This window comes from Finegoldia sp. P2-F-LR (assembly GCF_052932265.1).
In genome coordinates this window covers 1-57,468 of sequence record NZ_JBRFJF010000008.1, presented here as the reverse complement: position 1 = coordinate 57,468, position 57,468 = coordinate 1, and the positions used below count along the sequence as shown (strand labels likewise).

Annotated in this window: 61 protein-coding genes and 3 pseudogenes (1 of these 64 only partly in view); 41 read left to right on the top strand and 23 right to left on the bottom strand. The window is 34.6% G+C overall.

What is annotated here, in order from left to right:
* Both fumC and ACU68W_RS06070 read left to right on the top strand, forming a co-directional pair.
* Window positions 1–1,339 carry the 3' portion of a class II fumarate hydratase gene (gene fumC / locus ACU68W_RS06075; protein WP_306479133.1) on the top strand. It extends 20 nt beyond the left edge of the window, so 1,339 of the gene's 1,359 nt are visible here — the last part of the coding sequence; the start codon falls outside the window, past its left edge; it ends in the stop codon at window positions 1,337–1,339.
* A 73-nt stretch (window positions 1,340–1,412) separates the two neighbouring features.
* Window positions 1,413–1,637 carry an LPXTG cell wall anchor domain-containing protein gene (locus ACU68W_RS06070; RefSeq protein WP_311437606.1) on the top strand — a complete coding sequence of 75 codons (225 nt, stop codon included), beginning with the start codon at window positions 1,413–1,415 and terminating at the stop codon, window positions 1,635–1,637.
* 1,251 nt (window positions 1,638–2,888) lie between these two features.
* On the opposite strand, the gene ACU68W_RS06065 is transcribed toward ACU68W_RS06070, so the two are convergent.
* On the bottom strand, window positions 2,889–3,533 hold the full coding sequence (locus ACU68W_RS06065; protein ID WP_446756286.1) for a DUF3841 domain-containing protein: 645 nt from the start codon (window positions 3,531–3,533) through the stop codon (window positions 2,889–2,891).
* Window positions 3,533–4,189, bottom strand: coding sequence for a YoaK family protein (locus ACU68W_RS06060; RefSeq protein WP_094224029.1), 657 nt, complete (start codon window positions 4,187–4,189; stop codon window positions 3,533–3,535). The genes ACU68W_RS06065 and ACU68W_RS06060 overlap by 1 nt, the downstream gene beginning before the upstream one ends.
* Window positions 4,190–4,308: 119 nt before the next feature.
* Here ACU68W_RS06060 and ACU68W_RS06055 point away from each other — a divergent pair, with 119 nt between their 5' ends.
* Together ACU68W_RS06055 and ACU68W_RS06050 are read left to right on the top strand one after the other, a co-directional pair.
* Entirely contained in the window at window positions 4,309–5,415 is a 1,107-nt protein-coding gene (locus tag ACU68W_RS06055; RefSeq protein ID WP_094224030.1) for a sulfurtransferase, read from the top strand.
* Window positions 5,416–5,805 (top strand): hypothetical protein, encoded by a 390-nt coding sequence (locus tag ACU68W_RS06050; RefSeq protein ID WP_094224031.1) that lies wholly within the window; start codon window positions 5,416–5,418, stop codon window positions 5,803–5,805.
* A 23-nt stretch (window positions 5,806–5,828) separates the two neighbouring features.
* On the opposite strand, the gene ACU68W_RS06045 is transcribed toward ACU68W_RS06050, so the two are convergent.
* Both ACU68W_RS06045 and ACU68W_RS06040 read right to left on the bottom strand, forming a co-directional pair.
* The gene (locus ACU68W_RS06045) at window positions 5,829–6,263 is read right to left on the bottom strand and encodes a DUF3139 domain-containing protein (RefSeq protein ID WP_094207883.1); all 435 of its coding nucleotides are present in this window, start codon (window positions 6,261–6,263) and stop codon (window positions 5,829–5,831) included.
* Window positions 6,264–6,272: 9 nt separating this feature from the next.
* Window positions 6,273–6,671, bottom strand: a complete 399-nt coding sequence (locus ACU68W_RS06040; RefSeq protein WP_094224032.1) for a DUF3139 domain-containing protein — start codon at window positions 6,669–6,671, stop codon at window positions 6,273–6,275.
* 107 nt (window positions 6,672–6,778) lie between these two features.
* On the opposite strand from ACU68W_RS06040, the gene ACU68W_RS06035 reads away from it, so the two are divergent.
* Genes ACU68W_RS06035 through ACU68W_RS06025 form a run of 3 tightly spaced genes read left to right on the top strand, consistent with a single transcriptional unit; the run spans window position 6,779 to window position 7,350 of the window.
* A complete protein-coding gene (locus ACU68W_RS06035; RefSeq protein WP_094206588.1) occupies window positions 6,779–6,964 on the top strand; it encodes a DUF1659 domain-containing protein in 186 nt (61 codons plus the stop codon).
* Window positions 6,965–6,975: 11 nt separating this feature from the next.
* On the top strand, window positions 6,976–7,194 hold the full coding sequence (locus ACU68W_RS06030) for a DUF2922 family protein (protein ID WP_094224033.1): 219 nt from the start codon (window positions 6,976–6,978) through the stop codon (window positions 7,192–7,194).
* Window positions 7,195–7,203: 9 nt separating this feature from the next.
* On the top strand, window positions 7,204–7,350 hold the full coding sequence (locus ACU68W_RS06025; protein ID WP_002835918.1) for a YvrJ family protein: 147 nt from the start codon (window positions 7,204–7,206) through the stop codon (window positions 7,348–7,350).
* Window positions 7,351–7,481: 131 nt separating this feature from the next.
* Here the strand turns inward: ACU68W_RS06025 and ACU68W_RS06020 are convergent, their stop codons facing one another.
* Window positions 7,482–8,603, bottom strand: coding sequence for a transglutaminase-like domain-containing protein (locus ACU68W_RS06020; protein WP_094224034.1), 1,122 nt, complete (start codon window positions 8,601–8,603; stop codon window positions 7,482–7,484).
* Window positions 8,604–8,672: 69 nt separating this feature from the next.
* Complete coding sequence (locus ACU68W_RS06015) at window positions 8,673–9,212, bottom strand: rhodanese-like domain-containing protein (protein WP_094224035.1); 540 nt, start codon at window positions 9,210–9,212, stop codon at window positions 8,673–8,675.
* 219 nt (window positions 9,213–9,431) lie between these two features.
* On the opposite strand from ACU68W_RS06015, the gene ACU68W_RS06010 reads away from it, so the two are divergent.
* The 3 genes from ACU68W_RS06010 to ACU68W_RS06000 all read left to right on the top strand — a co-directional run bounded on the left by ACU68W_RS06010 (window position 9,432) and on the right by ACU68W_RS06000 (window position 12,919).
* Complete coding sequence (locus ACU68W_RS06010) at window positions 9,432–11,021, top strand: potassium/proton antiporter (RefSeq protein WP_094224036.1); 1,590 nt, start codon at window positions 9,432–9,434, stop codon at window positions 11,019–11,021.
* A 76-nt stretch (window positions 11,022–11,097) separates the two neighbouring features.
* Window positions 11,098–12,279, top strand: coding sequence for a cation diffusion facilitator family transporter (locus tag ACU68W_RS06005; RefSeq protein ID WP_446756285.1), 1,182 nt, complete (start codon window positions 11,098–11,100; stop codon window positions 12,277–12,279).
* A 1-nt stretch (window position 12,280) separates the two neighbouring features.
* Window positions 12,281–12,919, top strand: a complete 639-nt coding sequence (locus ACU68W_RS06000; protein ID WP_446756284.1) for a phosphatase PAP2 family protein — start codon at window positions 12,281–12,283, stop codon at window positions 12,917–12,919.
* A gap of 33 nt (window positions 12,920–12,952) precedes the next feature.
* On the opposite strand, the gene ACU68W_RS05995 is transcribed toward ACU68W_RS06000, so the two are convergent.
* The gene (locus ACU68W_RS05995; RefSeq protein WP_316529698.1) at window positions 12,953–13,210 is read right to left on the bottom strand and encodes a hypothetical protein; all 258 of its coding nucleotides are present in this window, start codon (window positions 13,208–13,210) and stop codon (window positions 12,953–12,955) included.
* Window positions 13,211–13,220: 10 nt separating this feature from the next.
* On the bottom strand, window positions 13,221–13,721 hold the full coding sequence (locus ACU68W_RS05990; RefSeq protein ID WP_446756283.1) for an ECF transporter S component: 501 nt from the start codon (window positions 13,719–13,721) through the stop codon (window positions 13,221–13,223).
* A gap of 397 nt (window positions 13,722–14,118) precedes the next feature.
* Between ACU68W_RS05990 and ACU68W_RS05985 the strand changes: the two genes are divergently transcribed.
* The gene (locus ACU68W_RS05985; protein WP_446756282.1) at window positions 14,119–19,842 is read left to right on the top strand and encodes a cell wall-binding repeat-containing protein; all 5,724 of its coding nucleotides are present in this window, start codon (window positions 14,119–14,121) and stop codon (window positions 19,840–19,842) included.
* Window positions 19,843–19,938: 96 nt separating this feature from the next.
* Window positions 19,939–21,114 carry an MSCRAMM family protein gene (locus ACU68W_RS05980; protein WP_094205002.1) on the top strand — a complete coding sequence of 392 codons (1,176 nt, stop codon included), beginning with the start codon at window positions 19,939–19,941 and terminating at the stop codon, window positions 21,112–21,114.
* Between the two features lie 64 nt (window positions 21,115–21,178).
* Here ACU68W_RS05980 and ACU68W_RS05975 read toward each other — a convergent pair whose 3' ends face one another.
* From ACU68W_RS05975 to ACU68W_RS05965, 3 genes are all read right to left on the bottom strand, one after another.
* Window positions 21,179–21,577 carry a DUF3139 domain-containing protein gene (locus ACU68W_RS05975; protein ID WP_446756281.1) on the bottom strand — a complete coding sequence of 133 codons (399 nt, stop codon included), beginning with the start codon at window positions 21,575–21,577 and terminating at the stop codon, window positions 21,179–21,181.
* A gap of 68 nt (window positions 21,578–21,645) precedes the next feature.
* A complete protein-coding gene (locus ACU68W_RS05970; RefSeq protein ID WP_308611460.1) occupies window positions 21,646–22,098 on the bottom strand; it encodes a COG2426 family protein in 453 nt (150 codons plus the stop codon).
* A gap of 8 nt (window positions 22,099–22,106) precedes the next feature.
* The gene (locus tag ACU68W_RS05965) at window positions 22,107–22,757 is read right to left on the bottom strand and encodes an HAD family hydrolase (RefSeq protein WP_094207898.1); all 651 of its coding nucleotides are present in this window, start codon (window positions 22,755–22,757) and stop codon (window positions 22,107–22,109) included.
* 161 nt (window positions 22,758–22,918) lie between these two features.
* Here ACU68W_RS05965 and ACU68W_RS05960 point away from each other — a divergent pair, with 161 nt between their 5' ends.
* From ACU68W_RS05960 to ACU68W_RS05890, 15 genes and pseudogenes are all read left to right on the top strand, one after another.
* On the top strand, window positions 22,919–24,151 hold the full coding sequence (locus tag ACU68W_RS05960; protein WP_412412133.1) for an aminopeptidase: 1,233 nt from the start codon (window positions 22,919–22,921) through the stop codon (window positions 24,149–24,151).
* Window positions 24,151–25,947, top strand: a complete 1,797-nt coding sequence (gene pepF / locus ACU68W_RS05955; protein ID WP_278736202.1) for an oligoendopeptidase F — start codon at window positions 24,151–24,153, stop codon at window positions 25,945–25,947. The genes ACU68W_RS05960 and pepF overlap by 1 nt, the downstream gene beginning before the upstream one ends.
* Window positions 25,948–25,998: 51 nt before the next feature.
* Window positions 25,999–26,883: an ABC transporter ATP-binding protein gene (locus ACU68W_RS05950; protein WP_278736204.1), complete on the top strand. Its 885-nt coding sequence runs from the start codon at window positions 25,999–26,001 to the stop codon at window positions 26,881–26,883.
* Window positions 26,876–27,628: an antibiotic ABC transporter permease gene (locus ACU68W_RS05945; RefSeq protein WP_094224102.1), complete on the top strand. Its 753-nt coding sequence runs from the start codon at window positions 26,876–26,878 to the stop codon at window positions 27,626–27,628. The genes ACU68W_RS05950 and ACU68W_RS05945 overlap by 8 nt, the downstream gene beginning before the upstream one ends.
* Complete coding sequence (locus ACU68W_RS05940) at window positions 27,618–28,289, top strand: antibiotic ABC transporter permease (RefSeq protein WP_278736206.1); 672 nt, start codon at window positions 27,618–27,620, stop codon at window positions 28,287–28,289. The genes ACU68W_RS05945 and ACU68W_RS05940 overlap by 11 nt, the downstream gene beginning before the upstream one ends.
* Window positions 28,289–29,590, top strand: coding sequence for an MFS transporter (locus ACU68W_RS05935; protein WP_446756280.1), 1,302 nt, complete (start codon window positions 28,289–28,291; stop codon window positions 29,588–29,590). The genes ACU68W_RS05940 and ACU68W_RS05935 overlap by 1 nt, the downstream gene beginning before the upstream one ends.
* Window positions 29,591–29,646: 56 nt before the next feature.
* Window positions 29,647–30,006, top strand: coding sequence for a desulfoferrodoxin family protein (locus tag ACU68W_RS05930; protein WP_002835885.1), 360 nt, complete (start codon window positions 29,647–29,649; stop codon window positions 30,004–30,006).
* 147 nt (window positions 30,007–30,153) lie between these two features.
* Complete coding sequence (locus ACU68W_RS05925; RefSeq protein WP_446756279.1) at window positions 30,154–31,515, top strand: DUF2207 domain-containing protein; 1,362 nt, start codon at window positions 30,154–30,156, stop codon at window positions 31,513–31,515.
* Window positions 31,516–31,552: 37 nt separating this feature from the next.
* Entirely contained in the window at window positions 31,553–32,092 is a 540-nt protein-coding gene (locus ACU68W_RS05920) for a helix-turn-helix domain-containing protein (RefSeq protein WP_094207906.1), read from the top strand.
* Window positions 32,074–32,745: pseudogene (locus ACU68W_RS05915) on the top strand (IS3 family transposase); the annotation flags it as partial. The gene ACU68W_RS05920 and the pseudogene ACU68W_RS05915, both read left to right, overlap by 19 nt.
* 15 nt (window positions 32,746–32,760) lie before the next feature.
* Window positions 32,761–32,949, top strand: a pseudogene (locus ACU68W_RS05910) (IS3 family transposase); the annotation flags it as partial.
* An 11-nt stretch (window positions 32,950–32,960) separates the two neighbouring features.
* Window positions 32,961–33,350: a DUF2207 family protein gene (locus ACU68W_RS05905; protein ID WP_148131417.1), complete on the top strand. Its 390-nt coding sequence runs from the start codon at window positions 32,961–32,963 to the stop codon at window positions 33,348–33,350.
* Window positions 33,351–33,367: 17 nt separating this feature from the next.
* The gene (locus tag ACU68W_RS05900; RefSeq protein ID WP_094222996.1) at window positions 33,368–33,910 is read left to right on the top strand and encodes a LemA family protein; all 543 of its coding nucleotides are present in this window, start codon (window positions 33,368–33,370) and stop codon (window positions 33,908–33,910) included.
* Between the two features lie 123 nt (window positions 33,911–34,033).
* Entirely contained in the window at window positions 34,034–34,942 is a 909-nt protein-coding gene (locus ACU68W_RS05895; RefSeq protein WP_094222997.1) for a radical SAM protein, read from the top strand.
* Entirely contained in the window at window positions 34,942–35,670 is a 729-nt protein-coding gene (locus ACU68W_RS05890; protein WP_094207910.1) for a biotin--[acetyl-CoA-carboxylase] ligase, read from the top strand. The genes ACU68W_RS05895 and ACU68W_RS05890 overlap by 1 nt, the downstream gene beginning before the upstream one ends.
* Window positions 35,671–35,682: 12 nt before the next feature.
* Here ACU68W_RS05890 and relB read toward each other — a convergent pair whose 3' ends face one another.
* Window positions 35,683–35,910: a type II toxin-antitoxin system RelB family antitoxin gene (gene relB, locus ACU68W_RS05885; RefSeq protein WP_094207911.1), complete on the bottom strand. Its 228-nt coding sequence runs from the start codon at window positions 35,908–35,910 to the stop codon at window positions 35,683–35,685.
* 92 nt (window positions 35,911–36,002) lie between these two features.
* Between relB and ACU68W_RS05880 the strand changes: the two genes are divergently transcribed.
* The 4 genes from ACU68W_RS05880 to ACU68W_RS05865 are packed head-to-tail and all read left to right on the top strand — an operon-like array spanning window position 36,003 to window position 38,828.
* A complete protein-coding gene (locus ACU68W_RS05880) occupies window positions 36,003–36,404 on the top strand; it encodes an ArsR/SmtB family transcription factor (RefSeq protein WP_156849577.1) in 402 nt (133 codons plus the stop codon).
* Window positions 36,405–36,443: 39 nt separating this feature from the next.
* Window positions 36,444–36,659 carry a cation transporter gene (locus ACU68W_RS05875; protein ID WP_094207913.1) on the top strand — a complete coding sequence of 72 codons (216 nt, stop codon included), beginning with the start codon at window positions 36,444–36,446 and terminating at the stop codon, window positions 36,657–36,659.
* Window positions 36,659–38,470, top strand: a complete 1,812-nt coding sequence (locus ACU68W_RS05870) for a heavy metal translocating P-type ATPase (protein WP_446756278.1) — start codon at window positions 36,659–36,661, stop codon at window positions 38,468–38,470. The genes ACU68W_RS05875 and ACU68W_RS05870 overlap by 1 nt, the downstream gene beginning before the upstream one ends.
* Window positions 38,471–38,516: 46 nt before the next feature.
* The gene (locus ACU68W_RS05865) at window positions 38,517–38,828 is read left to right on the top strand and encodes a hypothetical protein (RefSeq protein ID WP_311437703.1); all 312 of its coding nucleotides are present in this window, start codon (window positions 38,517–38,519) and stop codon (window positions 38,826–38,828) included.
* Between the two features lie 47 nt (window positions 38,829–38,875).
* On the opposite strand, the gene ACU68W_RS05860 is transcribed toward ACU68W_RS05865, so the two are convergent.
* The 7 genes from ACU68W_RS05860 to thiS all read right to left on the bottom strand — a co-directional run bounded on the left by ACU68W_RS05860 (window position 38,876) and on the right by thiS (window position 42,857).
* A complete protein-coding gene (locus ACU68W_RS05860; RefSeq protein ID WP_304151839.1) occupies window positions 38,876–39,142 on the bottom strand; it encodes a type II toxin-antitoxin system RelE/ParE family toxin in 267 nt (88 codons plus the stop codon).
* Complete coding sequence (locus tag ACU68W_RS05855; RefSeq protein WP_094203134.1) at window positions 39,142–39,399, bottom strand: AbrB/MazE/SpoVT family DNA-binding domain-containing protein; 258 nt, start codon at window positions 39,397–39,399, stop codon at window positions 39,142–39,144. Before ACU68W_RS05855 ends, ACU68W_RS05860 begins: the two co-directional genes overlap by 1 nt.
* A 104-nt stretch (window positions 39,400–39,503) precedes the next feature.
* Window positions 39,504–40,079, bottom strand: coding sequence for an ECF transporter S component (locus ACU68W_RS05850; RefSeq protein WP_294685430.1), 576 nt, complete (start codon window positions 40,077–40,079; stop codon window positions 39,504–39,506).
* A gap of 66 nt (window positions 40,080–40,145) precedes the next feature.
* Window positions 40,146–41,300 carry a 2-iminoacetate synthase ThiH gene (gene thiH / locus ACU68W_RS05845; protein ID WP_308611475.1) on the bottom strand — a complete coding sequence of 385 codons (1,155 nt, stop codon included), beginning with the start codon at window positions 41,298–41,300 and terminating at the stop codon, window positions 40,146–40,148.
* Between the two features lie 7 nt (window positions 41,301–41,307).
* Entirely contained in the window at window positions 41,308–42,072 is a 765-nt protein-coding gene (locus tag ACU68W_RS05840; protein ID WP_002835870.1) for a thiazole synthase, read from the bottom strand.
* The gene (thiF, locus tag ACU68W_RS05835; RefSeq protein WP_278731912.1) at window positions 42,062–42,658 is read right to left on the bottom strand and encodes a sulfur carrier protein ThiS adenylyltransferase ThiF; all 597 of its coding nucleotides are present in this window, start codon (window positions 42,656–42,658) and stop codon (window positions 42,062–42,064) included. The genes ACU68W_RS05840 and thiF overlap by 11 nt, the downstream gene beginning before the upstream one ends.
* Before the next feature lies 1 nt (window position 42,659).
* A complete protein-coding gene (gene thiS / locus ACU68W_RS05830) occupies window positions 42,660–42,857 on the bottom strand; it encodes a sulfur carrier protein ThiS (protein ID WP_002835868.1) in 198 nt (65 codons plus the stop codon).
* A 232-nt stretch (window positions 42,858–43,089) separates the two neighbouring features.
* On the opposite strand from thiS, the gene ACU68W_RS05825 reads away from it, so the two are divergent.
* The 6 genes and pseudogenes from ACU68W_RS05825 to ACU68W_RS05800 all read left to right on the top strand — a co-directional run bounded on the left by ACU68W_RS05825 (window position 43,090) and on the right by ACU68W_RS05800 (window position 47,864).
* Window positions 43,090–43,701: a glutathione S-transferase family protein gene (locus tag ACU68W_RS05825; protein ID WP_446756277.1), complete on the top strand. Its 612-nt coding sequence runs from the start codon at window positions 43,090–43,092 to the stop codon at window positions 43,699–43,701.
* Window positions 43,702–43,889: 188 nt separating this feature from the next.
* Complete coding sequence (locus ACU68W_RS05820; protein WP_446756276.1) at window positions 43,890–45,410, top strand: YifB family Mg chelatase-like AAA ATPase; 1,521 nt, start codon at window positions 43,890–43,892, stop codon at window positions 45,408–45,410.
* 3 nt (window positions 45,411–45,413) lie between these two features.
* Window positions 45,414–46,856, top strand: coding sequence for an ATP-binding protein (locus ACU68W_RS05815; RefSeq protein ID WP_446756275.1), 1,443 nt, complete (start codon window positions 45,414–45,416; stop codon window positions 46,854–46,856).
* A 34-nt stretch (window positions 46,857–46,890) separates the two neighbouring features.
* On the top strand, window positions 46,891–47,148 hold the full coding sequence (locus tag ACU68W_RS05810; protein ID WP_446756274.1) for an HTH domain-containing protein: 258 nt from the start codon (window positions 46,891–46,893) through the stop codon (window positions 47,146–47,148).
* A pseudogene (locus ACU68W_RS05805) lies at window positions 47,148–47,282 on the top strand (magnesium chelatase subunit ChlI family protein); the annotation flags it as partial. The gene ACU68W_RS05810 and the pseudogene ACU68W_RS05805, both read left to right, overlap by 1 nt.
* 39 nt (window positions 47,283–47,321) lie before the next feature.
* Entirely contained in the window at window positions 47,322–47,864 is a 543-nt protein-coding gene (locus ACU68W_RS05800; protein WP_446756273.1) for a GNAT family N-acetyltransferase, read from the top strand.
* A 93-nt stretch (window positions 47,865–47,957) separates the two neighbouring features.
* Here ACU68W_RS05800 and ACU68W_RS05795 read toward each other — a convergent pair whose 3' ends face one another.
* Complete coding sequence (locus ACU68W_RS05795; RefSeq protein WP_446756272.1) at window positions 47,958–48,131, bottom strand: hypothetical protein; 174 nt, start codon at window positions 48,129–48,131, stop codon at window positions 47,958–47,960.
* 315 nt (window positions 48,132–48,446) lie between these two features.
* Here ACU68W_RS05795 and ACU68W_RS05790 point away from each other — a divergent pair, with 315 nt between their 5' ends.
* From ACU68W_RS05790 to ACU68W_RS05780, 3 genes are all read left to right on the top strand, one after another.
* Entirely contained in the window at window positions 48,447–50,546 is a 2,100-nt protein-coding gene (locus tag ACU68W_RS05790; protein WP_446756271.1) for a phospholipase D family protein, read from the top strand.
* Window positions 50,547–50,551: 5 nt separating this feature from the next.
* Window positions 50,552–51,139 carry a resolvase gene (locus ACU68W_RS05785; protein ID WP_311437697.1) on the top strand — a complete coding sequence of 196 codons (588 nt, stop codon included), beginning with the start codon at window positions 50,552–50,554 and terminating at the stop codon, window positions 51,137–51,139.
* Between the two features lie 85 nt (window positions 51,140–51,224).
* Window positions 51,225–54,374: an AAA domain-containing protein gene (locus ACU68W_RS05780; RefSeq protein WP_446756270.1), complete on the top strand. Its 3,150-nt coding sequence runs from the start codon at window positions 51,225–51,227 to the stop codon at window positions 54,372–54,374.
* Window positions 54,375–54,420: 46 nt separating this feature from the next.
* Here ACU68W_RS05780 and ACU68W_RS05775 read toward each other — a convergent pair whose 3' ends face one another.
* From ACU68W_RS05775 to ACU68W_RS05765, 3 genes are all read right to left on the bottom strand, one after another.
* Window positions 54,421–55,386: a 3-hydroxyacyl-CoA dehydrogenase family protein gene (locus ACU68W_RS05775; RefSeq protein WP_446756269.1), complete on the bottom strand. Its 966-nt coding sequence runs from the start codon at window positions 55,384–55,386 to the stop codon at window positions 54,421–54,423.
* A gap of 106 nt (window positions 55,387–55,492) precedes the next feature.
* Window positions 55,493–56,554, bottom strand: coding sequence for a DUF2871 domain-containing protein (locus ACU68W_RS05770; protein WP_316510976.1), 1,062 nt, complete (start codon window positions 56,552–56,554; stop codon window positions 55,493–55,495).
* Entirely contained in the window at window positions 56,541–57,119 is a 579-nt protein-coding gene (locus tag ACU68W_RS05765; protein ID WP_094205039.1) for a TetR/AcrR family transcriptional regulator, read from the bottom strand. The genes ACU68W_RS05770 and ACU68W_RS05765 overlap by 14 nt, the downstream gene beginning before the upstream one ends.
* 222 nt (window positions 57,120–57,341) lie before the next feature.
* On the opposite strand from ACU68W_RS05765, the gene ACU68W_RS05760 reads away from it, so the two are divergent.
* Window positions 57,342–57,468: GTP-binding protein (locus ACU68W_RS05760; RefSeq protein WP_242430359.1), on the top strand; the 127-nt coding region annotated here is incomplete at its 3' end.

The following is a 57,468-nucleotide window of genomic DNA, read 5'->3' as shown; positions in this document are numbered from 1 at the left end:
TATCGGTGAAATCGAAGTAAGTGACGATGTTTTGTGGGGAGCACAAACTCAAAGAAGTTTCAACAATTTTAAAATTGGAACAGAAAAAATGCCACTTGAAGTCATCAAAGCGCTCACAAGATTAAAAAAAGCGTGTGCGATTTCTAATAACAAATTGGGAAAACTTACAGACGAAAAGAAGGATTTGATTGTGGGTGCATGTGATGAAATCTTGGATCACAAACATGACAGCGAATTTCCACTAGCTGTGTGGCAAACTGGATCTGGAACGCAATCCAACATGAATGTGAACGAAGTTATCGCACACATCGCAAACAAAAAGTTTGGTGACAACATCATTCATCCAAACGATGATGTGAACAAATCCCAAAGCTCCAACGATACATTTCCATCTGCAATCCACATTGCACTTAAACATATGATTGATTCAGAACTAATCGAAGAATTAGAAAACACTGAAAAAGTCTTGGAAAAATTGATGGAAGAAAATAAAGATATCATCAAAATCGGACGTACACATTTGCAAGATGCAGTGCCTCTAAGATTGTCACAAGAAATATCGGGATGGCTTTTCATGATTAGAAAAGGCAAACAACACATCATTGAAGCAAGCAAAGCGTTAAACGAACTTGCAATTGGAGCTACAGCCGTTGGAACAGGACTCAACGCAGTTAAAGGATTCGACCAAATGGTAGTAGATGAAATAAATGCCCAAACAAAAGGAGAATTCGTCACTGCAGAAAACAAATTCCACGCACTTACATCAAAAGATGCAATAAGCTATACTCATGGAGCAATCACAGCCCTTGCTAATAATTTGATGAAAATTGCAAATGATGTGAGATTTTTGGCGAGTGGTCCAAGGTGTGGAATCGGAGAATTATCAATTCCAGCAAATGAACCGGGCTCATCAATCATGCCAGGCAAAGTAAACCCAACACAAGCAGAAGCATTAACTATGGTTTGTGTGCAAATAATGGGCAACAACACGACAATTCAAGTCGCAGCAAGCCAAGGAAATTACGAACTAAACGTATATATGCCTGTGATTATATATAACGCGTTGCAATCAGTACGACTAATCAAAGATGCTACAAAATCTTTTACAGATAATTGTCTAAGAGGACTCAAAGCAAACAGAGAAGTCATCGATTATTATTTGAACAATTCGTTGATGCTAGTCACTGCACTTAATACCAAAATTGGCTACGACAAAGCTAGTACAATCGCAAAATACGCACACAAAAACAACACAACACTTAAACAAGCTTCCCTTGATTTGGAAATTCTAACAGAAGAAGAATTTGACGAATACGTCGACCCTACAAAAATGTGCTAGTTAAAAAAATATTTTATATTGAAAAATAATAATATAAAATATATAATAAGTATGAGGGTAATGGGGGGAGAATATGAAAAAGAAATTAACGATATATGTGGTAGCAGTGATGACGTTTCTGATGCATATTGGATATGACATAAGCTACGGTCAAAATGAAAGTAACATAATGTTGGCTAGTACACAAACTTTGCCAAAAGCAGGCATAGACAACGAGCATATTTTAATAAGCATCGCTTGTTTAATAATAATTACTGGTGCATTTTTTGTGTTTTTTAAAAAAAGAGAAAAGAAGTAAGAAATTACATTGCTGACATGGGTTAGTAATTTCATTGCTAACGTAGGTAAAGTTTACGCAGTTAAGCATATTGCACATATGCTTAGCTGTTTTTTGTTGCTTAGGTAGGTGAATAATTGCTTTGCTAAGGTAGGTAAGTTTTACGCAGATTAAGCATATTGCACGAATATCTAGACTACGAAAATAAATAAATCCTAAGCTCATAAGCCTAAAATCGCAAACTCGCTGACGCTCAAACAGTGCGATTTTTGACGGCTTATTTCACTTGGATTTATGTTTATTTTCTCCGTATGATATTCTTAGCAATAAGGCTTAACTGCTTTTTTTGATGCTTATTAAAATACTTTATAGAGAAGAATAAAGATGTGTAGAAAACCAAAATTACTGGTAATAATCTACGAGAATTTTTTTCGGCGAAATTTGTCGGATTTTTCCAAGGGAAATCTGAATGTAATTTTGGTAATCTACTTTTTGGAATTTATCTACATACTTGATTTTAAAATGGGGGATTTTGTGTAGAAGAAGTTTGTTATTTGAATATTTATTGCTTAGATAGGTAAACTCACGCAGTTAAGCATATTGCACGAATATCTAGACTACGAAAATAAATAAATCCTAAGCTCATAAGCCTAAAATCGCAAACTCGCTGACGCTCAAACAGTGCGATTTTTGACGGCTTATTTCACTTGGATTTATGATTATTTTCTTCGTATGATATTCTTAGCTTTAGATGATTTTTTTAGTTGCTTATTAAAATACTTTATAAGGAAGAAAAAAGATGAGTAGAAAACCAAAATTACAGGTAATAATCTACGAAAATTTTTTATGCGAAATTTGTTGGATTTTTCCAAGGGAAATCTAAATGTAATTTTGGTAATCTACTTTTTGGAATTTATCTACAGATGTAGCTTCGGTTCTAAATAAAAAAATCATCAAGCACGAATATCTAGACTACAAAAATAAATAAATCCTAAGCTCATAAGCCTAAAATCGCAAACTTGCTGACGCTCAAACAGTGCGATTTCTTGACGGCTTATTTCACTTGGATTTATACTTATTTTCTCCGTATGATATTCTTAGCTTTGGATGATTTTTTTTGATGCTTAGGCATGTAAGTAAGGGCATTACTAACATAGGTAAATTAAGCATATTGCACGAATATCTGTATCCTAACGATATTCTAAGCAATAAGGCTTAACTGCTTTTTTATTTTATCAACAAAAAAATCTTAGATTTAATTGTCTAAGATTTTTACAAATAATCTATTAAATTTTCTTCTGATATATCTATTGGGTCGTCATGGTAGTATACTTTGATGATCATGTCTTCTGTGATTTCCCAGATGTTTCCTTGGACTGCGAATATGTTCCATTTATCGATGTCGAAGATTCTTTTGTAGCTTTGATAAATTTTGTTGTATTCTTCGGGATAGAGGTATCTGTAATCTTCGGATCCTATTAGAAATGGGTTGGGCATTTTATTATCTTTTAAATATTTGTAGTATTGTTTCAAATCGTCTTCATCTATTGGGACGTAGTGGTTGTTGAGGACGTAGTCCCATTTTGCTCCATCTAGATAGACTATCTTTTCTGCGGGTACTTTGAGGCAATACGCTACGGAGTTTTCGTCTGGTTTCATGCAGTTTTTGTTGCTGACTGAGCACCATATTGGCAGTTTTACATCATCTGGTTTGGGGACGATTTGTTCTGCTTGTTTGACGAAGTATGTGTATTTTTCTCTGAAAAACTCATATATGTCTCCCAAATGTTCGCTTGCGTATTCCAATTTGTTGATGAATCTTTTTTCTTTTTTTAATACGTCTAGTGATCTTTTATCTTGCATTGTGTAAAGCATTACGTATCCATTTGTTTCCTTTGGGTTTTTCATTTGTTTCATTATTTGTTCCTTTCTGTTTCGTGCATTATTATGAATGCGATTAGTATTACAACAGGAAGTATGAAGATTGATTTTGTGGAGTACACAAAAGATGTTAGTGTTCCGATTATACAGCCTAGTATGAATATCAAGATTGCAGAATATGTCGTAAATGATGCTTTGAGTAGGTTGTTATCTTTTGTGTAGAAGTAGTCGATGAGTCTGTCGGTTGCTTTTTTCAAATTACCTGTGCACATTGTCGTCATTAAATCTACTCCATTGAATCTTCGAAACGCTTCGATTTGCATTGCGCATACGAATGATATTAGAAGACATGCTAATTTGTTCAAATTTTCTGGGATAAATCCAACTAATGCGAGGATTATTCCTTCAAAAACTATGATAACTTGTCTCCAATGTACTATTTTCATGTATTTGTGCTTTTTCTCAAATATTCTAACCAAAGTTGTCCCCAAAATGAATGCAATAATCGGCATAACGTAGCGCACTATTTTGTCCAAATTCCCGTAGCAAATATTAATCGAGAGTAACACGAGGTTTCCTGTTTGTGCGAATGCGAAAACTCCACCACGGGTTACGTAGCTATAACTATCCAAGAATCCTCCGATTAGTGTTAGTATGAACATAATTTGTAAACTTTCAGATTTCTGTGTCATTAAATCACCTGCTTATTTGATTATATTATACCATTTTTTAATTTATAGAAAAAATCAATAAATGATTTGAGTGTGGTGTGATATAATATATATGTAAAAAATTAATTCTAGGAGGAATTATGAAAAAACTATACAAATTATTGCTATTAGTTGCTGTTGTGAGCATGGCTTTCACTTCATGTGCTAAAAACGACGACAAAGATAACACTAAACAAGAAGAAAAAACAGAACAAAAGACTGAACAAAAATCAGAAGAAAAACAAGAAGAAAAGAAGGAAGAAGCTTCAAATAAAGAAGTTGACAGAGAAATCTTTGTTGATCCACAATATGTAAAGGATGTAATCGACGGAAAAAGCGATGTAAAAGATTACGTTGTGGTAGAAGCTACTTGGGGAGAAGCTAAGGATAGCCCTGATTATTTGAAGGGAAATGGTCACATCAAAGGAGCAATCCACGTTAACACAGATTCTGTCGAAGTTGGTCCAGTGTGGAATTTGAGAAAACCAGAAGAAATCGAAAAAGCATTGTTATCACAAGGAATTACAAAAGACAAGACAGTTATAGTTTACGGACCAAATACTGGAGCAACAAGAGTTGCATTCACTTATATGTATGCAGGCGTTGAACACGTTAAGATTTTAAACGGTGGAATTAAAGCTTGGAAAGATAAAGGATTTGAAACAGAAACTACTGAAAACAAACCAGTCGCAGCAACTGATTTTGGAACAAAAATCCCAGCTCATCCAGAATATTTGATTTCTTTGGATCAAGCAAAAGACAAGCTTGAAAACGACAAGAACTTCCAATTAATTTCTATCAGAAGTGAAAAAGAATGGAAGGGAATTGAATCAGGATATTCTTACATTCCAAAAGCAGGAGAACCAAAAGGAGCATTGTGGGGAAAATCAGGAAAGGACAATTCAGATATGTCTTACTACACAAACCCAGATGGAACTTACAAATCATTCGACGAAGTTAAGAAAATGTGGGAAGAACAAGGAATTTCTACAGACAAAGAAATGTCATTCTACTGTGGAACTGGTTGGAGAGCAACATTGCCATGGTTTATGGCGTTTGAAAACGGATTAAATCCAACAATATTTGACGGTGGTTGGAACGAATGGCAAATGCACAAGGAACTTCCAGTACAAGTTGGAGATCCAAAAGACAAGGATGTTCAATTCACAACAGTTGATAAGTTGCCAAACGACAGAGCAACAAAATAAATGAAAATATTTAGAAAAATTTTATCGATAATTCAAATCATAGCATTACTTGCGATATTCATCATACACTATTTCACCAAACACAAAATGGGAATGCAACGACATGTAATGTACAAAAACATGATGTTCGAGCAACAAGTAAACATGAACGTAGTAATGCCTGTGGTTATAGCAGTGATGATTTTAATGTTTGTGTATTTAACTTACAAAATCATCAAACACAAAACATCCAAGCTAGAATACGTGCTGTTCGTAAATCTGTTCGTATTTGCAATACTAATGGCAAATTTTTCCAAAAACATATTTGAATTGGATTACAACGTAGCCATTGTCTTATCGTCAGTGGTTTGTATACTACAATTTATAAAAGCAACAAGCTCATCTTATTAGATGAGCTTTTGTTTTGTGGAGAATTATTTCCATGTGTTTAGACATTTTTGATACTTAATATAATCAGCAAACGGCTTTCTTGCAAGGTAGTTGTGATTGTCTATCATATTTTTTTCTTTTTCTAATTTTTTATCATAAGCAAAACAAAACATCTTGTTGTAGTTATTTTTTCTAGGATTCAAATAAACATTGGAGTACAAGAAATAACGGTACTCATATTGTGTATTGGGATCATCTTTGAAATATATCGTAAAACATGTAGTGTTCTTACTTGCATAATTATATTGTTCTATTGATTTGATGTTTGATCTGTCGGTTCCTTGTAAAGCTAGGACTTGATCGAGTTTTTTGTTTGCGAAATGGTTTTGAATTGGATGATCAACAACCCACCACACAACATTGTAAATCAAGAAAATACAGATCACAATTTTGATAAATTTGAATAATTTATTTTTCATATTTACCTCCTAATACCATCCATCAGTGTATTTCATGTATTTTGCCTTTTTAAAATAAGTGTTACCAATTGGACTTCCAGTAGCGTATTCGTAAATAGAAACACTGATTTTGTTGGTATCTTCAAACAAATGTGGCAAATTATATAAGCTAAAATTAGTTAAATAATAACTGTAATTGTATTCAAGCAATGGATCATCCTTAAAAATCACATCAAAATCATAATCCCCAGTTTTATAATTATAGCTTGATGAAATCTTCAAAATATTATCTTTATTAGTTCCTTGTTGTTCCATGAAAGAATACAGCCTGTGTTTTCCACAAAAATATTGAACTGGATGATTAACAGTCCATCCAACAATTAAGTAGACGATTACAATCGTAAGTAAAATTTTTAATAACCTTTTCATAAATTTCAAAACCTTTCTTGTCTTAATTACATTATACCCAAATTTTTCAAATCAGAATAGTAATAACTCTCCTACAAATGTATGTATAAATGAAAGGGGGAGTGAAAATGAAAAAATTAAAAATCACTTCAGTAAATGATGTAAACGGAACACAAAAGAAAAGTTCCAAAACTTTCAGTAACTTATCATCAACAGTTACTAACGAAAACTTGAAAAGTGCAGCGTATGCAATCAATTCATTAGTAGATTCTGATGAAAAACATGCGTACGTAGTAGAAGAAACAGAACTTTAGGAGGTATTTAAATGCAAGAATATTTACAAATCAAAATAGGCAATGATTCAAATGAAACAATGACCATCAATTTAACTAACTATGACCGTGCGAAAACTGAACAAGAAATCAGTAAAGTAATGGACAAAATCTTAGAAGCAAAAACATTCACTGGCAAAAAAGATATCTACAACAAAAAAGTCTCAGCAGATGTAATAACTGTAGATAAAAAACCAATGAACATACAATAAGGATAACAAATGGACGAATTCTTAAGTTTTGTCGGTAACGTCGGCTTTCCCATTTCAGTGACAGCATTTCTTCTAATCAGAGTTGAATCCAGATTAGAAGATATCAAAATCTCCATTGAAAAGCTGAACGCCATCCTCACTAACTTAAACAGATAACCTTAATTTCATATATCATTTCCTAAAATTTTTCTAACGAAACGGTAAGTCTCACACGAGATTTATCGTTTTTTACGTTCAAACAAAAAATCGACTCATTAAGAGCCGATTTTCTTACTTAAATTTACAATTTATTTTGCTTCTTCAAATTTGATGTTGTATTCAAAATCTGTTGGATTGTAGTAATCAAGAGCTTTACCTTCTACTTCTGCGTATGGATAACCAAAGTTATTAAGTGGTTTGTCGTCTTGTTTTGGTTCAAGAGTAAGATCACGACCTGTAGTCAATGCTACACGAAGTGAATCCATTCCACCCCAATAATAATCAGCAAGTTCTTTTGTTTTTTCATCAGATTTGTCTAGTTTTTGTTTCAAAACAGTTTTCAAAACATCGCCTGGATCTGCTTTAACCCAACCTTGACCTTGAAGGTAGAATTCAGACCAGCAGTGTTGACCTTTAGTTTCATCGTCAGATGCTTTCTTGCTCATTCTTACACCGAAGATTTCACGTGCAGGAACGCCAGCTGCTCTACACAAAGCTACAAAAACTGAGTGAATGTCAGTACATTTACCTTGTGGCATATCCAATAATTTTTCAACTTCACCAGTACCGCAACCTTTTACAGATTCGTCACGGTTCATATTAGCGATAGTCCAATCGTAAATTGCTTTTACTTTGTCCAAATCAGTAGTCTTGCCTTCAGTGATTTTGTCAGCAAGTTCTTTAACTTTACCATCAACAGGCATCATGCTGTTTGGTTGTAAGAATTCTTTAAGTTCGTCTTTTTTAGCTTGGTCTTCTTTTTCAGTAAGTTCTCCTCTTTTGATTTCCTTACGTTCAGCATCAAAAGATAGTGAAACCTTACGGTCAGTTGCTTCATTGTCCCATTCAACATAAAGCATTTTGTTACCTAACTTGTCAGTAGTTTGTTGTTGTTTAGCGTGAGCTTCATCCAAATCCACCTTAACGTTAGAAATCTTTTGGTATTCTGAATCTTGTGGAATTGGTAACCACAATTTTACAGATTTGCCTTTATCGTATTTTGACAAATCAACATTTGTTGTCAAAGTTCCTTTTCTTTCTGCGAAGTTTTCTTCCTTCTTTTCTTCTTTTTTGATTTCTACTTTATTAGTGTCTTCCTTTGCAGTTTCTTCCTTCTTAGTTTCAGTAGTTTCTTGTGAGTTATTCTTAGCACATGCTGATAAACTAACTACAAATACTAATAAAAGTAAAATCTTTAATGCTTTTTTCAAAAAACATCCCCCTTTATATATTTTTACATAAAATTAGGCAATATATGAAATATTGCCCAATTAAATATCTTATTTTGCTGCAGAACCTTCGATTTTATATCCTGCATCCATCCAAGCAACAATTCCGCCTGGGTGACGATATACATTTGTAAATCCAGCTTCTTTTGCGATAGTTGCGCCGACATCACTTCTAGCACAACCAACAAAACCACAGTATACAACAACAGTTTTGTTTTTGTCATCGCCCAAAGCTTTCAAGAAAGCTTCTTTTTGTTCTGGTTTTAATTCGTCTGCTTTCATAGGCAATTCTGCATTTACAGCGCTAGGAATTCTGTTTTTGTCAAAAGATTTAGCTGGCATAGTGTCCACTATAACCATGTCTTTCTTTTGGTCAATCCATGAATTCAAATCTTCTGTAGATACAAGTTCATATCCACCCTTGTTTACAGCTTTTACAAGTTTCATACTTGCAGTTTCAATTTTTTGTTCGTTACCGTCTTTTGCAGTTCCAGGACCTTTGTTATCAGCTCCAGGAGCAGCTTTTTGGCAACCAGTTGCCAATACTAAAATCATGGCAAACAATGTCAAAGCTTTAATGAATTTCTTCATTATGTAATCCCTCCTAAAATATTCTATATACTTATTATATCGTAAAATTTGTATTTCATTTATTGAAATAATTTATAAATGGGCTGTTTTCATGGTAAATTTGTGTCATTTTCTATAAATGACATATAATTATTAGATTTTTATACAAATAATCAATTTACGATTATGATATACTATAATTAATTTAACGTTTTACTATCAGTTTCCCAAGGAGGATTTATGTATATTTTAATCGTGGCCGTGGTGCTTTTGTTGGCGCTTTTGGCTATTAAATTTTCAAATAGATATGGTATTCCGTCGTTTCTATTGTTTATTATTTTAGGAATATCGTTTAATTTTTTCGGGAAAGATTTCAATAATTACAGGTTTGTGGACGAATTTTCAAGCGTTGCGCTTTTGATTATTATGTTTTACGGTGGTTTTGGTACGAATTTGAAAATGGCAAAACCAGTGACAACGCAGGGAGTTATCATGGCAAGTGCAGGTGTTGTGTTGACATCTGTTCTTACGGGAGCTTTCTGTTATTTTGTACTTAAAATCAGTTTTGTGGAATCCATGCTTTTGGGTTCTGTTGTAGGTTCCACGGATTTTGCTTCGGTGAGTTCGATTTTACGAAGCAAGAATTTGAATCTTAAATATTCCACTGCATCAATGCTTGAAATCGAAAGTGGTTCTAACGACCCGACAGCTTACACTATGACTATGATTTTCTTGTCGATTTTGATGGGGTCTAAGACTTCTGTGTTCAAACTGATTTTGCTTCAAGTTGGAATTGGGCTGTTGATTGGTTTTTTGATGGCGAAATTAACCGAAAAATTGATTTTTAAGATAGATTTCTCACAAGACGGTCTGTTCACTGTTCTGATTATTTCCTGCGCACTTCTAACTTTTGCGATTAGCAAGAATTTGGGAGGAAATGCGTTCTTGTCAGTGTATGTACTGGGAATTATGATTGGGAATTTGGAATATTATAGGAAGAAAGAGGTTGTGTTCTTCTTCGACGGTTTTTCGGGAATAATGCAGATTGGTTTGTTCTTTTTGCTGGGACTTTTGGCAGATCCTAAAAGCATCGTAAAGGCTGTTCCTGTGGCTTTCTTGGTGATGGTTTTTATCACAATTATTGCAAGACCATTGGCAAGTATACTGCTTTTGAAACCTTTTGGCTATAAGAAGAATCAACTTATTGTAATTTCTGCGGCGGGTTTCAGAGGTGCGGCTGCGATTGCGTTTGCGATTATGGTTATAAATAGTAACGCAAAGTTATCTGTGGATTTGTTCCACATAATTTTCGTGATTTGTCTGTTGTCTTGTTTAATTCAAGGATCCCTTTTTCCGATTATTTGTAGGAAAACCGATATGATTGATCCTGACGATACTGTCCTTAAAACTTTCAATTATTACAGTTCTAAAAGCGATGTTGGTTTTATCGAAACTAAAATAAATGAGCACAGTGAACTTGTAGGAAAAAAGGTTAGCGAGATTGGGCTCCATTTCGATATAATTGTTGCAAAAATTATAAGAGATAACAAACTTGTAGTTCCACGTGATGATACTGTGATTTGTGCAGATGACACTGTTATAATTGGCGGCAAATCTTATTTTGATCCGACAGGTTACGGTTTGGTTGAAATCACAATCAGCGACAAAAACAACTGGAATGGTAAGAAGTTAAAGGATATCGACATGATTGATTCTGAACTTGTGGTTATGATTCAATCAAAGAACGGCGAAATCATTGTTCCTACGGGCAATGTTACGCTTAACGTTGGGGATAAATTGATAATTCTAAAAGAAACAGTAAGATTGTAAATATTTTGTTAATTGTGAACATTTGATATAAACTCTGATATAATAATAAAATAATTACATTTTAAGGAAGGATTTTATGATAGATTTTTTGATTCAAAAATTTGTTAAAAATTACGAGGACACGCAAAGCTTCACTACGCGTAGATCATACGGGAATTTGAGCAGTGCTGTGGGATTGTTCATTAACTTATTTTTGTTTTCTACTAAATTAATAATAGGATTACTCACTAATTCCATAGCGATAATGGCTGATGCTATCAACAATTTATCGGATTGTTTCAGTATTATTCTGATGGTTCTAAGCTTTAGTATGAGCACTAAACCCGCCGATGAAAAACATCCGTACGGTCATTCACGATTGGAGTACATCTTCTCGTCATTGATTACGATTTTGGTCATTTACATCGGGGTGAAATTGGTCGTTGCATCATTCAAGAAGATTATTCATCCGGAAATCATCACATTCAACATTTATTCGTTGATTGTTCTAATCGTAGCGATTGTGGCGAAGTTCTGGCTAAGCAAATTTTACTACAAAATTTCCAAGAAAATCGACTCGGATTTGTTGATGGCAACATCTGTGGATTCAAAAAGCGACTGCATATCCACATCCATCGTACTTATATCTGTTGTAGTGTTCAAATTGACGCACCTTAACATCGACGCATACATCGGACTTTTGGGTGGTGTTATCATCATCAAAAACGGATTTGAAATGATAACTGACACTGTGGATAAGCTTTTGGGAACAGGTGCATCCAGAAAATTCGAGCGTGAAATCATTGATTTCATCACATCTTATGATGGAATTTACGGTGCACACGATTTGAGAGTTCACGATTACGGTCCAGGTCACATCTTCATAACTGTGGATGTCGAAGTGAACAGCTCCGAAGAATTCATCAAACTTCACTCATTGGTAGACAAAATCGAGAGAGATTTGATAGAAAAAAAGGGCGTGTATTCGACGATTCACATGGATCCGTTGGCAGTCAACAATCCGAAAGTTCAAAATTTACACGAAATTGTCGAAAAAATCATCACCGATGTCAACGAAGATTGGATATTGAACGATTTTAGGATTTGTCCGAAAAAAGAAGGCGATGAAATGATTTTTGACATCAGAGTAGATATAGATGAAAAAATGGAAGACAAGGAAATAGTTGATATTGTGAAAGGCAAAATCCTATCGCAAATCACTGACTACAAGCCAATTATAGCGATTACAAGAGGATATCAAAGAAGAAACTTTTATTAAAATGAAAAACATTAAACGAATTTACGATCAAAACCCACTCAAATTCATACTAGAAGTCTATGCAGTGTATTTGGTGTGGTTTTTTGCAATGGAAAAAATACCCAATAGAAACTATCACATAGTATATTCGAAACTAGACGACTACATTCCTTTTTATAAACCAGCGGTACTTATGTACTCATCGTGGTTTTTGATGCTAGTGATACCATTTGTGTATTTACTAAAGAGAAAATCATACGATAATATGTACAACATAATCATTCCGATGTTTTTGGCGATGTATATCTCACTGATAATTTATGTGATTTATCCGACAGCACTTGACATCAGAGTAACTGATATCACTGGAAATGATATTTGTTCGTGGATAATCAGAAAAATTCAGGGGATTGATGCCCCGAATAACGTGTGTCCAAGCATTCACGTCTCGACAACCGTGATAATAGATAACCAGTTTCGAAAAATATTGAAAAATAGCAGCAAACTAAAATTACTGTTCATATTGTGGGATGTGGGAATTTGCATAAGCACAATGCTTGTCAAACAACACAGCATCATCGATGTGATGTGCGGAGTTGTCCTCGCACATGTGATACTTTTCGTATTCAACAAAAAACAAAACACAGCTTATCACTATTAGTGACAGGCTGTGTTTTTTGGTTTGTAGAATAATTTATTTGTTTGAAACTGGGAAAACAAATGATAATATCATTAAAATCGCAAACGCGAAAATTGATATAACATTGATTATAACATGCAATAATCTGAGATTTTTGTCGGATATTTGATTTCGTAGCGCCAAATTCAAAATAGCGAACGGAATCAAATACAACAAAACAAAACCTTGTTGACCGAATCCATCAAAAAATATCAGTCCGATTAATGCAATAATTTGTGCCAAATAAGAAAATGGTATTAGTATTTTCTTCATAAAATACTCTCTAGTCTCTCAATATAGATTCAGTTATTTTCAAAAATCTCTTCCAAATAAGTGCGAATATCACAAAATTCACAGCAGCTTGGACTGAGTTTGGAAGAATTGTAGCGATTGCCGTCTTGTTTCCGTAAAGAATTACAGATGTGAAGTAATATCCCACAACCATCACCAATTCGCAAATAATTCCAGCAGTTAGAACTGTGGATGTTTTTTGATTGTTGATTTTCTTCAAGAACAATCCCATTACAAGTGCCATCAAACCTTTGACTACGAATGTAAACGGTGCAAACGCCGCATAACCAAGCAATAAATCCGCCAAGCTTGATCCGAATGCTGCGGCAATCATTCCTATAACTGGTCCGAATGCGACAGTGGATAATAATATAATGAAGTCTCCAAGATTAACATAACCCATCGCAGGTGACACTGGGATTTTGATTACCATCGTGAAAAACGTTGTAAGTGCAATGAAAATCGCTGTTGTTGTAATTTTTCTAGTATTCATTTAATCCTCCTCTCATATATTATAGAGTATTTGTGTGGTGGTTAATAGTAACAAATTCTGAAAAAATTATGGTAACAGATTTCATAATAAAATTTGTTAGAAAAAATATTTTTGAAAAATAATGTAATAAAAGGGCACGTTTTACACATTAATATTCACTAAAATAATAAAAAAACAATAAACAATAAATGTTATCAGTAATTTGTCCAAATAAAACAACTTAATTTGCAAAATGCGTGGATTATTATATTTATTTTGATGAAAACGATAAAAGTATATTTATGAAATACGAATTTCAAAATTAGTTTGACATTTACTATTTTGTTAAGTAAAATTATGTTATGAGCAAAAAGCAAATATTTTGCCGTTTTTGCGGATAAAAAAGTAGGAGGGAAATATGAAACCATATTCCAAAAAGTTTTTAGCTGGTGTGTTATTGTTTTCATTGGTATTGCCGAGTGCAACGACATTCGCAACTAATCAAACAGACAGCACTACATATGCTAAACTTCAAGAACAAGGCGTAAAGGCAGACCAAGAAGTCAAAGTTATCGTAGAAACAAGTGACAAGGCTGCTATTGAAAGAGAACCAAACGTAAAGAGTGCGAGATTCTCAAAAGCTGTGAAGGCATCTGAAGCAGATGTTAAGAAAACTTCAGAAAACATCAAAACTAAACTTAACAAAGAAAACGTTAAAGTTGACAAAGAAGATGAATTTTCTGCAGTTATCACAGGTTTCTCAGCTAAGGTTAAAGCAAAAGACATCGATAAATTGAGAAAACAATCAGGAGTTAAAAAGGTTACAACTCAAATGAAAGCTGAAAGACCAAAAGGAGCGTCTCCAAGCTTGGCTACAGCTCCAAAAATGATTAAGGCTGATACTTTGTGGAATCAATACAAATTCTCAGGACAAGGAATGTTAATTAGTATTATAGATACTGGTGTCGATCCATCTCACAAAGACATGAAATTATCTCCTGAAATTGAATCAAAATATAAGAGCAAAGACGAAGTAAACAAAGTTATTAAAGAAAACGGATTAAAAGGTAAATGGTACAACAGAAAAGTTCCTTATGGATACAACTACGCTGACGAATCTCAAGAAATCAGAGATTCTGGTATCGGTGGATTCCACGGAATGCACGTAGCTGGTATAGTTGCTGCAAATGGTGATGCAGAAAATGAAGGAGTAAAGGGAGTAGCACCAAACGCACAATTATTAGCGATGAAGGTATTCAGCAACGATGCATTAGTATCTACAGTTTACGAAGAAGTATGGTTGAAAGCGATTGACGATTCCGTAAAACTTGGTGCAGACGTATTGAACATGAGTTTGGGAATGGGATCAGGTTATAGTAGAGATGGCGTGTCTCCAACAAATGAAGCATTCAATAGAGCTAAAGCTGCCGGAGTGGTTTGCGCAGTTGCCATGGGTAATGACCGTGTTACAAACTGGGGTGGCGAAGGCAAGACAAACTTAGCTATTAACCCTGACTTTGGTACTACAGGACACCCTGCAGTTGCAGATCCATCTTATGCAGTAGCATCAATGGAAAACACAAACCTTAAAGGAAGAAATGTTTTAGTTGAAGGAAAAGATATTGCTATTTCAACAGGTACTGCAGAAGGCGCAGACGAAGATACAACTACAGGATACCGTGAATACGTTCACGTTGGATTAGGAAATACTGAAGAAGATTACAATGGACAAGATGTAACTGGTAAAATAGTTCTTGCACAAAGAGGAGTTGCTTCATTTAATGATAAGGCTGTCTTAGCAAAATCAAAAGGTGCAGCTGGTATTGTAATTTACAATACTCCTGATGGCAACAACTTGTCATTTATGTCTGGAATGGAAAATAAAGAATTCCCTTCTGTATTTATTAGCAACGAAGACGGATTAAAATTAATCGACTTATTAAAAGAAAACCCAGAACAAAAAATCAACATTACAGAAGTAAAATCTGTTAAGAATGATAAGGGTGGACAAATGAGTGAATTCTCATCTTGGGGAATCACACCTGATTTGAGATTAAAACCAGACATAGCAGGTGTTGGTGGTAACATTTATTCAACAATAAATGAAGATAAATACACTATGATGAGTGGTACATCAATGGCAACTCCACAAGTTGCAGGTGCAAGTGCATTAGTAATGCAAAGATTGTACAAAGATGGTTGGTTAAAGAGAACTGTTGATGGAAAACCAGACCCAATCCAAGAATACTTGACAGTATTGGTAATGATGAACACAGCGACTCCTGTAAAAGACACAGAAGTAGATGAAGCTTCATTGTACACTCCAAAACAACAAGGAGCGGGACTTGTAAACCTTGAAAATGTTGTTAAGACAAATGCAACTGTAACAGCTACAGGTGGAAAAGATACAAAGGAAGACGGTAAATTAGAATTAGGAGAAGTTGGAGATCAATTCAACGCTACATTCAAATTAAAGAACTACTCTAAGAAAGATATCACATTTACACCAAAATACATCTCATTAAAAGATGAAGTAAAAGATGGTAGATACACTGAACATTCATCAGTTGCAGAAGAAAATACATTGCCACAAGTTACAGTAAAAGCTAACAGCGAAGTAACTTACACTCAAACAATATCTACAAAAGGAATTGATAAGAATCAATTCGCACAAGGATATGTAATGTTCAAATCAGACACTAATCCTACACTTTCAGTTCCTTATACTGGATTCAAGGGCGATTGGTCAGAGCCACAATTCTTGGACAACATGCCTGATTTCAGCAACGATGTTAACTACAAACCAATAGTATATCCTAATGGTGGAATAGATAAAACAGGATTTATGAGAAGACAAGAAAAAGGTGGATGGAACTACTGGAACGCTTGGAATGTCGATGGTAAACCAACTGTATTCGTTAATTCATTAGGAAAAGATAAAGGAATGAATAATGAAGTTGCACCAGTAATCACAATCATGAGAAACGCTCTTGATGTAAAATACGACATCTTGGACAAAGATGGCAAAACATTGAGAAACTTATTCATCGACCCAATTCTTCTAAAAGTAAATGGATTGTACAAAGGTGGAGACAGCCAACACAGATTCGAATACGTTCCTGGTGGAGCTGCTTGGGACTTCAAAGACAGGAGTGGAAAATCTGTTGATGAAGGACAATACATCTACCAAATCACAGGTCACGTAGACTACAAAAATGCTAAGGAACAAAAATATCAATACAACATAGTATTAGATAACACAGCACCAACATTAACTTACAAATACGACAAAGTAAACAGAGAAATAACTGTAATTGCAAAAGATAACTTAGCAGGTGTATTTAGCGTAGGATATGAAAACACTACAACTGGTAAATGGTATGAACAACAAGTTCGAGAAGATCATAGATACGATGATATTGGAATAGTAAGAGATTACTCTTATACATTCAAAATAGCTGATGGATTTGACTTGTCTAACCTAAGCATTTACGCTTGGGATAATGCAAGAAATGTTATCGGTAATAAGATTGACACAGGCATAACTTCTAACATCGAAATCAAACCTATAGAATTGAAAGTAAACGATCCAATTCCAGGATTAGATGAAATCAAAAAGCACATCGTTGGATTACCAAAAGATGCTGAAGTTAAAATATTAGACAATAAAGATAATATTAAAGCTACTGACAAACCTGGTGAATTTGGAATAGAAGTATCTGTTAAGATTGGCGATATGGAAACATATTACTGGATTCCAATCATCGTAAAATCTGAAGAAAAGAAAGAAGAACAACCAGCAAAACCAGAACCAGAACAACCAAAAGACACTACAGTTTACAACTTACCTGTAATCAAGGTTGAAAATCCTGATTATTATGCAGCATTTGGTAAACACGAAGACAAAGACAACCCTGATGCATACAAGAAGATCCATATAAAAGGTAATGTAACTAAGATTAAACAATTAAATCATTTGACATTAACTATCACAAAAGATGGTAAGAAGGTTGAAGGAACAGAAGTTCAAGAAATCAAATCTAAAAAAGAAGGAGACAGCAATTTCTCATTCGATCACGAATTAGACATCTCTAACTTAGAAGATGGACGTGTTTACGAATTACAAATCAAAGCTGAAGGTGAAAATGTCAGAGGAGATGGCATCCAAGATACTATCATCAGAAGAATCAGAAAAGACTACGTTGCTCCAACAGTTGAATACACTGTAGAACATAAAGATGAAAAAGCTCCAATGGCTAAGATCAAAATAAAAGGTCATGAAAACATGACTTACTTGGAAATGTATCTTGACGGATCAATGCTTTCAAGAGTTGACAAGACTTGGGATAACTTTGAACTTGAAAAAGGCGTTAACGGAGAATTCGAAATAGAAGTTCCATTGGAAGTTGGCGAAAACACATTCAAAATCAAAGCATCCGACGATGCTGGAAACGAAACATTACAAGATGTTGTAATCAACAGAAAAGATCCTAATGCAAAAGATCCTGTTAATACAAAAGAATTGACAGAAAATATGCTAAAAGCACATTCAATTGTATCAGTTCGAGAAAAATACGATGTAACTGATGAACAAATAGCTGAACTTAACAAATTAATCGAAGAAGCAAAAACTGTTATTAATGAACAACAACCACAAGACAAGGTTGACGAAGTTAACAACAAATTAAAAGAAGCATTAGCTAATATCAAAGAAAAAGAAGCTAAGAAAGTTGATAAGAAAGAACTTATCGGTCAAAAAGAAGATGCAGAAGAATTGTTGAAGAAGAAAGAAGTTAAATTAACTGACGAACAACAAAAAGCATTACAAGATTTGATCAAAAAAGCTGAAGACTTAACTAAGAAAGAAGATGCAACTCAAGAAGAAGTTGACAAATTAGCCAAAGAAATCAAAGACGAAATAGCAAAGATTCAAGAATCTGGTAAACCAGGCAAGGAAAACCCAGCAAAACCAGGACAACCTGGCAAGGAAAACCCAACAAAACCAGAACAACCTGGCAAGGAAAATCCAGCAAAACCAGAAAAACCAGGAAAAGAAGATCCAACAAAACCTGGCAAGGAAAACCCAGCTAACCCAGGAACAACAACACCAAGTGTACCTGGAACACCAACACCAAGTAACCCTGGAACAACAATTCCAAGCGTACCTGGAACAGTAACACCAACACCAAGTAACCCTGGAACAACAACTCCAAGCGTACCTGGAACAGTAACACCAACACCAAGTAACCCTGGAACAACAACTCCAAGCACACCAGCTGAACAACAAAAAACTACAACAAGAGTAGCAGGAGCTGACAGAATTCAAACATCAGTAGAAGTATCCAAGAAATACTACAACTCAGCTGACACAGTAATCATAGCAAACTACGAAAAATTCGCAGACAGCTTATCAGCATCAGCATTATCAAAAGCATTAAAAGCACCAATCTTGTTAGTACAAAAAGATCAATTAGATTCAGTAGTAGCACAAGAAATCAAGAGATTAGGCGCTAAAAATGTAATCGTAATAGGTGGAGACCACTCAGTAGATAAAGCTAAAAACAGCCTAGCAAAATACAACGTACAAACAATAGCTGGTTCTGACAGATACGAAACAAGCGCTAAGATTGCACAAGAAGTAATCAAGCTAACAGGAACTAAAAAAGCTGTAATAGCAAGTGGAGAAGTATTCGCAGACGCATTAACAGTAGCGCCACTAGCTAACAAAAACAACATGCCAATACTACTTGTACAACCAAACAACATACCAAAAGCAACACAAGAAGTATTGAAACAAATTGAAGAAGTAATAATTGTAGGTGGAGAAAAGACAATCTCTAAAGAATTAGAAAACAAACTTCCAAACCCTACAAGAATAGCAGGAGCAAACCGTTACGAAACAGCAAAGAAGATTTACGAATACGGCTTCAAAGATAGAAAAGAAGTTAACATCGCAAACGGAACAGTTCCAGCAGACAGCTTAGTAATAGGCTCTATTGATTGCCCAATATTATTAGCAGAAGCAAATGAAATTCCAGAAGCTACAAAACAAGCTTTCGAAGAATCAAAATTTGAAAAAGTTAATGTATTTGGTGGAGAAAACTCAATAAGTGAATCAGTTGTAAAAGAATTGATCAAATAGAGTAAAAAAGTCGCACGATAATATCGTGCGATTTTTTTGGCTAAAATTGGGAAAAAACGCTTCTTTTGTGATATATTATTAAATAGGAGAAGTGTTATGAAAATTTTGAAAAAACTACTATTTGTTTTAGTGGTGATAATTATGATACCTCAAATCACCACAGCATCAGAAATAGATAAAATAGACAATATAATCAATCCAAATAGAGGACAAAATGATAGTGTCAGCAAGAAAATTATGCAAAACTTTAAAACTAACTTATCATTTGCAGTAAAACAAGCGATGGATGAGGATAATGCTATATTAAAAATTACCGTATTGGACAAAAAAAGCAAACCAATACCGAAAGTTGAGATAATAGTAACTGATCTTCAGACTGGCAAATCTCGAGAAAATCAGACAGATGAAAAAGGAGAAGCACAATTTTATAAGCTTGCACCATCAGAACATTCCGTGAAGGTAGTGTCTGCTCCGTCGGGATATTTCTTCGATGAACAAAAAGTTTTACTTGAAAACAACACCGATAATTCCAAAACTTTGATTGCCAAGACAAGAGAGGACAAGGACAAGAAATACAAAATAACTTATAGAATAACCGATAAATACGCTGTTGCCCTGAAAGAAATAGATGTCAGATTGCAATCGGATACAAAAGAATACTTGTCAAAAACCGATATGTTTGGTTATGCGTATTTTGAAGTAGAAGATCCTGGAAAATATCAGGTGTACGTGGATAAAATGAGTGAATATTTTGAAAAACATGACAATTTCAAAATCAATGACATTGAGATTAATCCAAATTCAGAAGAATCTATTTATAGTTCACAAATAAACGCACAAATCAAAAAAGAGTTCGAATCAGCACTTATAATCAACGTGAAAAAAGCCGACAAACCACAAGAAAAAGTTCTGGTTTCATTAAAAGATAGAAGAACAGATATGTATGCATTCCAGTACACAAATAAAGAAGGAAAAGCAGTATTCGACAATTTGTTTCCGGGAAACTACGTTCTTACTGTAAATAACGAAGATAGATTGACTGAAAACGGAGTCGGAGGAGTTATTTTAAAAGAAGGGCAAGTGCGTGAGTTCGATGTAGTATTGTCACAAAGTGATTTGTCTAAGAAATCCCTTGTGGTAGAAAAGAAAGAACACGTCGATGAAAAACTCCCAGAATCGGGAAATAAAGACGAAAGAATGATGATTTTATTCTCTGTGGGAATAATAGTGTTGGCGTATTTATTTTTGAACAAACACAAAGATACGAATTAAAAATTACCTAGAAAAAAAGTGAACCACAAAATTTTGGTGGTTCACTCTAAAATCTAGGTAATTTTTATTTATTATTTGTTAATTTATCTTCCCAATCAAAAGGCAAAGGAGGGTATTTGAATTTTTCTCTTTCATTGACATCTAATGACTTATATTTGCCATTTAAATTGTATTCTATTGAATACACCATGATTTCTTTATAATGAGTATAAATATAGTTAATTGAGTATCCTTCAGGATCTTTTAATTTAACCTTGTAATCATAAGAACCTTCCAGATAGTCTTTAAAAGATGTTATCTCTTTTATGTTATCTTTTTTTATCCCTTGAACTTCCATGTATTTGTACAACTTTTTGTATCCGTAATGTCTTTGAACGGGAACAGCCATAATCCATTTTATACCTACAAAAACTATAAGACATATTAGTAGTATTTTGACTATTGAAAACTTTTTCTTTTTCATTGTTTTATTCTCCCTTCTATAATATTATTATACCCCAAAAAACAAAAAAAGGTGTGTAATTTCACACCTTATTTAATCACATTTAACACTCCCATTGTTGAAAGCATCACGATAGTTCCTGCTGTGATGACTCCAAGTATTATGGGAAGCATACTTTTTTTGGGAGTTAATCCCAAGAATGATGCCACCAATGCGCCAGTCCAAGCGCCTGTTCCAGGAAGTGGAATCGCCACCAAAATGTATAGTCCCAGTCTTCCGTATTTGTCGATAGTCTTGCTTTTTTCTTGTGCTTTTTTGTTAATCCAATCCACAAACGGTTTGAAAGTGTCGATTGTATCCAACCATTGTAGGACTTTTTGTGTCAGCAAAATCAAAAATGGTATCGGCAATATGTTGCCAATCACAGACAAGAAGAACGCCAATGCAGGGTTGATGTTATTTGCAAGTGCGTAAATCATCGACCCTCTGATTTCCAAAACAGGAAGCATGGACAATATTAACATGTAAATTATTTTATTCATCCCATCTCCTATTTAAACAAATCGTAGTCCAAATCATCGTACGATTCGATGTATTGGTCCACTTTTTCATCAATTATATCATAATCATTAACAGTGGATTCGTCAGTTATTCCCACGATTTTAAATCCCATTTTGTCGACCGTATCGATGCAGTACAACGCATCTTCAAATACAATCGTGTCATCCACATTAGAGCCCAATTTTTCCAAAGCACTATTCCAATATTCGTTTTCGTATTTGTGGTATCCCACGGATTTACAAGTTTGCACGAATTCAAAATAATCCAATATCCCTTGCTTTTCAAGAGCTGGAATTGCCAAGTGGTCTTCTGTGGCTGTTGCAACACACATTTTAATTCCCATTGATTTTAGTTTTTCGAGCATATCCAAAACGCCCGGTTTCAAATCAAATTCATTCATATATCCGTTTCTAATTGTGTAATATATAAAGTTCAAACCATCGTCTGTGGTTTTTTTGATGTCAAAAGTTTCGTGAATATAATCTATGGATGTCAAAAGTGTTTTGGTTTTGATTTTCTTGATAAAATCATCGTCTGGTGTTATTCCCAAATTTTTCATGTAATCTAGTATAACTCTGTTCCATTTGTACATGGAGTTAATCAAAGTTCCATCCATATCAAAAATTGCGTATTTAATCATAAATTCATCCTTTCATTTATATTTAGATTTTAGTATATGGGGTATGTAAAGTCAATCAAAATCCAGTGTTTTTACGTATTTTACAAATATTTTATTTTTATAAAATTGAAAAATTATTGGGAAAACCATATAATATTATTAGTGATATGAGGAGGAATAATATGGAAAATTTTGACAAAAAACTAAACAATTACGCAAGATTAATTATCGAAAAAGGAATCAATGCAAACGATAGACCACTTGTAATTCGTTGTGCAGTTGAAAGAGCTGACTTTGCAAGACTTTTGGTAAAATACGCTTATGAAAAAGGCTGCAGCGAAGTTATCATGGAATGGAATGACGATGAAATCAACAGAATGTACTACGAAAACGCATCAGAGGAAGCATTGAAGGACTTTCCAGATTTTATCGTTGAAAAATCCAAATACTATTTTGAAAAAAAGGCAGGGGTAATATCTGTATCTTGCCAAGATCCTGAAAATTTGAAGGGCGTGGATGCTGACAGAGTTCAAATGAGATCCAAGGTTTCTGCTGAAAAGATGAAGCCAATTCAAAAATACACAATGAACGACATCAACAGCTGGTGTGTTGTAGCAGCTCCAAGTGTTGGCTGGGCGAAGAGAGTATTCCCAGAACTTTCAGAAGAAGAAGCTGTGGAAAAATTGTGGGATCAAATCTTCAAGGCAACTCGTTCTGACACAGAAGATCCTATCAAAGCGTGGGATGAACATTTGGATACAATGAACAAACACGCAGAGTTTATGAACAAGCACCAATTCGTGAAGCTTCACTATACAAACTCATTGGGAACTGATTTGACAATCGAACTTCCAAAAGGACACGTGTGGATAGCTGCACAATCCACAGATAATTACGGAAATGATTTCGTGCCAAACATTCCAACAGAAGAAGTGTTCACAGCCCCTCACAAAGACAAGGTAAACGGCGTTGTGTACAGCACTAAGCCTTTGAATTACGGTGGCAACACTATCGACAAGATGAGATTTGAATTTAAAGATGGAAAAGTTGTGGATTTCGATGCAGAAGTTGGCAAGGAAACTTTGAAGAATATGTTTGATACTGATGAAAATGGAAAATATTTGGGAGAAGTGGCACTCGTTCCTTACGAATCACCAATTTCCAAATCAAACGTTACATTCATCAAAACATTGTACGACGAAAATGCATCATGTCACCTTGCATTCGGTCAAGCTTATCCAACTTGCGTAGAAGGAGGAGTAGACATGAATGAAGATGAATTGAAGAAAAATGGAATCAACGATTCATTGATTCACGTCGATTTCATGGTTGGTTCTGAAGATATGAGAATCGTTGGAACTACAGCTGATGGCAAAGAAGTAGAAGTATTTAAGGAAGGAAACTGGGCAATCTAATGGATATACTAAAATATTGCAAAAGAGAAGAAGCAGACCCACAATACATGTGGGATTTGTCTGCATTATATAAAACAGAAGAAGAATTCGAAAAAGCAGTGAAGACAATTGATTTGATGGCAGATGATTTCAAGAAAAATTACGAAAACAAACTCAAATCAGCAGACATCATCAAAAACGCAATGGACGATTACAGAGATATCGTGGCTAATATCGACCGCATCGCACACTACGCATCACTTGATGTGGAAGCAGACGGCCACAACGAAAAATCTCAAAAAAGAGCCATGACTACATTCACAAAAATCGCAGACATAGAAAACAAAATGAGCTTTTTTGAAACAGAACTTGTACAAGTTGACGAACAAACACTTGAAGAAGTGAAAAACGACACCAACAACACAAGATACATCGACGATTTGTTGAAGAAAAAAGAACACATCTTATCCAAAGAAGTGGAAAATGCGATAAGCAAATTCTCACAAACATTCAGCTCATTCTACGAAATCTACAATACAACGAAAATTCACGACATCACATTCCCTGATTTCGAAGTAAATGGCAAAAAATACGAAATGACTTACAATTTGTTCGAAGGAGTTTACGACAACGACCCTGACACAGATTTGAGAAGAAAATCATACGAAGTGTTCTACAGCGAACTTGCAAAATACAAAAACACAACAGCGATGATTTATCTATCACATTGCCAAGCAGAAAAGGCAGAAAGTGAACTAAGAGGATACGACTCAGTAATAGATTTCTTATTAGACAGACAAAACATCTCTAGTGAATTGTACGACAGACAACTAGATGTAATCATGCAAGAACTTCCTAAACACATGAGAAAATATGCCCAAATCATCAAAAAAGAATACGATTTGGACAAAGTTACATTCATGGACTTGAAGCTAGATGTGGAAAACTCATTCTCCAAAAACATTTCAGTAGAAGATGCAAGGAATTTGGTCAAGGACGGACTATCTATTCTAGGTGAAGATTATTCCAAAATGCTAGATCGTGCATTTGACGAAAAATGGATTGATTTTGTAAACACATTCGGAAAATCAACAGGAGCATTCTGCGCATCTCCATTCTTGGCACATCCATACGTGTTGATATCTTGGACTGGCAAACTAACAGAAGCTATCGTATTGTCACACGAATTGGGACATGCAGGACAATCCTACATCTCACAAAAAACACAAAACGTATTGGACAACGACCCATCAATGTACTTCGTGGAATCACCATCCACAACAAACGAACTCATCATGAGCAGATACTTGCTAGAAAAAGCAACAACTGACCAAGAAAGAAGATATTTGTGTGGACAAATAATCTCCAGAACCTACTTCCACAACTTCGTCACACACTTTATCGAAGGATACTACCAAAGAGAAGTGTACAAACTAATCGATAAGAAAGAAGGATTCACAGCAGATGATTTGTCAAGAATATTCAAAGAAACACTACAAAAATTCTGGGGAGAAGACGTTGAAATCAACGAAGGATCAGAATTAACATGGATGAGACAACCTCACTACTACATGGGATTGTATCCATACACTTACTCCGCAGGACTAACAATCGGAACACAAGTATCCAAAATGATTGTCGAAGAAGGAAAACCAGCAGCAGACAGATGGCTTAAAGCATTGGCATTAGGCTCCACAGAGGATTCTGTCGGAATCGCAAAAGCTGCAGGAGTAGACATCACAACAGATAAACCACTCAAAGACACCATCGAATACATCGGTAAAGTAATCGATGACATCGAAAAATACGACAAATAATATAAAATTGGCACCGTTTTGGTGCCAATTTACATAGATAAGAGGCAACAGATGTATATACAATTTAATAATATTAAAAAATCATTCGACGGAAATACTGTACTTGACGTTGAGAATTTACAAATAGAAAAAGGCGAAATAGTTTCAATTATCGGGAAAAATGGATCTGGTAAAAGCACATTAATTAAAATTTTGTGTGGATTATTGTATCAAGATCAAGGAGAATGCAGTGTTGATAATATATCCAACAAAAACTCTAAAATCAGAGAACACACCAAACTTGTGCTTGAAAGTGGTGGAGGATATTACGATTATTTAACAGCCACTGAAAACATCATGTATTTTCTCGGACTAAACCACGTTAATTACAATGAAAATGAAGTGAATAATTTGATGAACAAACTCGATTTTACAGAGTTCAAGGACAAAAAAGTATCAGAGTTATCGCAAGGAAATCGTCAAAAACTTTCTCTAATAGTGACACTTCTAACCAATCCCGACATAATTTGCCTGGATGAACCTACCAATGGATTGGACATCAATAGCATGAATATTCTGTTGAATTTTCTACACAAAATAGCAGTTGAAGACCAAAAGACAGTCATCTTCACTAGTCACGACCTATCATTTATGAAAAACATCAACTCCAGATTAATACTAATAAATGAAGGGAAAATCGTACTGGATAAACCATCAAAACAGTTATTTGATTCAAAAGACTTACAAAAAGACATCATTGAAATAGAAAACACCAACAGACATCTACTAGATAATTTGAAGAAAACGAAATACGAATTTACCGACAATTCAATTATACTGTCAGTTTACGATGAAGATGAGAAGGAATTTCTACTGAAAAACTGTGACATCATAAGTATGAGAAAAGAATCTTTAAATGCAGAAGATGTGTACTTCAGGGTGATTTCAAATGTTTAGTAAATTGTTATTGGAATTTAACAGAGATTTCTCAGAAATCAAAAAATACAAATTCAACGTCATATTTGCAAACATCGCAGTGCTTTTGATGGCACTTTTCATCATAGATGGGCTGTTTGTAAAAGAAAAAGAAATCGTGTTTTTGATGATGATATTGTGGTATTATGCTACTTATGCGATTGAATCACCAACGTTTTTGATACAAAACGAAATAACAGACAGAACACTGATATCAATTGTTCAATCAAAAACAGGGATACTATCTGTAGTTTTGTACAGAAATTTAGTGGAATGTTTGATGAATACGATAAAAGTAATCGTGATATTCACACTGATATTTGTATCAGTAGACTTTGATTATTCGAAATTCAACCACATTCCTATAATAATTTTGGTGATGGTTGTGTCTGTGTTCATACTTTATCAATTGGGCACTTTCTTATCAAGCTTCACATTATTATATAAAAGACTTGGAAGTTTTGTCGCCTTGGCAGAAACATATATGTTGTTTTTCGGAGATATTACAGTAAAAGTGAACAACAAAGTGCTTTTATTTATTAATAAAATAATATTCCCATTTAACAACGCTCGTGAAATCTTCACACAATTACAACTGAATAATGTGAGATATGATTTGATAATACAGCTTTTGATTCAGGCTTTGATATTGTCCGTTTTGGTCAAATTTTCATACGATAAAAACATTCAAAAAAGCATGAAAAGAGGTAATTTGTATGGCATATAAATACGGAGAATTAAAAAAATACATCGATGAAAACAAAAACTATAAAATCGAATATTTCTCAAAGTTAATATCGGATATTATCATGCTTGCAGGTGTTTCATTTATGCTAAAATCAACGGATAATTGGAACAACGAATCATTCACATATTTTTTTATATGGTATTTGTTACAAACAGTGCTATTTGAACTCGTTAAATCCATAGAATTTGAAATCAAAAGCGACGGGCTGATTAATATGATTTCATCTAGAACTAGCATTGTAATGATTTATTTCAAAAGAAGCATCGTTTGGTTAGTAAAAGCTGTGATTTTATTTTCGATTGTAATATTTTTATCGGGAAATGGATTAAACGGGATAATACAATTCAAGCCTAATTTAATACTAGCGATAATCTTTTCATTAATTCTAATGTATGGAGTGTTCTTCTTATTCATGGCACTTACATTAATTTACGAAAGAGTCGCATCATTTACTGGATTTATCACAACAGCGTTTTTGATATTTGGATACAAACTCACAATAACACAAGAAATCAGAAAAATAATTGTGGGAAATCAAGCAGATATGAAGAAAATTGTGCTGAATTTGATACTTTTATATGCTGTGGCGTATCATTTTATGAAAAAAGCAAGAACGAAATTACAGTATAGGGGATTCTAATGAACGAAAAATTTAAAAAATTTATGGTGGTATGGTTTGGGCAATTTGTGTCTATGCTTGGGTCGGGGATTTCATCATTTGGATTATCGTTGTGGATTTTCATGATGACAAAAAGTGCCACGACTTTTGCGATGACGTTTTTAGTTCAAATTTTACCGGGAATTATATTTGCTCCTTTTGCAGGATCAATGGCAGACAGAAAACAACGAAAACATATTATAGTGTTAACCGATTCACTTGATGCTGTACTTAAAGTTATACTTATGATTTTACTTGCGACGGGAAGTATGAAAGTGTGGATGGTATATCCGTTGACTTTCTTGTCGCAAACTTTGGGTACATTTCAAAATCCAGCATTCAATGCGACGATTCCACTTCTGGTTGAGAAGAAGGACATTCCAAGAGCAAATGGTTTTATGCAACTTATCAGGGCGATTCAAAATATGCTTGCGCCGTTGATTGCAGGTGCGCTATTTCCATTTATAGGATTGACGGGATTGTTTGTAATTGATTTTATAAGTTTCTTCGTCGCTATTTTGACGATTTTACCACAAAAAATCGAGCAAGAAATCGAAGAAGTTAAGGAATCTAATTTTACCAAGACAATTGTTAGTGATTTGAAAATAGCTTTTGAAGTGTTAAAACAAAAGCAAGGATTTATACAAATAATTGTCGTGTTTTCAATTTTGAATTTTGTGGCAAATATAGCTATGGTTTTGGTTGGTCCGTTGGTAATGAGTAATTATGACACAAAAATTTACGGACTTGTAAATTCTGTGTCGGGAATTGCAATGGTGTTAGGTGGAGTAATTTCTGGTGCAATTCCAAGTGAGAAAAACAAAGTAAGATCGATTTTCCTAAGCTTAATAATTTGTTCAATTGGATTGATAGTAATGGGAATAAATTACAGCTGGATTGTTATTGCTGTGGGATTTTTCTTATTTATGATTCCTACTCCTTATGCTAATGGAACTTTCGGTTCACTGATGCAATTGAAAATAGAGACTAAAATGCTTGGAAGAGTGGGCTCACTGGTAGATTGTCTAATGAAGATTATCACACCTATAGCGATTATTTTAGCTGGATTTTTGGCTGATAATGTGTTCAATCCACTTTTAGTAAAGGGCGGCAAATTGTCTGACACTTTCATCGGGAAAATCATTGGAGTTGGAAATGGCAGAGGAATTGGACTGTTATTTGTGATTTGTGGAAGTATTCTACTTATCATTTGCGTGATGATGCTTTTGAATAAAAACATTAACCAACTTGAAGAACTAAACCCAGATGTAATTAATGATTAGTTTAATGTAATTGGGGTATAAATACTCTGTAAGAAATTTTATAGGGGGTAATATTAATGGCTAAATTAACAGAAACAGTTCAATCTGGAGATTGGAAAGCAGAAAAACACGTTCCAGTTATTCATATTGATAAAAAAGACGACGGATTCAAAGTATGCGCAATCGTAGGTGAAGAAATCGAACACCCAAACACTTTCGAACACCACATTGCATGGATTAAAGTATTCTTCCAACCAGAAGGAGAAAAATTCCCAGTAGAAGTAGCTTCTTACCAAGCAGCAGCTCATGGCGAAGGCGAAGTATTCACTAAACCACACGCTCACGCTTATGTAAAATCTACTAAACCAGGTAAAGTATTCGCATTAAGTTATTGCAATATCCATGGTTTATGGGAAAGTGCTGAAGAAGTAAAATAGTTTGATATAATGAGAGCTCTTAGTGGAGCTCTTTTTTTGTGTAAACTTTGATAATACGATTTATTGAGTATTAAGTAAATTTTACAAGTTTTTTATATAACTTTTGAATATTTGGGTAATTATATAATAATAAAGAGGAGGTGTTAGATGAAGAGATTAAGGTTAAGGGGAATTTTAATAATTGCGTTTCTTATAATGCTTATGACATCTAAGGTTTCTCTTGCTGATTCTATAGATTCTATCGATACTAATGCTGTGATAGAAAAGGATGGTTCTATTTCTATTACGCAGGTGTGGAAGGCTAATCCAGATTCTGGTACGGAATTTTTTATTCCTATGCAAAATCTAAATCATATGCAGATTGAGGATTTTACGGTTTCCGATGAAAAGGGTCCGTATGAACGTATGAATCCGTGGAATGTGGATTCGAATTTTAGCGAAAAAGCTAGAAAATACGGGATAAATCAGACGTCAGATGGTATTGAATTATGCTTTGGTAAGACTGAGTTTAAGGATAAGACTTACACGATTCGTTATAAATTTAAAAATGCTGTGACATCTTTTAATGATTATGATGGTTTTAATATTAGATTTGTAAATGATAAGATGGATCCTTCGCCTGATAAGGTTAGTTTGAAGATTAGCCTATATGATGGGAAATTAGACAAAGATAATGCTAAGGTGTGGGGATTTGGTTATGATGGTAATGTCAATTTAGAAAATGGCAAGATTGTTGCCAAAACAAAAAAATTTGATTCATCTAACTATATGAACATTATGTTATCCTTGAATAAGGGAATTATTAGCTCAAATCATACTTCGAACAAGAGCATTGATACTTTGGTTAATAAGGCTTTTGAAGGGTCTGATTATTCGTATGATGATTACAAGAACGGTGGAGTTTACGATAAAGGCGGAACTCCTACAAGCACTATTGATAAAATTTTTGGTGTATTTACTGCTGTAATGGGCGTAATTGGTGCATCTTTAGGAATATTTGCGATAGTTAATCCAAATAGGAACAAGAATATCAAAAATGTCGGCAAAGTTGACAGAAAAAAACCACAATATCACAGGGAGATTCCTTTTGAAAAGAATTTAATGGCAAATTTTTATGCATATAATGGAAAAGAAAATATGGTTGAAAATATTTTGTCTGCAACGCTTTTGGTGTGGTTAAGAGATGGCAATATTGATTTTACAACTTCACATGAAAAGTCAGCCATATTACGCAGAGATATCGAAAAATATAATATAGAGATTCTCAAAGAACCTGAGTTCAATAGCGATTACGAACAATGGTTGTTTTCAAGCTTGCAAGATTCATCGGGAGATGACATGATTTTGACTGAAAAAGAATATAAGGAATACCTAAAGGATGACGATGATTTCTTCGAAAATATTATTAAATCTATTGAAAAAGAAGGAAAGAAGTTTTTATTAGATAATGAATATATTGAAAATTCAGGTGGAATGTTCAGAAAATATTCATACACTCAAATGATCTGAACCCCAAAATCCGGAATACGGATGGAGGGGTTTTTGTATGCCAAAATATACAAAAGAATTTAAAATAAAATTAGTACTAGAATACTTATCAGGTAAATCTGGAGGCTATAGAATTGTAGCTAAAAAACATGATATTCCTTGGACTACATTAAGAGTATGGATAAATCAATACAAATTTGGTGGCTCCGATAAATTATCTAAAAAGTTAAAAAACAATAAATACACTAGTGAATTTAAGCTATCTGTAATACAATATAGGCAAATCAATAATACTTCGCTTAGAGAGACTGCTGAGTATTTCGATATCGCTAATGGAGCAATGATTTGTAATTGGGAGAAAAAATACAAAGAAAGTGGTTTATCTGGGTTAGAAGACAATAGAGGAAGGCCTAAAAAAGATATGACTAAATTAAATAAGAATTCAAAGGATAATACTCCAATAAACGAAAGCGAAAGAGAAGAATTAATAAGACTAAGAGAAGAAAATAGACTTCTCAAAATGAAAATAATCTACGAAAAAAAGCTACAAGCCTTGCTACTGGAAGAGGAAGCAGAAGCAAGAAAAAGACAAAGATAATCCTCAAACTACAAAAAGAATATCCAAAAAGCAAGGTAAGTGAATGGATAGAAATAGCTAAGTTACCAAAATCATCCTACTATGAATGGAAGATAAAATTAGAAAATCCAACAGACAAAGACAAAGAAGTTAAAGATGAAATTAAAACAATAATAGAGACATCAAAAGGTAGATATGGCTACAGAAGAGTAACTATGGTATTAAAAAATAAAGGCTTTAATATCAACCATAAAAGAGTATTAAGAATAATGAGAGAAGAATCCTTGCTATGTACTAAATTCAAAACTAGATCAAGAAAATATTCATCATACAAAGGACAAATAGGAAAAGTAGCAGATAATGTAGTAAGAAGACAATTTAGCGCTACTAAACCAAATCAATTATGGTTAACAGATGTAACAGAATTTAGATTGAGAGGCAAAGAAGAAAAACTCTATCTATCACCAATACTAGACCTATACAACAGCGAAATAATTAGCTATACATTAAGCAATCACCCAACAACTAAATTAACCAATACAATGTTAGAAAAAGCAATAAATAAAACAAAAGATATAAGTAAACTAATAATACACTCAGACCAAGGATTTCATTATCAACATAGTACTTGGACAAATAAGTTAGAAAAATTGAAAATTACACAAAGCATGTAAAGAAAAGGAAATTGTCTAGACAATTCTCCAATGGAGAACTTCTTTGGGATATTAAAACAAGAAATGTATTATGGAGTTGAATTTAAAAGTTATGATGAATTAGTTAATGAGATCGAAAGATATATCAAATGGTACAATGAGGATAGGATTAAGACAAAATTAAACGGAATGTCTCCTGTTATGTACAGATTACATTCCGCTTAAAAGATTATTAAATTATTCCGTGTTTACGGGTTCAGGTCAAAAAAGGGCTTCAAGAGGCAGCGTTAATTCCTGCTTTTGAGAGATTTTTAAAAGATTTTACTCTGATTAATGAGCGTGAACCTATAGAAGTAGCGTTATGGGATGAGGTTTTAATAGGCGCGACGTTGTTTGGAAAGGGCGAAGAGACTTTGAGACAGTTCAAAAAGTTTTATCCAGATTACACGTTCGGAAGTTTCGATAGAGATATCTACACAAGTTATTGGTATCTAAATCACTTTTCAAATAACACTTACAGTCGTGCAATTGCAAACTCACAATCAAGTGCTGGATATGGTGGTGGAGCATCAATTGGAGGCGGTGGCGGATTCTCAGGCGGCGGATCTGGCGGCGGCGGAAGATAAGTTTTAAGGAGGAAATTATGGTAACACTAGGAATATTGATTGCATTAGTTGTGATAATTGCTGTATATTTTATTGCAACTCAGAGAAGTCTTGTAATGACTAAGGAAAATATCACTAATGCTTTTTCACAAATCAAAGTAAGCCAACAATCAAGATTTGACGCTTTGACAGAACTTGCAAAGGCGACAAAAAGTTATTCTGAATACGAATATAAAACTTTGATGGAAGTTATATCTAAGAGACAATCATCAAATGATGTCAAAGGAATCGAAAATAATGAAGAAATCTTAAGAAATCTGTCGGGAAGAATTAACGCATTAGCAGAAAACTATCCTGATTTAAAGGCTTCAGAAACTTACAAGGAAACAATGCAAAGTATAAATAAATACGAAAACACAGTAAGAACATCGAGAATGGTATTTAATGACACTGTTACTATTTATAACAGAAAAGTTAAACAATTCCCAAGTTCTTTGGTGGCTTCAGTGTTAGGATACAGAGCTGAACAATATTTGGAAATGGACGATTCAAAATCAGATATGCCTAACTTGGAGTATTAGTTGAAAATTTGCCGGGCACTTAGTGTCCGGTTTTTTATTTGGTAAAATTAGATACACACAAATTCATATTGCAAACACATCTTGTGTTATAATACTTGTAAAATATCAAACAAAGGTGATTAAATGATTGACGGATTTTACGATAGATATATGTACACTCCGATGCCCGAAATGCACAATGAAATGATTCCCGTAACGGTTGGTTGTTCTTACGGCAAATGCATCTACTGTGATTTGAATGTTGGAAAAAGGTTCAAGGTTTTTGACATTGAAGATGTGAAAAAATATATACAAGATAGGAAAATTTTTTACGAGGACAAGAGGTTTACTCCGAAAAAGTTCACGCTTTTGGAGGGTAACGCCTTGTGTTTGAAGAATGATTATTTGACGGAGATTTTGAAAGAAATCAAAAAGAATTTTCCAAATATGAAATACGTGTCATGTTTTTCCAGAAGTGATGATATTCTCAGAAAAACTGATGAAGAATTGTTGGAACTTAAAAATCTGGGGCTTGATCGCATTTGTATTGGGATTGAGTCGGGAAGCGATTGGGTGCTTTCTTATCATAAAAAAGGTGTTACATCACAAGAACAATTGACGGCACTTCATAGACTGGATAATCTGGGAATAAAATATTCTGTCTACATTATGCTTGGGCTTGGTGGAGAAGCACATTCACGTGAACATATAATGAAGACTGCAGAGTTTCTGAACAAGGTGAATCCGTTTGAAATTGTTGTTGTGAATTTGGTTTTGTTCAAGAATGCAAAGCTTGTAGAAAACGTGAGAAATCACGATTTCAAAAGAGTGTCCATCAGACAGCAAATCATTGAGGAGATAATGCTTGTGGAAAATTTGAATATAAGATGCATCTACAATGGAACTCACAAGACGAAGGCTGTGGCGGTGACATCTGTAATTCCAGACAAGAAGGATGAAATTATCGCTGTTTTGAAACAAAGACTAGAAGATGATGACAAGGAAATGAATAAAAAAGAACGTAAAAAATGGGATAGATGGGATGAAGGTTAATGGATACGGAAAAAATTAAGAGACAAACTGGAATAAATAAGGTGATTTTCAAAAGGGAAGTTACTTCGACTAACGACGAAATTCTGAATGAAAAGCAAGACGATACGTTGATGATTGCATTTTTTCAATCGAAAGGTAAGGGAAGATATGGAAGAAAGTTTTTCTCGCCAGAAAATGGGTTGTATTTCTCGTATTTATTGAATGAAGAAATGACATTCCAACAATCGCAATTCATTACACCAATTATGGGAATTGCCGTAAGCTATGCAATTGACGAAATTTTCGGCGTGAATACGTCGATTAAATGGGTCAATGATGTTCTACTTGACGGTAAGAAAATCTGCGGCATACTCACAGAATGCAAGGTGGAGAAAAATATCTGCCACGATATCGTCGTTGGTGTTGGAATTAACGTCTACCAAACGGATTTTCCAGAAGATATCAAAGATACGGCTGGATTTATTGAAGAAAAAGATGATACAGACAAAAGAGAAGAATTGGTAATAAAAATAATGCAGAATTTCCTAGAATTTTGGAGCGAGGATAGGGATAGTTTGGTTGAAAAATATCGAAAGAAAGCCACGTTCATTGGCAATGAAATCAAAGTCCACAAAAACGGAGATTATATTTCAGCTACTGCAATGAATATGAACGACGATTTTAGCTTGAAAGTAAAATACAACGACGGAACAATTGAAGACTTAAATATAGGAGAGATTTTTTTATAAAATCTCTTTTATTTATTGGTCTATTTCCTTCCAAGCTTCATCGTGATCGACTAATTCGATTTTTTTGTTTTTCTTGGATTCTTCGTATTCTTTTACTACTTGAATGTCGTACTCATCGGATAATTTTTCAAGGGCTAAAGTTTTAATCATTGTTGAAAGTCCCACACCATGAGTGTCGGCAATTTTTTTCAATGCATTTATTTCATTTTCATTAAATCTTACATTAATTTTACGCGACATATTATACTCCTTCTTTTTTAATTCATTATATCAAAAAAATCTCTTTTTTTTATTGACAAAAATACAATAAGGTGTTATTATCAAATTAACAAATGAACAAGTATTCATATGTTCATATAAAGGATGTGATAGATATAGATAAATTCAACGATGAAAAATGTGAAGTAACGCTAATTCACGAGGATAATGTGAAAAAAGCTATCAATGAGCTTCCGGACGACGAATTAATCGCCGATTTGTCCGATATGTTCAAAATTTTCGGAGATCAGACAAGGGTGAAGATTTTGATGGCGTTGGAAAGTGGAGAGATGTGCGTGTGCGACATTGCAGCTGTGATGGATATGAGTCAGTCTGCTATTAGTCACCAATTGAGGGTGTTGAAACAAAGCAACATTGTGAAGACTAGACGTGAGGGAAAAGTTGTGTACTATTCCATTTCGGACGATCATGTGAAGGAAATCTTCGACATGGCGATGGTACACGTGCAAGAATAACGACAAATAATTTAGAAAAATAAAAAAAAGGAGAAAGTTATGAAAAGAAGATACACATTAGAAAATTTGGAATGCGCAAATTGTGCAGCAAAAATGGAAGACGAAATCAAGAAATTGGACGGAGTAAATTCTGTCACTGTGAATTTTATCACTACAAAAATGGTGTTGGATGTAGAAGATGACAAGTTTGATTCTGTGTTGGATCAAGCCAAGGACATCATCAAATCAATTGAGCCTTACGTGGAAGTGAAATAATGAACAAGGAAATTAAATTAACGATAGTTTCGGCTATTCTTTTTGCAATTGGATTTTTCATCGAACAACCTTACGTTAAGCTTTCGGTGTTCGCTGTGAGTTATCTGATTGTGGGAATTCCAGTGATAAAACTTGCGTTTTTGAATTTGAAAAACGGACAGTTATTTGACGAGAATTTTCTGATGATGATTGCAACTGTGGGCGCATTTTTCATTGGAGAATACGCAGAAGCTGTCGCTGTTATGCTTTTTTATCATATCGGGGAGATTTTTCAAGATAAGGCTGTTGGGAAATCTCGTGATTCAATCAAGGAATTGATGGATATTGCGCCGACTTTTGCGAATTTGAAAACGGAAGATGGCTACGACAAGGTGGATCCTTACGATGTGAGCGTGGGAGATATTATCGTGATTAAACCTGGCGAGAAAGTTCCTTTGGACTGCGTGGTTACCGAAGGAAGCTCCATGGTTGACACGAAGGCGTTGACTGGAGAAAGTGTTCCAATCACAGTCGCAAAAGGCGAAGAGCTTATGTCGGGTTACATCGTGGTGGACAAGGTTTTAAATGCAAAAGTTACCAAGGATTTTGAAAACTCTGCAGTGACGAAGATTTTGGATTTGGTGGAAAATGCATCCAGCCAAAAAAGTCAACAAGAAAAATTCATCACGAAATTTGCAAGAGTATACACTCCTGTTGTGGTATTTGTAGCAGCAGCGCTTGCTATATTGATGCCTTTGATTTTGAAACAACCTTTCCAAGTGTGGTTGTATCGTGCGTTGACATTCCTTGTAATTTCGTGTCCTTGCGCACTTGTAATCAGCGTTCCGTTGAGCTTTTTCTCAGGAATTGGTGCGGGCAGCAAGGCTGGGATTTTGGTCAAAGGAAGTAACTACATCGAAAAGTTAGCAGAAACTAACACCGTTGTGATGGATAAAACGGGAACATTGACACAAGGTGTGTTCAAAGTTGTAGAAGCAAAATCATTTGACATATCAGATGAAGAAATGCTCAAATATGTTGCGAGTGCAGAGAAATCCTCCAACCATCCGATTGCACAATCGATTATTGATTATTACGGGGACAAAGAATATTTGAACTTGGACTCTGCAGAAAATATCGCAGGACAAGGAATAAAAGCTGTGATAAATGGCAAACAAATCCTAGCAGGAAATGCTAAGCTTTTAAAAGATGTTGAATTTGAACCGATAAATACTACAGACACTGTTGTATACGTTGCTATAGATGCGAAATTTGCAGGCTACATCAGAATCGCCGACGAAATCAAACAAGACAGCGCCCAAGCAATTGCTGATATGAAAGATGTCGGCATCGAAAAAACTTACATGCTAACTGGTGATGGCGAATCTGTAGCCAAATCAGTCGCAGAAAATCTCAAAATTGACGAATACAAATCCAAGCTACTTCCACAAGATAAGGTTGAAATTGTAAAAGAATTGATAGAAAAAGGAAGAAAAGTTGCATTCGTAGGAGATGGAATCAACGATGCACCGGTGCTTGCTTTAAGCGATGTCGGAATTTCCATGGGACAAATCGGAAGCGATGCGGCAATCGAAGCGAGTGATGTCGTAATCATGACAGACGAGCCAACGAAAATCGCACAAGCAATTAAAATTTCCAAGAAAACACTCAAAATCGCAAAACAAAACGCGTATTTTGCAATCGGTGTGAAAATAATCGTGCTAATATTATCGGCGCTTGGACTTACAAATATGTGGGCTGCAATCTTTGCAGACGTTGGAGTTACAGTGCTTGCTATTTTGAATTCATTCAGAGCTATGCGAGTTAGTTGAGTAAAATCGAAATCTCATTTATACTAATCGTAAAGGAGATGATAAAATGAGAATAGTAGGCTATGTATTTTTGGGAATATTTGCAATAGCACTCATTTACGGGATTTATTCAATATCTAAAATATTTGCAATCGCTAAGATTAGAAAAAATGTCAACTCAGAAAAAGTGTGGCAAACTATATCGCAAAACAATCGCCAACCAGTAGCGTTGGATAGAATCTTGATGAGGAAAAACAACAGAAAATTTACAAAAAAAGAACTAGAAATGATATTAAAAAGAATATCTACTTGTAGAAAATGCATCCTTGTAGGATTATTAGCGTTGATACTTGCAATAGTGTTTATAGCGATAGGGTAATTATAAAAATAGCGTCAGAGTAAAATCTGACGCATTTTTTAATTTAATCAAAAATCAAATAAAATATCGTGATGACCAATATCCAACAAAATAATCATCTCATTATTTTCGTAATACCAAATAATTCGTATATCCATATTTACAGAAGATTCCCACAAGCCATTACTACCTTGAATTTTCTTTGTTCTTAAAGATGGGTGAGTTGGATTATCTATAAAGAATGAAAGTTTTTTCTTGGTTTGCTTTTTTTCGATATCAGATAATTTTTTGTAGTGTTTTTTAAATGATTTCGTGTAAGTTATTTTATAGCTCATTACTTGTCCAACTCTTCAAAAAGAGAATCAATATTGTCAAAAACAGGTTGGTCGCCATTTTCAATCGAAACTTTTAGTTCTTTAACGGATTTTTTTAAATTTTCAATCACACGTTCTGGATATACAGCTACAGGGACGAAAATAATCTTGCCATCTTCTTCCATAACTTCGAATTGATCTCCTTGGTTCAAATCAAGAGAATTCACAATATCTTTTGGAATTGTCACTTGCGACTTTGCTTTAAGTTCAACTAACATATTATCACCTCTCAAGTTAGAATTTCCTACTTTCTAACTTGATTGTAATATTTTTTGTTTGAACTGTCAACATAAAAATGCGTCAGAGTAATCTGACGCATTTTTTAATCCAATAAATGTGAGCGTTTCAACACTGGACGGACTGCCATGTACAAAATATTTGCAACGATAACAGTCACAACAGCATTGAAGAAAGTTACACCGGCACTGATTTTCGCCAATGCAGATGCTATTTGTTGTGGTTGACCCAAGACATATAATTTATAAAAATAACCTACAAATGGATCAGCGAACACGTTGAACAACATCCCTGCACATGAAGCGATAACAGCCCACTTCAAAATGTATTTGTTGTCGTTAGATTCGTTGATTTTCTTAGATTTGTGAGCGATTGCCCCCACAATCAAACCAATACACAACTTCAACACGAAAGTCTTCGGAGCAACCATTATATACACAGGATCCATGATGTCTGCGATAGTCATTCCGATTGCACCAGCAAGTCCACCGTAAAGTCCACCTAGTAAAAGCGCAGCCAAAACCAAGAACACGTTACCAAAATGGATTGATGTGAAATCTCCACCTGGAACTGGCACCTTGATTTGTAAATAAGTGAACGTGATGAAACACAATGCAGCCAGCACCGCACATTGAACAAGCTTGTGAGTTTTTATGTTCAAAAAAATCCCTCCTTAAAATATTATAATTTAAGTGTATGGGTAATATGATAGATTGTCAATTGTTTTCTACACATCAATGTAGTCGCTATACACAGGATACAAGTTGTACTTCTTCAAATCTTTTTCTACTTGGTCGACTGTTCGTGTGTCGTTGATCAAGAATTGTTCGTCGCCTTTATCTTTTTCGTCATTTCTTCTTCCGATTCCTGTGTCGACGCTTGCGGAGATTTTGGTAGCTCCCATCAACAACGACAAGTTACGAAATTGGTTGGATTCTCTTGTTGAGATTGTGATTTGTGCGAATGGCAAGAAGATTCTGGTTGCGATTATAAATTGCATCAATTTTGTCTCAGGAACTTCTTTTATGTTCAAATCTTCTTCGTTTTTTGTTGGTCTGATTCGTGGAAATGATATGCTGATTTCTGCGTGTGGATATTTTTTTTGCAGTAAATTGGCGTGCATTCCCAAGCAAAAACAGTCTTCAATTCCATCGGAAAGTCCGAACAATGCCCCGAATCCTACACCACGAATTCCTCCCATGATTGCGCGTTCTTGTGTGTCTAATCTATAAGGAAAGCAAGATTTGTGTCCAGTTGGGTGATAGAATTTGTAGTTTGTGGGGTTGTATGTTTCTTGGAAAGCTGTGACGAAATCACACCCTGCTTCGTGAAGTTTTTTGTAATCTTCGACATTTGTAGGATACACTTCAACGCCAACTACGCGGAAATATTTCTTCGCCAATTTGACGGCATCACATATATAATCCACCGAGGAGTATTTTTGCGATTCACCTGTTAGAATCAAAACGTCTTCGATTTTTTCGCGTCTCATTTGTTTCATTTCAGATTCTATTTCATCCATGGTAAGTTTCGCACGGACGATATCTGATTTCGCCCTGAATCCGCAGTACTTACAACTGTTTTCACAATAATTTGCGATGTAAAGAGGGCTGAACAAGTAGACGTTGTTTCCAAAATATTGTAGTCTGAGTTTTTGTGAGATTTCTCCCAATTCTTCTATAAAATCAATCGCAGCATCGCTTAACATATTGTAATAATCAAAATGATCCAACGCTTCGTTGTTTTTTATTTTACTTAGAGTTCTTCTGACATCATCAGCCGTTACATTTACAGATTTTACCTCAGACAATTTTTCCGATATTTGATTGTAAATGTCTGAATGAATATCTTCCATATTATTAAAATATTTGAAATCTTCCATTTGTCGCCTACTTAAAGAAATCTCTGAGTGGAGATGATGGGTCAGCACCCGTTTCCAAAACTCTGCCCGGTTTTGCGATGTGAGCTAGTCTTCCTGCTTTGATTGCTAGTGCGAAAGCTTCTGCCATTTTGTTGATGTCGCCGCTTGTAGCGATGGCAGTGTTCGCCATGATTGCACTTGCGCCCATTTCCATAGCTTCACACGCTTGTGATGGTTTGCCGATTCCTGCATCCACAATCACTGGCAAATCAATTTCGTTGATGATGATTTGGATGAAATCTTTGGTTGCAAGTCCCTTGTTGGATCCAATCGGAGAACCTAACGGCATGATGCAACTTGCACCAGCTTCTTTCAAATCTCTTGCGAAGTTCAAATCTGGATACATATAAGGCATAACGACGAATCCTTCGTCCGCCAAAACTTTCGTAGCTTTCAACGTTTCAACGTTGTCTGGAAGTAAGTACTTGCTGTCACGCATGATTTCTATTTTCACGAAATTGCCGCAGCCCATTTCACGCGCAAGTCTTGCAATTCTAATAGCTTCGTCTGCGTTTCTCGCTCCAGAAGTGTTCGGAATTATCGTCACATTTTCTGGGATAAAGTTCAAAATATTTTTCGTATCGTCTGTATTTGCACGTCTAAGTGCCACAGTAATCATCTCGCAGCCTGCAGATTCCACGCAAGCTTTGATGAGGTTGGGATCGTATTTTCCAGATCCAAGTATAAATCTTGAGTCAAAAGATTTACCACCCAAAATCAATTTATCTTCCATTATTTTCCTCCAATAACCAATTAAGTGCGATTATAGCTTGTGTACTTGCCGCTATCATCACGTTAGGATAGTACAAACCGATGTCGGTCTTCGTTTCAAAATCACCACAAACTACAATGTTGTTCATTTTTTTAATTTTCATATCTAATTTTTTCACGCCGCCAATTCCAGACACCGATATTAGTTTTTTGTCAGTTCCGATAAAATGCTCCAGCACCAATGACTTTGCGTATTCGTCATCGAACGCCTCGATTACGATATCGTAGCCGTCGGTCAATTTGTCGATGTTACTTTCAGTAACTTTGATGTTTTCAACAGATATATTTGCAAATGGCAAAAACTCACCGCAAATTTCCTTGAACGCATCGACCTTGTACTTGCCGACATCAGTTGGTCTGTAGATTTGCCTGTTTAAGTTGGAATATTCAACTGTGTCGTAGTCCACGATTTTGATGGTGCCAATGCCTGATTTTGCAAGCAAAAAGCATGAATTGGTGCCCAAACCACCACAGCCAAGGATCAGAATTTTGGATTTTCTGAAAATGTCTGTGTGTTCGGGGATTTGTCTTTTAAAAATCTCCTGCATTTTAACCTCCTCCAACAAATGAAAACACCTCTATTTCGTCGTTATCAGTGACGATAAAATTATCGTAGTCGATTTTTTTGACGAGGTTTTTGTTCACTTCGCAAACTGTCAACTCCACATTGAAGTTCAAATCTTCAAGAACTTTTCTCAAAGAAGAATTTTCTTCGAATGGATATTTGACAGAATTTACAGTAATCATATTTCACCCCCTAAAAAAAATAACACGAAGGAAACCTACACCCGCGGTGGTGTACCCCTTCGTGTTAAACACTCTGTGATTATTATAGCACATTAATTTGAATTTTCAAAAATTTATCCGAGAAATTTGTCACACAAATTTTCAAATTTGCCCAATGATTTGCCCAATCAATTTGATTATTAAAAAAGAATAAAGGGTATACAATTTACAGTAAAACAAAAGGAGGAATGTTATGAAATTATATTACGCACCAGGCACATGCGCTGTTGCTTGCTGGATTGCTTTGGAATGGGCGAAAGCAGATTATGAAGTAGAAAAGGTACAACTTGGAACAGATGAATACAGAAAAATAAATCCGTTGGGAGCAGTTCCAGCACTAGATATTGGAGAGGGAAGGGCGAGAAGCGAATTGGCAGCGATTCTTCGCTACATTTTGAACAAATACCCTGAAAAAGATTTGGGAGCAGATGAAAGCCCTGAAGATAAGTTCCAATTCGATGAAATCATGGCTTTTATGACTGGAGATTTTCATCCAGCATTTGAAGCGTTGTTCGTACCAGCTGGCTTGACAACATCAACTGACGAAGCAGAGATTGATAAAATCAAACAAAAATCATTTGAAACTATCGATAAAATGATGACTCATTTGGACCGTTTGATTGGTGATGGCGATCACGTTTACAAAAATAAGAAAACAGTATTAGATCCTTACGTTTATATTCTTACTCGTTGGAGTGAAATGACTCCAAAATCTTGGAAAGAATATCCAAATATCAAGAGAGTTTCAGAGCAAATTGAAAAGGACGAAGTTGTACAAGAAATCGTGAAAAAATCTCAACAATAAAGATATTGTATCGGTGTAGATTTTGTCTGCACCGTTTTTTATTTGTCCAAATACAGTGATATAATATATATAATAAGTTTGTATAAAATTGTTTGATGATTAATGTCTGTTGCAATATCAAATCAATAGACTTAATTGTCCATTTTTCGATAGAAATCACATTAATAATTAGGTAACAAGGAGAAATTATGTATTCGAAAGTAAACACGTGCTGCTTAGAAGGGTTGAACGGGTATGTCGTGGAATGCGAGTGCGACCTTGCGAATGGTCTGCGTTCGTTTAACATTGTAGGTCTTCCCGACACTTCTATAAAAGAATCCAAGGAAAGAGTGCGCTCTGCGATTGAAAACACTGGAATCAGATTTCCTGTGAAACGTATCACGATTAATTTAGCACCTGCAAATTTGAGGAAAGAAGGATCTCAGCTAGACCTTGCAATCGCCATGGCTATTTTGCAATCAATGGGAGTTGTGGAAGATTTTTCAGATAAATGGACGTTCATCGGCGAACTATCATTGGACGGAAGATTGAATCCAGTGAATGGATCGTTGTGCATGGTGTTGTCACTGAAAGATTTGGGATACGAACGAGTTTACATACCCAAACAAAACGCACAAGAATGCAGTATGGTCAAAGGAATCGAGAAGGTTTGTGTGGAAAGCTTGGATGAAATCATCAGGATTTTGAATGGCGAACAAGAATTGAAAATCTTAGATGACATTGACATCATGCAGCAAGAAATACAATACGACGTTGATTTTTCTGACATAAAAGGACAGAAATTTCTTAAACGCGCAATGGAAATATCAGCAGCGGGATTTCACAATTTGTTGATGATTGGACCTCCTGGAAGCGGAAAAACAATGTCAGCAATGAGACTCAGCACGATTTTGCCTGACATGAGCTTTGATGAAATAATGGAAACCACGAAAATTTACTCCGTAGCAGGATTACTCGGAGAAAAAAACATCGTAACCACAAGACCATTTCGCTCGCCTCATCACACCGCAAGCCAAGTGAGTTTGATAGGCGGTGGCAGAGTTCCAAAACCAGGGGAAATCAGCCTCGCTCACAATGGAGCATTGTTCTTGGACGAACTTCCAGAATTTTCCAAATCGACAATAGAAGTGTTGCGCCAACCACTTGAAACGAAAAACATAACCATAACAAGAGTCAACGCGTCCTTGTCATATCCTGCAAATTTCCTATTTATAGCAGGAATGAATCCGTGTCCGTGCGGATACTTCGGCGATCCTAACCACGAATGTACTTGTTCACAAAATCAAATCGCAAACTATCTCAACAAAGTCAGCCGACCTATACTTGATCGAATTGACATCCATGTCGAAGTTTCGCCAGTAAAATTAGACGAACTCACAACAGATGAAAAGTGCGAAACATCAGAACAAATCAAAAAACGAGTCGAAGCTGCACGAGAAATCCAAAAACAACGCTTCGAAAAAGAAAACATCACAACCAACTCACAAATGAACACACGACAAATTAGAAAATACTGCAAATTAAACGACGAGCTAAACTCCATCATACAGTTGGCATTCGATAAATACAAATTCTCCGCACGATCATTCGACAAAATCCTCAAAATATCACGCACAATCGCTGATTTGGATGGAAAAGAAAACATCGAAGCAAAGCATCTAATGGAAGCCATCAGATATAGAACAGTGGATCAGAAATACTGGGGGTAGATTATGAATGACAAGCTAAAATTAGAATATTTTCTTGGAGAAACAAATCTGTACGATAAAAAAGAAAAGTTAGAAAAAAATAAACCGAAATCATGGTTAAAATCTGTATCTGCATTTGCAAATTCAAAAGGTGGCAAACTATTATTTGGTGTCAAGGAAGACAACACAATTGTTGGACTGGAAGATTTTCAAAAAGATTCTGAGTTTATAAGTGAAACTATTAAAACAAAAGTAGATCCTATCCCTGAGTTTGACATGGAATTCAAGCAAATTAATGATAGAATTATTTTGATTTTAGATATCTACCAAGGAAAAAATACTCCATATTTTGTAATTGATAGTGGTTCTAGGACAGCATTTAAAAGGGTGGGGAATCAAAGTGTAGTTGCTACAAGAATAGATTTATTGAATTTATCATTAAAAGCGGAGCACGTAAGTTTTGACTCATTGGAATTTAATAAAACAATAGATGATGTTACTTTTAAAGAATTGGAAATAGAATACAAGAATAGGACATCCAAAACTTTCGAGACTAAAGATTTAAAATCATTTGGACTTATTAATGAAAATGGACATCTCACAATTGCAGGTGCACTTTTTGCCGATGGATATCAAATATATCAATCCAGAGTTTTCTGCACAAGATGGAATGGACTAACAAAAGCAAACGGCAGAATTGATGCATTAGACGATCAAGAATTCGAAGGCAATATTATATATCTATTAAAAGCGTCTTTAGATTTTGTCAAAAGAAACTCGAAGAAAATGTGGGAAAAAGGACCAATATACAGAATAGAATATCCTGAATATCCGGAAAGAGCTGTCCAAGAAGCAATTGTTAATGCACTAATTCACAGAGATTATTCAGTCGTTGGAAGTGAAGTTCACATTGATATCTACGATGATAGGTTAGAAATATTTTCGCCAGGAGGAATGGCTGATTTAACATTTATTCAGGATTTAAATCCTTTAAATGTTTCGTCTGTAAGAAGGAATCCTATATTAGCTGATCTTTTTGCCAGAATGGATCTTATGGAAAGACGTGGTTCGGGTCTTAGAAAAATAATTGAAGCGTATGAAGCAGAAGAAAACTTCACTAATAAGATGATGCCTGAGTTTGTATCTACAGAAACTAAATTTATTATAATATTGAAAAACTTAAATTATTCTGTGCAAAAAGATGCACAAGTTGATACAAATTCACAAGGCGATACCCAAAAAGGCAAAAATGATACCCAAAATAAATCAATGAAATTAAGTCCTCGCAATAGGAGGATGAAAATATTGGATATACTGGAAAATAATCCTAAAATTACAGCACAAGAATTGGCAGAAATGTTCTTAGTTTCCAAGATTACAATTAGACGAGATATGAAAATTTTAGTAGATGAAGGTAAACTAGAATATGTAGGAAGTTCAAGATCTGGATTTTGGAAGATTAAATGATATTAATAAGCCTTACCAAATGTTGCACGTGCACATGCACAAGACAATGCACAAAAAGATGCACATGCACAAGGAGATGTACAGAAAAATACACCTGAAAAAAAGACGTCAAGAAATAATAAAAATACTCGAAGAAAACCCAGAGATATCAACATTAGAACTATCAAAAATATTCTCGGTTTCAAGAAGTACAATAAGCAGAGACTTGAGTAAGTTGCAACGTGTTGCACAGGGCGATGTACAAGATAATGCACAAAAAGATGCACATGCACAAGATGATACCGAAAAATGATACTCAAAATATCACGTACAATCGCCGATTTGGACGGAAAAGAAAACATCGAAGCAAAACATTTGATGGAAGCCATCAGATATATGACAGTGGATCAGAAATACGGGGGTAGGACTGCAAAATCAAAAATTTGAACACTAATTTATTATGTGTTAATTATACAAGGAGAGAAAATGAAAATACAATTAGAGAGATTTGATGATAAGCACAAGGAAAAGATATGGAGAGATGGATTTTGCGAAGAATCACCCGAGTGGAACAAGTTCAACGGACCGTATTTTGAAGATTATGTTCATTATGAAAGCTTAGAGTCATTTGAAAAATCTGGTATTTGGAAATATCTTCAACAACCCAATTGCAGAGCTATATTAGTAGACGGTGTTGTCGTTGGTATGGTATCTCAAAATTGGGTTGATGAGAAAACTAGATGGATGGAGATAGGGATTGTGATTTACGACGAAAATTACTGGAACAAATCCATAGGAACGAAAGCCCTCAAATTGTGGACAAGCGAAGTGTTCAATGATAATCCACAAATCGAACATCTAGGACTGACTACTTTTAGCGGCAATCCACGAATGATGAAGGCTGCAGAAAAAATCGGATTCATTCAAGAGGCAAGAATCAGAAAAGTTCGCTATTGGAACGGCACATATTACGACAGTATGAAATACGGTGTTACACGTGAAGAGTGGGAAAAATTATCTCAGAAATGAAAATATCTTGTTAATTCAAAAATTTAATTCAAAAAAATAATCAATAAACACAAAAATCTCCCGAAAAACTCGGGAGATTTTCACATTATATCATTAAATTTTAAAATCTTTGTGAAGTCTTAGTATTTCGACAAGCATACCGTCACGATATTTTGCAAGAGTTTCGTGAGTGTTTCCGATGTCTTGTGGTCTGTTTTTGATTGCTTCGTGAACTCCGTTGACTGTTTTCTTCTTGATTTCGTCTGTGAAATTCGTGGAATGTTCCACATGCACAAGATGATACTCAAAAAGGTAAAAATGATACCCAAAAAGGCAAAAATGATACCCAAAATGATACCCAAAATGATACCCAAAAACTATGACCTATTGACAATATAGCAAACGTGATTAAGCACATACAACAAAAATAAAACAGAAATTTAATAAACACAAAAATCTTCCGAACTCTTATTGGTTTGCCAATAATAATGTCGGAGGATTTTTTAACGAAAAAGTCTAAAAATGGTTGATTAATATTAGAATATGGGTATAATTAGTCTAACAATAGTCGTGTTTTTTTAGACTAACAAATTGGAGGCATTTATGAATCAATTAAACATATTTGATACTGGCACAAATATTGAAAAGCTGAGAATTGTTGATGGAAATGGTAAAAAAGCTGAATCAGGTACGAAGCACAAGATATATCATGTTGAGCTCAAAGACATTAGCTATAAAGATGTGGAGGAGCTGTTTTTCGGATTCAATGAAATCAGGGCTATTACTTTTTCTTATGACATCAAATTTGTAAATAAAATTATGAAGATGTTTGACTATGGAGAAATTATCTTAGGCGGAAGGTTTATGACCAGAAGAGACAGCGAACTTCATGAGCTTACATCAGAAGCTTATTTACTCGCAGAAAACATGCGATTGTCAGAAATGGCAGCTGATGCTGTGAGATCAGAAAAAGATTTGGTACAAATGATGAGAGAAGGATCTTTGTTAATAAAATCTCCAAAGTATGTTATAGATCACAGAAAAATCTACCTTCTTAAATCAAATGATGGACAAACAAGAGTAATCAAAGGCTCTGCTAATATGACAAGAAGAGCTTGGTCGGGCGATCAGCTGGAAGCTTATGAGGTGGATGACACTTTTGAGGCATACGTTGCTTATACACAAGATTTTGAAACAGCTTGGAGGCTATCAGATGATATACCAGAAGATGTGGTAGCATCGAAAAAGACCGATAATCCAGAAAAAGATATTCCTATAATCAAACAAGCACTGAAAACACAAAAAACCATCGTCTTAGAACAACCACAAAATAGCGGAGAAGTTTACGAAAAAATCAGATATACAATTGATGCAGACAAGATTATGGAGAAGAACAAAGAGCTTGTACGAAATATAAATACGAACTCGAAAAATGGATACATTGAAATACTGCCGAATATTATCAATAAAATCAGCGTCAATGCCAAAAGACTAAAAAGAAAAAGGATAGATGTCAAAGAAATAGAAAAAGATTATCCGAAATTAACCTTCAACTTCGACACAAAAGAAGCTTTTTTGGATGAAGAATCATTAGACCTAAATCCCGAAAAAGAAGATGTTAAAAATGATATCGACTTATTATTTGAAGCTTTTGATAATTACAAGAAAGATTTCGTTGGAGATGTGGACAAAGTTAGAGATTCCCACTATAAGCTTTTAAATATTTTGTTTTCTTCACCGTTTCACGCAAAAATAAGATGTATAGCTGACATAAAAAACATCCCGACATCAAGCCTACCATTATATACATTATTGGCATCCAAAGGTTCCAACACAGGTAAAAGTTTTATGACAGAATTTATTCTAAAATTAATGACCAATAAACAGCTAAAAGCATTCTCTGTTAAAACAGTACCCACAAAAAACATTGATGCCATGCTTGAGAGTTACAAGGGAATTCCGATTTTTATTGATGAAATAGATGGGCCTTATTACGCAAGGCTTAAAGAAAAAATCAAAAATAGTCACCAATGTGAAATCATCCAAAGAGAAGAACAACCATTGATTATATTTGCAAGTAATAGCGTGAGTGACCCAGAAGAACCGGAACGAAAGAGAATGCCGTTTTTGAGATATAATGCTGGACTTAGAACTGACATAGACCCACTGTCCTACGATGGAATTAGTAAGAATATGAAAGTCAAAGCAACAAACTCCTTATACAGAGAATATCTTAGAAGGATGATTACAGAAGTGGACAATCTTATCGACTACATGATTAAATCAAATGATATCGCTGATGATTACTATCCTGACATGATGCAAATCTCATCCAAAACTTTAATAGATATATTCAAAGAATTTGGCTACGAACTTCCAGATTATGTAAGAGAACTCAGTTGGAATGATGATTTTTCATATCATGCAAAATACATCTCCAAAGATGCCATAGAAGAAATTAGGAAACTATGGGAAAATGAACCCAAATGCTTTATAATTAAAACAAAGGTTATAATGATAACATCAGGAACTGACAAAGGCTCTAGGAAAATACTCGAAAGCTGGGCAAATTCTCTTCCTGTTGAATTTGAAGCAAAATATTCAGATAAGAAGGATATGTCCCAAATTACAGTGAACAGATTGGAACTTGAACAAGCATTGGGTTTTAGATTCAGTAAGTTGGTCAAGTTTTTTAGGAGGTAGTAGAGGTGGTATTGTATATTTACACCAAAACAACAGAAGATATTTCTATTTTTGAAGACATCATGGAAATTATTCACAAAAAAGATTCAGACATATGTGTAAGTGTCGAACACATGAGAAGCTTTCAAGAATTAGAAAAGATAAAAATCGAGATGACCAATGACGATATTTTAATTATCGGAAGCTTAAAATCCCTCGGAATAAACGAAAGAGACATCGCCAATTCTCTTAAATATTTTATTGAAAACGGGAAATGTCTCGTTGTTTCTAATATAGAATCCACCTATAAATACGGCGTATCTCAGCCGATGAATAAAGCTATTCTAAGCACAATATTAGACTCTGTTCTCTTAAACAACAAAAACATTATCGAGCTTCCTAGAAATAGGAAAAACAACTCGGGAAGAAATAAAATTGATTTTCCAAATAATTGGGAAGAATTGTATGAGAATTGGGAAAATAATAACATTTCTTCAAAGGAATTCTTGGATAAATCTGGATTAAAAAAAGCCACGTTTTATAATATGATTACTGAATACAAAGAAATCCTGAAAGCTAATGAAGCTTTTGTCAAAAAATATAGATTAGGATAGGATGACAATGGCACGATAATTGAGATTATAATCAATGGAAATATAGAAATAATAAAAATGAAATCGATTAACAAAGGAGCATAACATGAACCAGAAAGAAAAAATATTAGAATCATGGATTATGGTGGAGCATTTATCGGAGGGAGATATCAATTTAAGAGACACTAAACTTTTAACTTTTCAATATCTCAAGAATGATGATTTCTATGATTTATTTAAGAAAAATATTAAATATCTTAATCTGAAGCCATATCAAAAAGGCGGAATAGTTGTATATTTTGATGTTTTCAAATTCACGGAAGTGATCGATTTTTTGAGAGATAAATTCAATCTTCCCGTATCTAATCAAGAAATCACATTGGGAAACAAATTTTCATTCGCATTGTATTTCGATAAAGATTTTAAGCTAAGCTCTGATATGACTTTTTTGACGGAAAGTTCTTACATTAGAAACTTTCATACAATTCCTTCAGAAAAAGAGTTCAAAGAGTTTGAGGAAGATTTTAGCAAAAAAATCCAAGAAATATTTGACTGTCCAGAAGATAAACCATACAAAGAATGGTTTAATAAGGCTATTTTAAACATCTTAAAAACTAATAAAATAGACATTAATAACTGCAGGATGAAACCTTTGAAAAACTTGGAGACCGATGCAACTAATCTACACTCGTTTTTCGTTAATGATTTGCAAAAAGCAAAATCTGTTCAATCAAAAAACTTGAATGATTATTTGACGGGAAACAATTCAAATAGAAAGGATTTGGATAGTAGAAGCACATCTCCTAAGTTTAACAGGCATATTTTTGTAGATATTTTGCAGCCTAAAAACTATCCATTGTCAAGGTTTCCAAGTAATATTCAATTTGCGCCATCTTTTATGCAGCAAGTCGCTATCAATTTGTCAATAGGATACGATTCTAATAATATGAGAAGTGTGAATGGACCTCCTGGAACAGGGAAAACTACACTTTTAAAAGACATCTTTTCAGAACTATTATTAAAACAGTCATATGAAATTATACAATTAAAAAACAAAAAAATCGCTGGTAATGATGAGACTGTTTATTGGGATAACGGGTCGTGCAAGGCTTCAATTGGTGTGCTACCATCTCAAATAGCAGAAAATGGAATTATTGTTGCAAGTTCCAATAATGGAGCTGTAAAAAACATTGTAGATGAACTTCCTCTAATATCTGAAATTGATGAGTCATTGGTTGAAGATTTAAAAGAAATAGATTATTTTAAAGATATCTCAAACTCTAAAGTTTCGACAAAATGGGTCAAAGAAAATGGTAAAAACATCGAAAAGTTAGAATCTGAAAAAAACTCAGAGGAAAAATTCTGGGGATTGTTTTCTCTTGAAGGTGGAAGATCAGAAAACATGAAATATATAATCACAGCGTTAAAGCATGTGATTGAAGATTTAAAAACTAATTACATTTCAGATGATAATGTCTACAATGAATTTGAAAAAAAGTATAAAGAAGCATTGTCTTACAGAGATAAAAGGCAGAAATTATCGGACAAAATTTTTTCTGTTGATAGATTTGAGTACGAATTAATAAGAAAAAAATCGGATTTCAACAAAAATGTAGAATTTAGAAAGAATGAATTCAGTAGTTTTGTAAAAGAGATTAATGTGAAATTAAAAAAATTATCTTCTAATAAGAATCAACTAAGTCAAAAAGTTGATGAATTGAACAAGGCATCGTCAAATATAAGTGAAGATAAGAAAATGATTGAAAATAGCATTGATGTTTTGAAATTACAGAAACCGGGATTGTTCCAATTTAGTAGAAAAAAATCATATGATGAACAGATGAGAAAATATTCCGACGAGTTGCTACAAATATTAGACAAGGAAAGAACCACAAAATCAATGCTAGATGATTTTACACAAGAGTTAAAAGCCATTGAATCTCAAATTTCATACGGAAATAAGCTTGTAGAAGATAAAAAATCACAGATTGTACAAGCAACTCAAAGTGACGATTATGAAATCAAAAAACTAGAAGCGAAAATCAGAGATTTGAAGGATGTATCTGTAAATACAGATGTCAATGTCTTGGATTTTTCATTGTCATATGATGACTTACAAATGAGCAATCCTTGGTTTGACGAAGAGTATCGTAGAATTCAGTCAGAATTGTTCATAAGTGCATTGAAAGTTCGAAAACAATTCTTGTATGAAAATATCAAAAATATTGAAGCTGCAACTATAATATGGAGCAAACAACAAAAGCACTTGGACAAAAACATCGTTATACAACAAGCTTGGAACTGGATAAACATGGTGGTTCCAGTTATAAGTTCCACATTTGCAAGTATGGGAAGGATGTTTTCAAATATTCAAGCAAATTCACTGGGACATTTATTTATTGACGAAGCTGGTCAAGCTTTGCCACAAGCAAGTGTAGGAGCAATATTTAGATGTAAACACGTAATGGCAGTTGGAGATCCAGCGCAAATCAAACCAGTCCTAACACTAGATTCATATATACTAAGCTTGCTGGGACGAAATTATCAAGTTGGCGAAGCTTATTTATCAGAAGATGCATCAACACAGACACTTATTGACAGCGTTAGTCAATATGGATTTTACAAAGATTTGAATAATCCTGAAGATTGGATAGGAATTCCATTATGGGTGCATAGACGTTGCAAATATCCAATGTTCAACATTTCGAACGAAATTTCCTACGGTGGAAACATGGTTCAAGGCAATAAATCAGATGGAAAAGCAGAGTGGTATGATGTCGGTGGATCTGCAGATAATAAATATGTCAAAGAGCAAGGAGATTTATTAGTTCAAAAAATCAGAGAATTATCAGAATCTAACGAAGATATTTTAGATAAATCCAAGAAAGACCAAGTCTATGTAATATCTCCATTTAAAAATGTTGCGTATAATTTATCCAGAAAACTCGCAAAAGATCTTAAATTCACGAGATACGATAGTAAATTCAGCCCGACAAATGTGGGAACTGTTCACACATTCCAAGGAAAAGAAGCACCAATAGTATTCTTGGTTTTAGGCGCAGATGAAAAGAGCAAAGGGGCTGCAAACTGGGCAATGGGCTCAGAAAATCCTAACATAATGAACGTATCAGCAACTAGAGCCAAAAAAGAGTTTTGTATAATTGGGGACAAAAAGCTGTACTCGAATTTGGGCAGCGATGTCATAGATAAGACGATAAACGAAATTAGAAAATTTAATTCAAAAGACATTCAATAAACACAAAAATCTCCCGAAACACTCGGGAGATTTTTACATTATATCATTAAATTTTAAAATCTTTGTGAAGTCTTAGTATTTCGACAAGCATTCCGTCACGATATTTTGCAAGAGTTTCGTGAGTGTTGCCGATGTCTTGTGGTCTGTTTTTGATTGCTTCGTGAACTCCGTCGACTGTTTTCTTCTTGATTTCGTCTGTGAATTTCGTCCATGTAGCAGCATCTTCTAGCCAAGTTTCCATCGAAGGGCCGATATGGTCAAGTAAACCTTGAAGTCCGTGTTCACCGCCTCCAAGTTCAAATATTTGTCCAGGACCCATGATTGCCCAGCGAATTGCAGGGCCAAATGTCAACGCAGTTTCACAATCTTCCATGCTAACGACTCCCTTGTCCACCAAATCCATCATTTCACGAAGCACCACGGCTTGAAGTCTATTTGCGATAAAACCTGGAACTTCATTTCTGATGATGATAGGTTTTTTGCCCAATCTAACGAACAATTCACGAAGAGCGTTCGCAGTTTCTGGGTCGGATTTTTCTCCTTGTGAAATCTCAATCAGTGGAATCAAATGAGGTGGGTTGTAAGGGTGCGCTCCGAAAATTCTTTCGGGACGCTCAGCATCTTCTGCGATTTTAGTGACTAGTAGTCCCGATGTTGCTGAACACAAAACAGCATCAGGCTTTGCGTATTTTTCGAAAACCTTCACGAATTCCTTCTTCACGTCGTAATTTTCTGGAATACACTCTTCCACAATATCTGCAAATTCAATCGATTCTTGTTCGTTCGTAGTATAGCTGATTCTTGATAAAATCGTTTCCTTATCTTCCGCAACGACCTTCTTCTCAATCAATTCGTCCACGTATTTTTCGATAATCTTCTTAGTCTTTTCTTCACTTTCCAGACTTCTGTTGTAACTAATAACATCCATCTTACCCATAGCAAAAAGCAAAGTGAACGATGAACCAATAACGCCGCCGCCAATTACACAGGCTTTTTCGAAATTCTTAATCATAAAATCCTCCTTTTGTTAACTTAGATATTTACAATACTTTCATTACATATATACCCAAAGAGAACTACAAAACACACAAAAAGCAGCTAATCGCAGCTGCTTTTCGCTATTTATTTGATTTTAATCTTAAATTATATGCTATCACAAACATCCACACAATTCCAACTGCTAGAATAATGTGACCGATTCCAGAAGTTCCGTCGATTGCCGCACGAACAATCACATCCGTTCTCTCACTAACCACCTCGTAAATTCCAATCACAACCATATTTACCACAGTGAACACAAGTCCTGTAAGATAAATCTCATAAGGTTTCTTCAAAACTTTTACATCTTTCATATCTTTTGCCAACAAATACATCAACAAACTAACGAAAAATCCCAAAACTAAAGTATGGACGTGGATTTTGCTAAGATGAGTTGCATCTGTAAAAGCGTAAAACTTCGTAAATTCACGGTAGAACACGCCGCCAATTAAACCCACAACCAAAAGCGCAATCGAATTTGCGAACAAATTATTTGCGCCGAAATCACTCACAAAATATTTGAACCCAAACCACACAATCAAGAAATACGCCACAGTTTTTGGCATCATCAAAGCGCCAATAGCAGGAATAGTTTTGCTGAACAACACAACAGGAACGTAGAACAAGAATGATAAGAAAATCGAAAGCCACATGTGCTTGAAACAAGCCATATCCTTCTTCTTGTATGACCATATAATCAACAGAATTCCCATAATCAAGAAGGGAATATTCCTGTAAATTCCGAACATATAATTTCCGTTACGACTTCCCCAATTATTTTGTGGCAATAACACAAGAATAATCCTCAAAGCTGCCAAACCATAAATCATCCATTTCTTAGAATTATCTGTATCGTTACTTTGCAAGCGGTAATAATGATAATAAAGCACGTAAAAAATCGTCATCGTAATGCTCGTCACAAATTGTCCCCACGATAAAGCCGCAGCGTGCGCCTCGAAACCTCCCGGACTCAAATGCGAAATCACCCTTGGAAGCAAATGGAATCCATCCCCCAAGCCCAAAACAATCGCCATAATACCGAACAGATTTGCACCCTTAGTTTTTTCTAACAATAATCTAACACCAAGAGCCACCAATACTGACAAATAAATTACATCAAATAAACTCTCAAATATTTTCATTCTCAACACCTCGTTTCAGCCAATTAATATGCAAATTATATTTTTCAATGAAAATATCTCTCGACCATTCTTCTTTAAAATTTCTCTCAATCAAACCGTGAACAATAGCCTTCATAAAATAAATAAGCTCCTGATCCATACTACCCTTATCATCGTGAAAAATCTCGTAATATTCCTTCTTCTTAGCCTTCCAGCCATCTTCAAGCTCGCTATTCCAATACAAATACTTAAACTTATAAATATTGTACTCGTCTTCTGAGAAAATCAAATCACAAACTCTACATCCAAATTCATCCAACGATTTGAACACATCGCCGTGATTTTCTTGTAAAATCGACATAAAAAGCAAATGAACATCTTGAGTGTACTCGTCCAAAATGTAAAAATAACAGTCCATTAAATCGTCAAAATATTGGTAGAAACTCCCGCGTGCAATAGAAAGCCTCTCCACAATATTTTTCACATTGCAATCCTTGTAAGGCTTCTTGGAAAACTCATCTTTTAGAACCTTATCAATCAAATTTCTTTTATCATCATCCAAATTATAAAAAGTTTGCTTCGGCATAAAATTCCTCCTTTAAAATAAAATGACACCTTGTCATACTTGTATTATAAGTGACACAGTGTCATTAGTCAAGGGGAATTTTAATTTCCCATATTTTTGATTGATTTAATTTTTTCATCATTTTTATTAATTTACAAAAAATAATACAATTTCCCCTAAAAAATGTAATTTGTTAACGTTTGTGATATAATAAAAATAACTAAAAATTTCCAGGAGGCAAGCATGAGTAAAGCTAAATTTGAAAGAACAAAACCACATGTTAACATTGGTACAATAGGTCACGTTGACCACGGTAAAACAACATTAACAGCAGCAATCACACTTGTATTAAACAAGAGAATGGGATCAG

What these genes read in the sequence shown, in the direction of transcription:
- ACU68W_RS05990 (WP_446756283.1), bottom strand. Translation starts at nt 13,721, where the DNA reads ATGAATACTAGAAAAATTACAACAACAGCGATTTTCATTGCACTTACA.
- ACU68W_RS05790 (WP_446756271.1), top strand. Translation starts at nt 48,447, where the DNA reads ATGAATCAATTAAACATATTTGATACTGGCACAAATATTGAAAAGCTG.
- thiF (WP_278731912.1), bottom strand. Translation starts at nt 42,658, where the DNA reads ATGCAGGAGATTTTTAAAAGACAAATCCCCGAACACACAGACATTTTC.
- ACU68W_RS05865 (WP_311437703.1), top strand. Translation starts at nt 38,517, where the DNA reads ATGAGAATAGTAGGCTATGTATTTTTGGGAATATTTGCAATAGCACTC.
- ACU68W_RS05765 (WP_094205039.1), bottom strand. Translation starts at nt 57,119, where the DNA reads ATGCCGAAGCAAACTTTTTATAATTTGGATGATGATAAAAGAAATTTG.
- ACU68W_RS05880 (WP_156849577.1), top strand. Translation starts at nt 36,003, where the DNA reads ATGAACAAGTATTCATATGTTCATATAAAGGATGTGATAGATATAGAT.
- ACU68W_RS05940 (WP_278736206.1), top strand. Translation starts at nt 27,618, where the DNA reads ATGGCATATAAATACGGAGAATTAAAAAAATACATCGATGAAAACAAA.
- ACU68W_RS05945 (WP_094224102.1), top strand. Translation starts at nt 26,876, where the DNA reads ATGTTTAGTAAATTGTTATTGGAATTTAACAGAGATTTCTCAGAAATC.
- ACU68W_RS05975 (WP_446756281.1), bottom strand. Translation starts at nt 21,577, where the DNA reads ATGAAAAAGAAAAAGTTTTCAATAGTCAAAATACTACTAATATGTCTT.
- thiH (WP_308611475.1), bottom strand. Translation starts at nt 41,300, where the DNA reads ATGGAAGATTTCAAATATTTTAATAATATGGAAGATATTCATTCAGAC.
- ACU68W_RS05960 (WP_412412133.1), top strand. Translation starts at nt 22,919, where the DNA reads ATGGAAAATTTTGACAAAAAACTAAACAATTACGCAAGATTAATTATC.
- ACU68W_RS06060 (WP_094224029.1), bottom strand. Translation starts at nt 4,189, where the DNA reads ATGACACAGAAATCTGAAAGTTTACAAATTATGTTCATACTAACACTA.
- ACU68W_RS06070 (WP_311437606.1), top strand. Translation starts at nt 1,413, where the DNA reads ATGAAAAAGAAATTAACGATATATGTGGTAGCAGTGATGACGTTTCTG.
- ACU68W_RS05815 (WP_446756275.1), top strand. Translation starts at nt 45,414, where the DNA reads ATGAATGACAAGCTAAAATTAGAATATTTTCTTGGAGAAACAAATCTG.
- ACU68W_RS05855 (WP_094203134.1), bottom strand. Translation starts at nt 39,399, where the DNA reads ATGTTAGTTGAACTTAAAGCAAAGTCGCAAGTGACAATTCCAAAAGAT.
- ACU68W_RS05935 (WP_446756280.1), top strand. Translation starts at nt 28,289, where the DNA reads ATGAACGAAAAATTTAAAAAATTTATGGTGGTATGGTTTGGGCAATTT.
- relB (WP_094207911.1), bottom strand. Translation starts at nt 35,910, where the DNA reads ATGTCGCGTAAAATTAATGTAAGATTTAATGAAAATGAAATAAATGCA.
- ACU68W_RS06025 (WP_002835918.1), top strand. Translation starts at nt 7,204, where the DNA reads ATGGACGAATTCTTAAGTTTTGTCGGTAACGTCGGCTTTCCCATTTCA.
- ACU68W_RS06065 (WP_446756286.1), bottom strand. Translation starts at nt 3,533, where the DNA reads ATGAAACAAATGAAAAACCCAAAGGAAACAAATGGATACGTAATGCTT.
- ACU68W_RS06000 (WP_446756284.1), top strand. Translation starts at nt 12,281, where the DNA reads ATGAAAAACATTAAACGAATTTACGATCAAAACCCACTCAAATTCATA.
- ACU68W_RS05980 (WP_094205002.1), top strand. Translation starts at nt 19,939, where the DNA reads ATGAAAATTTTGAAAAAACTACTATTTGTTTTAGTGGTGATAATTATG.
- ACU68W_RS06050 (WP_094224031.1), top strand. Translation starts at nt 5,416, where the DNA reads ATGAAAATATTTAGAAAAATTTTATCGATAATTCAAATCATAGCATTA.
- pepF (WP_278736202.1), top strand. Translation starts at nt 24,151, where the DNA reads ATGGATATACTAAAATATTGCAAAAGAGAAGAAGCAGACCCACAATAC.
- ACU68W_RS05770 (WP_316510976.1), bottom strand. Translation starts at nt 56,554, where the DNA reads ATGAAAATATTTGAGAGTTTATTTGATGTAATTTATTTGTCAGTATTG.
- ACU68W_RS05965 (WP_094207898.1), bottom strand. Translation starts at nt 22,757, where the DNA reads ATGATTAAATACGCAATTTTTGATATGGATGGAACTTTGATTAACTCC.
- ACU68W_RS05900 (WP_094222996.1), top strand. Translation starts at nt 33,368, where the DNA reads ATGGTAACACTAGGAATATTGATTGCATTAGTTGTGATAATTGCTGTA.
- ACU68W_RS05920 (WP_094207906.1), top strand. Translation starts at nt 31,553, where the DNA reads ATGCCAAAATATACAAAAGAATTTAAAATAAAATTAGTACTAGAATAC.
- ACU68W_RS05870 (WP_446756278.1), top strand. Translation starts at nt 36,659, where the DNA reads ATGAACAAGGAAATTAAATTAACGATAGTTTCGGCTATTCTTTTTGCA.
- ACU68W_RS05995 (WP_316529698.1), bottom strand. Translation starts at nt 13,210, where the DNA reads ATGAAGAAAATACTAATACCATTTTCTTATTTGGCACAAATTATTGCA.
- ACU68W_RS05810 (WP_446756274.1), top strand. Translation starts at nt 46,891, where the DNA reads ATGCACAAGACAATGCACAAAAAGATGCACATGCACAAGGAGATGTAC.
- ACU68W_RS05780 (WP_446756270.1), top strand. Translation starts at nt 51,225, where the DNA reads ATGAACCAGAAAGAAAAAATATTAGAATCATGGATTATGGTGGAGCAT.
- ACU68W_RS06055 (WP_094224030.1), top strand. Translation starts at nt 4,309, where the DNA reads ATGAAAAAACTATACAAATTATTGCTATTAGTTGCTGTTGTGAGCATG.
- ACU68W_RS06010 (WP_094224036.1), top strand. Translation starts at nt 9,432, where the DNA reads ATGTATATTTTAATCGTGGCCGTGGTGCTTTTGTTGGCGCTTTTGGCT.
- ACU68W_RS06035 (WP_094206588.1), top strand. Translation starts at nt 6,779, where the DNA reads ATGAAAAAATTAAAAATCACTTCAGTAAATGATGTAAACGGAACACAA.
- ACU68W_RS06015 (WP_094224035.1), bottom strand. Translation starts at nt 9,212, where the DNA reads ATGAAGAAATTCATTAAAGCTTTGACATTGTTTGCCATGATTTTAGTA.
- ACU68W_RS05875 (WP_094207913.1), top strand. Translation starts at nt 36,444, where the DNA reads ATGAAAAGAAGATACACATTAGAAAATTTGGAATGCGCAAATTGTGCA.
- ACU68W_RS05890 (WP_094207910.1), top strand. Translation starts at nt 34,942, where the DNA reads ATGGATACGGAAAAAATTAAGAGACAAACTGGAATAAATAAGGTGATT.
- ACU68W_RS05800 (WP_446756273.1), top strand. Translation starts at nt 47,322, where the DNA reads ATGAAAATACAATTAGAGAGATTTGATGATAAGCACAAGGAAAAGATA.
- ACU68W_RS05930 (WP_002835885.1), top strand. Translation starts at nt 29,647, where the DNA reads ATGGCTAAATTAACAGAAACAGTTCAATCTGGAGATTGGAAAGCAGAA.
- thiS (WP_002835868.1), bottom strand. Translation starts at nt 42,857, where the DNA reads ATGATTACTGTAAATTCTGTCAAATATCCATTCGAAGAAAATTCTTCT.
- ACU68W_RS06030 (WP_094224033.1), top strand. Translation starts at nt 6,976, where the DNA reads ATGCAAGAATATTTACAAATCAAAATAGGCAATGATTCAAATGAAACA.
- ACU68W_RS05970 (WP_308611460.1), bottom strand. Translation starts at nt 22,098, where the DNA reads ATGAATAAAATAATTTACATGTTAATATTGTCCATGCTTCCTGTTTTG.
- ACU68W_RS06005 (WP_446756285.1), top strand. Translation starts at nt 11,098, where the DNA reads ATGATAGATTTTTTGATTCAAAAATTTGTTAAAAATTACGAGGACACG.
- ACU68W_RS05775 (WP_446756269.1), bottom strand. Translation starts at nt 55,386, where the DNA reads ATGATTAAGAATTTCGAAAAAGCCTGTGTAATTGGCGGCGGCGTTATT.
- ACU68W_RS06045 (WP_094207883.1), bottom strand. Translation starts at nt 6,263, where the DNA reads ATGAAAAATAAATTATTCAAATTTATCAAAATTGTGATCTGTATTTTC.
- ACU68W_RS05840 (WP_002835870.1), bottom strand. Translation starts at nt 42,072, where the DNA reads ATGGAAGATAAATTGATTTTGGGTGGTAAATCTTTTGACTCAAGATTT.
- ACU68W_RS05825 (WP_446756277.1), top strand. Translation starts at nt 43,090, where the DNA reads ATGAAATTATATTACGCACCAGGCACATGCGCTGTTGCTTGCTGGATT.
- ACU68W_RS05860 (WP_304151839.1), bottom strand. Translation starts at nt 39,142, where the DNA reads ATGAGCTATAAAATAACTTACACGAAATCATTTAAAAAACACTACAAA.
- ACU68W_RS05985 (WP_446756282.1), top strand. Translation starts at nt 14,119, where the DNA reads ATGAAACCATATTCCAAAAAGTTTTTAGCTGGTGTGTTATTGTTTTCA.
- ACU68W_RS05950 (WP_278736204.1), top strand. Translation starts at nt 25,999, where the DNA reads ATGTATATACAATTTAATAATATTAAAAAATCATTCGACGGAAATACT.
- ACU68W_RS05895 (WP_094222997.1), top strand. Translation starts at nt 34,034, where the DNA reads ATGATTGACGGATTTTACGATAGATATATGTACACTCCGATGCCCGAA.
- ACU68W_RS06040 (WP_094224032.1), bottom strand. Translation starts at nt 6,671, where the DNA reads ATGAAAAGGTTATTAAAAATTTTACTTACGATTGTAATCGTCTACTTA.
- ACU68W_RS05820 (WP_446756276.1), top strand. Translation starts at nt 43,890, where the DNA reads ATGTATTCGAAAGTAAACACGTGCTGCTTAGAAGGGTTGAACGGGTAT.
- ACU68W_RS05925 (WP_446756279.1), top strand. Translation starts at nt 30,154, where the DNA reads ATGAAGAGATTAAGGTTAAGGGGAATTTTAATAATTGCGTTTCTTATA.